Genomic DNA, 55775 nt, shown 5'->3' with positions numbered 1-55775 from the left:
GTTGCAATCCCTGGAGCCACGGCGGCGTCGATGACGTCCGTCCGCACCAACACTTCCGTTATGACCTGACCGCTCGCGGTTTCGTCGTCCCTGCCCGAAAGGATTGATCGGTGGGTCTTGACCTTCTGCTCGCCAGCGCAACACCTTCGCCGGAGCCTGCCTCCGGCGGCTTCGATCTGATCGGAACCATCCTCTGGCCCCTCAAGTGGGTCGTCGAGCTCGTTCTCGTCGCCTGGCATTGGCTGCTGACGGCCGTCGGCCTTCCGGCGGCATCCGGTCTGACCTGGGTGCTCTCGATCGTCGGACTCGTGATCGTGGTGCGCGCTGCCCTGATCCCGCTCTTCGTGAAGCAGATCAAGAGCCAGCGAAAGATGATGGAAATCGCTCCTGAACTGCGAAAAGTTCAGGAGAAGTACCGGGGTAAGAAGGATCAGCTGTCTCGTGAGGCGATGAGCCGCGAGACCATGGCGCTGTATAAGAAGCACGGCACGACGCCGATGTCGAGCTGTCTGCCGCTTCTCGTGCAGATGCCCATCTTCTTCTCGCTGTTCAGCGTGCTGAGCGATGTCTCCAAGCACCACAACCTGGGTGTCGGTGGTGTGGGCCTGCTGAACGCAGAGCTGACCGAGCAGTTCTACAACGCCGAGCTCTTCGGAGTCGCATCACTGCACGAGACTCTCGGCAACGCGGTGGATGCAGGCAACACGACGGCGATCGTCATCCTGGTCACGCTCGTCGTGCTCATGATCGCGTCGCAGTTCTTCACCCAGCTGCAGATCATCTCGAAGAACCTGTCGCCCGAGGCCAAGACCGGCCAGGCGTACCAGATGCAGAAGATCATGCTCTACGTGCTGCCGCTCGGCTTCATCTTCTCGGGCATCTTCTTCCCGCTCGGTGTGGTCGTGTACTGGTTCATCTCGAACCTCTGGACGATGGGGCAGCAGTTCCTCGTCATCCGCGAGATGCCTACTCCCGGGTCTGAAGCAGCCAAGGCGCGGGAAGAGCGACTGGCTCGCAAGGGCAAGGCGATCGACGGATCGGGCAAGGTCGTTCCCATGGCGGCTTACGAAGCAGAGCAGCAGCGTCTGCTCGAAGAGGCCGAGCGCGCGAAGGCACAGGCCCCCAAGCGTCAGCAGCCGGTGGGCAAGAAGCGTTCGAAGAAGAAGGGGAGCGGTTCGTGACCGACAACGTGACCGAGATCGTGGAGCCCACGGTCGCCGAGCTCGAGAACGAGGGAGACGTCGCAGCCGACTACCTCGAGGAGCTGCTCGACATCGCCGACATCGACGGCGATCTGAATCTCGATGTCCGCCAGGGCCGCGCATATGTGTCGGTCGAGGCTGAAGGCGATGGGCTTGCCCTGCTTTCTGCGCCCGACACGGTGCAGGCCCTGCAGGAGCTGACCCGTCTCGCGGTTCAGAACAAGACCGGTTCGTTCTCGCGGCTGATCCTCGACGTCGGTGGATCGCGCGACGCACGCCGCCGGCAGCTCGAGACGCTCGTGAACGCCGCGGCCGCGAAGCTCGACGATGGAGCGACCCAGGCATCGCTGCCCGCGATGTCGAGCTACGAGCGCAAGTTGGTTCACGATATTGCCGCTGATCAGGGGCTTGTCTCCGAGTCCTACGGCGAAGGCGCTGACCGCCACACCGTCTTGCGTCGTCGTTGACGTTTCACGTGAAACATCCAGGCGGGGTGCGGTCATGAATGTCGTCGAGGTCGAACCCTCCCTTGCTGTTGAGTTGTTCGAGGATCGGATCGAACTGGCGCGTCAGTTTGCAGCGGCTCTCACGGAGCATGGTGAGGAGAGAGGTCTGATCGGCCCTCTCGAACTGCCGCGTCTGTGGACCAGGCACATTCTGAACAGCGTCATCGCTGCCCCCCTGTTTCACGGATCTGTTGCAGACATCGGCTCCGGGGCTGGGTTGCCCGGAATCGTTCTCGCGATCGCCCGCCCCGACGTGCAGTGGACGCTCATCGAGCCGATGGAACGTCGTGTCACATGGCTGAACGAGCAGGTTGCGGAGTTGCGCCTGGACAACGTCGAGGTGCTCCGTGCTCGAGCTGAGGACGTGCGTCTCCCGGTGGGGTTCGATGTGGTCACCGCGCGGGCGGTGAGCGCGTTGAGAACACTGATCCCTCTCACCGCGCCCCTCGTGCGTGACGGCGGCGAACTGACGCTGCTCAAGGGAATGAATGCTGCGAATGAGATCGAAGCAGCTCAGAAGCAGATCAAGAAGTTCCGTCTCTCCGACGTGAGGGTGGAGACGCTCGGCGAGAGCGTGCTTCCTGAGACGACGAGAGTGGTCCGGGCCGTCGTTCGATAGTCGACGGTTGAGGCCAGACAGGTTCTCGTGCAGCTCGTTGCTGCGACTCATCGTGCGGAGAGGCCCTGTGGTGCTTACCCGGATACCGGCTGGCGCCGCCTTGGACAGCGTCGGACCCGTTGGCACAGGATGGCAGTTGTTGGAGTGACCCACGTACGGTGCGGGTCTCGGTTGCGCTGATCAGGTGGTTGTTTCGAGTCCGTGCGCCACTCATGCGTTTCACGTGAAACGTCCTCGAAGACAGCTCTGCCGACGAGTAGCGGCTACGACCCGGATGGCGAGAGGTCTACATTTGCAGCCGGCCTGCCCACGAGATGGATTCCGGGCACGATGAGGCCGCTGTACTCATTGGGACTTATGCAGCGCCCCCGCGGTTAACTCATACCGAGCGCGGACATTGCACACGGGCCCAGTAGGACCGAAGGTCCCACACTGGGGTACTACAGTGTTCGCGCGGTCTGCGCGATCGCATGCCTAGAGAGTGTCACGTGGCTCTGCATGTTTCACGTGAAACGTCATGGTTCACCAGAGTGGGTGCCGGTCGGATACCGATACCCCGGTTTCAGCAGCGGAGGCTTGCTCGTTAGATTCCGAACCAATTGCCGTGGCCGGTCGTCGTCGGGGAAAGCCACAGGAGAGCAGCGGCGGTCTCGTGTTTCACGTGAAACACGTCAGCACAGCGATCACGTACCGCAGCGCGCGTGGTGAGCCCGTGGTCTCTGCTGTGACGGCTCGACGTGCTTCCTCGGGCGTAAGGCGGGGGATAGCCGATGTGTCGTACGCGGACCTGTCGCGCTGCGCGTCCAACTCGCTTGCCCTGGACATCCACGGGCTCCTGCGATCGGACTGCGGTTCAGAGACAGAGTCGGTTGAGGTACAGGCGACGACTCTGTTCCTGCTCGTGTAAGGGGAGCACCAGGGAGTGAGTCCCGTCAGCATGCACCTTCTTGCCCATGTTCAGTACGGGGGAGTGGTCTCTTGTGCCGCTTTGTGCCATGCATCGCAGGCAGTGTCAGAGCCGTCGACGCGGACGAGACGACTTCAGACCGCCGCGCGGTGCAGTGCACCTGTGAACAACAGGATGTTTCGCGTGAAACCTCCGGTACGCCGGCTTGTGCGCAGCTCGCTGATTGACTGACGTCCCGGTGTTGCCGCCTCTCCTCGCCGACGAGAGGCGCATCGACGCTTGGTAAGTGGGCCTCTGCATCGTGCGTGAGAGTTCGAGTCCCTTTGGGGAGTCGATGCGAGATCCCGCTGACACTCAGCATTGGACAAGCTCCCACTATCGAAATGGGATGGGACTCGTTGTCGGCACTCAATCTCTCGTCCCATCGAGGTGTCGGGGTAAATGCGCGCGGTGGGACCAGCATGTTTCACGTGAAACGATCCGCCTGAGTCGTGCTTGCAGTGGCAGGTATGTCGTCATCCGGCGGACCCTGGAGTGTCCTCGACCCATGGGAAAGGGAGGTCGGCGACGGCGCGTAGCCGCCGGCCTACTTGTGTCCCGTACGTGAGGGTGGTGGCGAGTGACATCTGAGATGAGAGCCGCTCGTTGATGGTGCTTGGTCGACCACACGGCGCGTGGGGAGGGCATGAAAGGGGTTCGGAGCTCGCACAGCACCGACTCGTCCGCGGAGGGTTGCGGCGCCTCTCAGTCGGGCGGCTGTTCGGCAGCCACCTCAGTCCGTCTGGTCGCAGCCGTTGAATGGAAGCATGACTGTGGTGAGGACTAGTCGGCGTCGTGCACAACCAAGAGATGTTTCACGTGAAACGCCCGTGCTGATGGGTGGGTGGGCCGGACGCGCACAGCGATCGAGCTGCCCCTTGCAGTCTCACGATCAGCCGCGATAGGAGCGAGCATTCGACCTCGATGCCAGATCTGCGCCTTCTAGGCACTTTTTGGGGCGAGTTCAGGCTGACGATGGTTCCCGCACACCGGCTCCCAGGGCAAGAGACTGCGAGAACACCTGCTGCGGATCGACGTTGTTCAGCAGCGGGACTCCTCAGCGCCCGCACGCGAGTTTCGTCGCTTCTTCGGCAATCATGCGACCGGGAGAACCTCTGATCTCGCCTCAAATGAAGCGTGCCCCCACGCAACACGTGAGCTTGAGGCGGCGAGGACACTGACCGCGGAGAGGAGGGTCTTATGTATCCTCACGATCAGTGTGGTGTGTGGTGTGTGGTGTGTGGTGTGTGGTGTGTGGTGTGTGGTGTGTGGTGTGTGGTGTGTGGCGTACGGGGTGGGGCTGCGGGGCCGTGCGGAGAGGGAACGAGGAGCGGTGAGTGGGATTTCGGCTTTGGGGAATGGTGGAGCGTGGAGCGTGGAGCGTGGAGCGTGGAGCGTGGAGCGTGGAGCGTGGAGCGGGACTCCGGGACTCCGGGACTCCGGGACTCCGGGACTCCGGGATCGGGCGTCGCGGGGGAGCGGTGGAGTGGGGATGGATTGCGGGGAGTGAGAACTCGGGAGGGTGAGCGTGGCCCATGACTGCGGCACTGTCGGACTGCGGGATGCCGCGTTTGCGGCGGATGGGGCGTGGGAAGGGAGTGATTGCGGGAAGCGGGAAGCGGGAAGCGGGATGGCGGAGCTTGGGAGCGTGAGCGTGGCCACGACCGCGGGATTGAGGGGAGGATCGGGCATTTCGGGATCGGACGTGGGGCGGCGCCCGCACAGCGGAGTGTGAACTGCGGAGCGTAAGCGTGGATCGGGGCTGAGGGGCTGAGGGGCTGAGGGGCTGAGGGGCTGAGGGGCTGAGCGACTGAGGGGCTGCGGGGTTATGGGGTTATGGGGGAGCGGGGTTCCGGGGGAGTGGGGAGTGCGGGTGTCGGGCTTCGCGGCGGCGTAACGAGGGCTGCGGGTGCGGTGGTGGCCCAACGCGGCATGGAATGCACGCCGCCAGGCGCGCCAGATGAAGATCATTCCGCTCCGCGACCCGACAGGATCCGCCAGGCCATGCCGCAGTTCGGCCGCGGGCGCCAGGTCCACGGGTGTCACCACGTAACCGGTGACACCGGTCATCGAAGGCGGACAGTTGCACACGCGAAATCCACCAGTGTTCCACGTGAAACATCGATATTGTGTGAACATGGTTCGCTTGCTCATCACGGGGATGTCGGGGGTGGGCAAGTCGAGCGTTCTCCGGGAGCTGGGGGAGCGAGGCCACGAGGTTGTGGATACCGACTACGGGCCTTGGAAGACAGAATCAGGGCTGTGGGATGACGTCCTGATGGGTGCTCTGCTTGGCGAGAGCACTGAAGTGATCGTCTCCGGCACAGTACAGAACCAGGGTGACTTCTACGATCGCTTCGACCACGTGGTCCTCTTGTCGGCGCCTATCACCGTGCTGCTCGATCGAGTCCGGGGTCGGACGTCGAACCCCTATGGTTCGACCGCCGAGGAGCGGGAGGAGATCACGTCGAATCACGCACTGGTTGAGCCACTGCTCCGCGCGACAGCCACGACAGAGATCGACGCGACGCAGCCACTGTTGCACGTGGTCGATCAGGTGGAGGAGCTCCTCCGGGTACGTGCCTGACCGTTCCACGTGAAACACGTGAGGGCCCGAGATCCGGATCGACCGTTGAAGACCTCGGCGGACCCTACGGGCAGGTTCATGCCTGCCCGAGAGGGAGGCATGAACCAGTCGCTGTTCGTCGCAAACACCCCAATACCTGACCACGCGGGCCATCTCCGACGCGGCGAGGTCCGCCGCAGCGATTAGAGTGGAGGACGGCCCCGAAAGGAGTGGATGTTTCACGTGAAACAGCCCGAAAAGGCATCACCGAAGGATTCTTTCGGGATGGATACGCCGCTCGCGCGGGAACTCGCCGACCTCTCCGCCCGACGCAGAGTGCTCGAGACGGTGGATCTCGACTTCACCGGGGACACCCGCATCCTCACTGTCTCGAACCAGAAGGGCGGCGTGGGCAAGACCACGAGCGCCGTCAATATCGCCTCAGCCCTCGCCGGTCTGGGCGCGAAGGTTCTGGTGATCGATCTCGACCCGCAGGGCAATGCCTCGACCGCCCTGGGTGTGCCCCACAACGCAGACACTCCCAGCGTGTATGACGTGCTGATCGAAGAGGTCCCGCTCGCCGACATCGTGCAGCAGAGCCCGGAGGACGAGAACCTCTTCTGCGCCCCGAGCACGATCCACCTCGCCGGTGCCGAGATCGAACTGGTGGCTCAGGTTGCGCGCGAGCATCGCCTGAGACGAGCGCTCGACGACTATCTCGTCGACCACCCGATGGACTTCGTCATCATCGACTGCCCTCCATCGCTCGGCCTGCTCACGATCAACGCCTTCACTGCGGCGAGTGAGGTCTTCATCCCCATCCAGTGCGAGTACTACGCACTCGAGGGGTTGAGCCAGCTTCTCGGCAGCATCCAGATGATCCAGAAGCACCTGAATCCCGGACTTCACCTCTCCACGATCCTGCTGACCATGTTCGACGGTCGCACGCGACTGGCACAGCAGGTCGCCGACGAGGTCCGCACACACTTCCCCGATCAGGTGCTCGACACCGTCATCCCGCGCTCGGTGCGGGTGTCGGAGGCACCGAGTTTCGGTCAGACCGTGATCGCCTACGATGGGCAATCCGCCGGCGCTGTCGCGTATCGCGAGGCCGCTGTCGAGATCGCGTCGCGGACGGCGACGCAGAGCAAGGAGAAATGATGGCGAAGCGCACTGGACTGGGTCGGGGCATCGGCGCCCTCATTCCCACGGCTGATCAGTCCGAGCGTCCCGTGGATGTGTTCTTCCCCGGCGCGAATCTGCGTCCGGCGACGGACCAGACCAGCGACCAGCCCGCCGCGGAGGTCGACCTCGAAGTGGTGCCCGGCATCCACCTGATCCAGATCGACCCGCAGAAGATCGTGCCGAACCCGCGCCAGCCGCGTACGCACTTCAATGCGGAGGACCTCGCCGAACTCGTGCACAGCGTTCGCGAGTTCGGTGTGCTGCAGCCGGTCGTCGTACGCAAGAACACCGACGGCGAGTACGAGCTGATCATGGGGGAGCGGCGCACCCGTGCGGCGCGCGAGGCGGGTCTCGAGAAGATCCCCGCCATCGTCCGTGAGACCGCCGACGAAGACCTTCTGCGCGACGCACTGCTCGAGAACCTGCACCGTTCCGAGCTGAATCCTCTCGAGGAAGCATCGGCGTACCAGCAGCTGCTCGAAGACTTCGGAATCACTCAGGAGGAGCTGGCGACGCGGATCGGTCGTTCGCGCCCCCAGATCAGCAACACCATCCGCCTGCTGAAGCTGCCCGTGCCCGTGCAGCAGCGTGTGGCCGCCGGCGTGCTCACCGCTGGACACGCTCGTGCGATCCTGAGTCTGGAGACACCGGAGGCGATGCAGCGTCTCGCCGACAAGGTCGTGAATGAAGACCTGTCGGTGCGTGCGACCGAGGTCGCCGCCAAGACCGAGCCGGCAGGGCCCGGTCGCACGGCGAAGCCCACTCCCGGCGCCCGGCGGGCGTATCTCGATGAGGTCGCCGGCACACTCGGGGACCGCCTCAACACCAGGGTGAAGGTCTCCTTGGGTGCGCGCAAAGGCCAGGTCATCATCGATTTCGCTTCGATCCAGGACCTGAACCGGATTCTCAGCGAACTCGGCGAATCGGGGTATGGCCCGGCGTGATGCCGCGCCACAGCCCCTGAGCGGTCGTAGACTCTCGGCATCGCGATGACGAGAGGGATGCCATGTCCAAAGCGCTGAATCCAGAAGGCGTCAGGCGACGCGTCATCGCGGTGAGTGTCGCCGCAGCTCTCGGAGGGTTCCTCTTCGGTTTCGACACCGCAGTGATCAACGGGGCCGTCGACGCTCTGGCGGGTGACGTCTCGGGCTTCGACCTCGGAGTCGGACTCAAGGGCTTCGCCGTCTCGTCGGCGCTGATCGGCTGCGCGGTGGGCGCCTGGTTCGCAGGCCCGATCGCGAACAAACGTGGGCGCATCCCCGTGATGGTCGTCGCCGCAGCGATGTTCTTCATATCGGCCATCGGATCGGGACTCGCCTTCAGCGTGGTCGACCTAATCATCTGGCGGGTGATCGGCGGCCTCGGCGTCGGTGCAGCATCCGTCATCGCCCCCGCCTACATCGCAGAGGTCTCACCGGCGGCGATTCGAGGGCGACTGGGCTCGCTGCAACAGCTCGCCATCGTCACGGGTATCTTCGCGGCGCTGCTGTCTGATGCCCTGCTCGCGAATATCGCCGGGGCTGCGGACCAGCCGCTGTGGGGACTCACGGCATGGCGGTGGATGTTCATGGTCGCCGCGATCCCTGCGCTCGTCTACGGCGTGATGTCTCTGAGGCTTCCGGAGTCGCCGCGATATCTGGTGCGGAAGGGTGAACTGAAGCGCGCTGCCGAGGTCCTGGAGACCGTCACAGGCGCCGTCGACGTCGACGCGAAGATCAAGGAGATCACGAGCACGATCGATACGGAGCGGAAGGAGTCGCTGCGAGACCTCCGCGGCAGCCGCCTCGGGCTCAAGCCGATCGTCTGGGTCGGCATCCTGCTGTCGGTGTTCCAGCAGTTCGTCGGCATCAACGTCATCTTCTACTACTCGACCACGCTCTGGCAGTCGGTCGGATTCGATGAGTCCAGCGCCCTGCTGACGTCGGTCATCACGTCCGTGACGAATATCGTCGTGACGATCGTCGCGATCCTGCTCGTCGACAAGATCGGTCGACGCATCATGCTCCTGGTCGGTTCGGTCGGCATGACGGTGACTCTCGGACTAATGGCACTCGCCTTCTCGTTCGGCACCCTCGACGCCGAAGGTGCGGCGACGCTTCCCGATCCATGGGCGACGGTCGCGCTCATCTGCGCCAACGGCTTCGTGGTCTTCTTCGGCGCCACCTGGGGCCCGCTCGTGTGGGTCCTGCTGGGCGAGATCTTCCCGAACTCGATCCGTGCAGGTGCCCTCGCTGTCGCTGCGGCCGCGCAGTGGGCGGCCAACTTCTTCATCTCGACGACGTTCCCGATCTTCGCCGACATCGGCCTCACCTTCGCGTACGGCTTCTACGCGTTCTTCGCTCTGCTGTCGTTCTTCTTCGTGTACTTCAAGGTGCCGGAGACGAAGGGCAAAGAGTTGGAGGAGATGACCGACGAGCTGAAGGTGGAGCGCCGGGGCACCCGCAAGGCCACGTAGGCTGGAAGCATGACCGAGTCCGTTCCGCGCCGCGCCAGCCTCGAAGTGCTGAGAGCAGAAGCGTCGGACGAACTCGCCGTGCTGATCCAGGAGCGGCTCCTCAGCGGTGAAGACCCCTGGGAGTTCATGGAGGAGCTGCCGAGCGTCGATGAGCTCGTGGTGTACCTGCTGCGCGCCGACAACATCACCGCGAACGACGGCGTGCGCCCGAACGCCGCGCGTCACTATCGTGTGCTCCGCCAGATCGCGTTGGAGTACCCGGAGCTGACTCCGGCGGTCTGGGGCCTTCTCGACGAGAAGCAGCGCCACCGCCGCTGGGATCCCTCGGTCGCCGACGCCTCCTGAGGACCGCAGAACCGTGCCTCGAATGCTTGTCGGCTACGACCCCACCTGGCCGGAGCAGTTCGAAGCCATCGCGCGGGAGATCCGCACGCTGGGGGATGCCGACTGGCTGATCGAGCACATCGGATCGACGGCGATCCCGGGAATGCGTGCGAAGCCCATCATCGATCTGGCCGTCAGGATCCGAGACCTCGAGCACTTCGAGCATCACAGCCCGGCTCTGCAGGCCGCTGGCTGGCGGCGGGGCAGCTCCGTACGCACGCACCCGGTGATGATTCTCGAAGCCGACGGCATCCGCATCGCGATCGCGCACTTCTTCTTCGCGGGGGAGTGGGATGCCGTGCACCAGCGGCTGCTGAGGGACTGGCTGCGATCACATCCGGACGACGCCGATCGCTACGCCCATGCCAAATGCGACGCCGTGGCCGCCGCCGCGCGCGGAACGTCGACCTACAACGCCGCAAAGACGCCCGTGATCCAGGAGATCGTCGACCGAGCCCGCGCGGACCAGGGACTGCCCTCGGTGCCGGTCTACGACAAGTAGGGCCACACGCGCCCCGGACAGCGGACGCCGCCCCGATCTGCACATGCTCTGACAGGAATCGACCGCAGAACGGGGCAGGGTGTGCAGAATGGGCATCCAGGACCCGGACTTGAAGACACGATCGACACGGCGGGTACGAGAAAGGGCCGCCACTCCCGAAGGAGTGACGGCCCTTATCGACGCGTGATCAGCCGATGAACGCGGCGAGGTCCTGCTCGAGGGCGGGCTTCGGCTTGGCGCCGATGATGGTCGTCTTGACCTCACCGCCCTGGAACACCTTCATCGCGGGGATCGAGGTGATCTGGTACTTCATCGCCAGCTGCGGGTTCTCGTCCACGTTCAGCTTGAGGATGGTGATCTTGTCGGGATTGTCGGCCTGGATCTGGTCCAGAACCGGGGCGACCATGCGACACGGTCCGCACCACTCGGCCCAGAAGTCCACGAGGACGGGACCTTCGGCCTGCAGAACGTCCTGCTCCCAGGTCGCCTGGCTCGTAGCCTTTGCACTCATCAGAGTTCTCCTTGTTCGAGGTTCGCCTGCTACAACAGCAGACGAGGTGAAACTGTTCCCGACCGCTCAGGCGGTGATGATCTCGGCGGCTTCCGCAGCCGGGAACTCGACGGAAGCGTCCTCGAGATCCGCGAGGAAGTGCTCGGCGTCGAGGGCGGCGACCGTTCCCGAGCCGGCAGCCGTGATGGCCTGACGGTAGGTGGGGTCGATCACGTCGCCGGCGGCGAAGACACCGGGCACCGACGTGACCGACGAGCGGCCGTCGACCCAGATCGTGCCCTCTGCCGTCAGCTCGAGCTTGTCGTGCACGAGGTGGGTGCGCGGGTCGTTGCCGATCGCGATGAACAGGCCGTCGAGCGGAAGGTCGCTCAGCGCGCCGTCGACCGTGTTGCGCAGCTGGACGCCCGAGACGGAGTCGCCACCGAGGATCTCTGCGACCTCGCTGTTCCACACGAACTCGATCTTCTCGTTCGCGAAGGCGCGCTCCTGCATGATCTTCGAGGCGCGCAGGGAGTCCTTGCGGTGGATGACGTAGACCTTCTCGGCGAAGCGAGTGAGGAACGTGGCCTCTTCCATCGCCGAGTCGCCGCCGCCGACGACAGCGATCGTCTTCTCGCGGAAGAAGAAGCCATCGCACGTGGCGCACCAGGAGACGCCGTAGCCGGAGAGGCGCTCTTCGCCCTCGATGTCGAGCTTGCGGTAGGCCGAGCCCGTCGCGTAGATCAGCGACTGGGTCTCGTGCACGGTTCCGCTGCCGAGCGTGACCTTCTTGACAGGGCCGGCGAGGTCGAGCTCGGTGACGTCGTCGTAGACGACCTCGGTGCCGAACTTCTCAGCCTGCTCCTGGAACTTCGCCATGAGCTCGGGTCCCTGGATCCCCTCGGGGAAGCCCGGGTAGTTCTCGACTTCGGTGGTGTTCATCAGCTCTCCGCCGACCTCGACGGTGCTCGCGATGAGCAGCGGCTTGAGGTTCGCGCGCGCCGCGTAGATGGCGGCGGTGAATCCGGCGGGGCCGGAACCGATGATGATGACCTGACGCATGTGCTCTCCGTCGTAGATGCTGAGACGCCGAAAGACGTTCGACTGCTTCAACCAATGGTAACCGCGCGACATTCCCGCGCGCGGGGGCTCAGCGGCCCGGCAGGAAACGCCGCAGCATGGAGCCTGCGACCTTGAGCTCGGGCGCGCGCAGCAGGGCCAGGACGCCGACGTAGACGACGACGACCGCGAGGCCGATGATGCACGTGCCGAGGGCGCCCTGGATCTTGTCGGCGGTGGTCCAGCCGGTCGGGCCGCCGAGTAGGAGGAAGATGCCCCATCCCGCCACTCCAGCAGGAACGGCGGCGATCGCGAAGCGGAGGATGGCGCTCATCCAGGTGCGGATCTCGAGTCCGCCGATCTTGCGATGCAGAAGCCAGACCGCGACCACTGTCTGGATCGTGCTGGCGATCGACTGCCCCAGTGCGATCGCGGCGGCGAGCGACGTGACCTCGAAGGCACCGGCGGCGAGCAGCGACTGTGCGACGAGCGCGCTGACGACGACGAGCGCGCACTGGAAGAGCGTGAACCAGAAGGGCGTGCGCGTGTCGCCGTAGGCGTAGAAGGTGCGCTGGACGATGAACAGGATCGTCAACGGCACCAGACACACCAGGAAGCAGACCAGCACGAGAGCTGCCGCTTCGGCATCCGACGCCTCGTTCGTGAACACGCGCGACGCAGGCACAGCAGCGGCGGCGACGGCGGCGACCGCGACCGCAATGAAGAAGAGCAGCGTGCGGATGCTCTGAGCGATGTCCTTGCGGACCTCAGCGTGTCTGCCGGCGGCAGCATGCTCGCTGATCTGCGTGAAGTAGGGCGTTCCGATGGACAGCACGATGATCGAGTACGGCAGCATGAAGATGAGCCAGGCGTACTGGAACGTGGCGACCGATGCGCCCTTGCCGGCCGCCTCGGTGAGGATCTGGGTCTGAACGAGACCCGCGATCAGGCTGGCCAGCGCCATCAGGAATGTCCACCCGGCGAGCTTGCCGACTGTGCCCAGCCCGACACCGCGCCAGCGGAAGTCGGGTCGCAGCGCGAGACCTGTGCGACGCCAGAAGATCAGCAGGATCGCGGCCTGGATCACGATGCCGAGTGTCGCCGTTCCGCCGAGCGCGGCGATCATCTCGGGCGTCCACTCGGAGACACGGGTGAGCGGACCGCCGAACAGCGCGCCGACGATCAGGAAGCCGATGATCGACACGATGTTGTTGACGACCGGCGCCCAGGTGAAAGGACCGAAGATGCGCCGGGCGTTCAACGCTTCACCGAGAAGCGCGTAGAGGCCGTAGAACAGGATCTGCGGCATGCACCAATAGGCGAACGCGGTCGCGAGCGCGAGGAACTCGGAGGATGCGTCCTTGCCGGCGTAGAGACCCACCAGCCACGGGGACGCGACCGTGGCGAGCCCTGTGATCACGACCAGCACAACTGTGCCGAGCGTGAACAGCTTGGAGATGAAGGCGTTGCCGCCGTCGGCATCCGCTGCCGCCTTGACGATCTGGGGGATGATCACGGCGGTCAGCACTCCCACCGAGATCAACGAGAAGACGTTGTTGGGCAGCTGATTCGCGATGGCGAACGCGTCTGCCGCTCCCGCGCTCACGGAGCCGATCACGCCCACGAGGACGATCGTGCGCAGGAGACCGGTGACGCGCGAGATGAGCGTGCCCGCCCCGATCAGTGCGCTGGCGCGCCCGAGACTACTCATTCATCTCCTCGACGGCATCCGATTCGGACGCCGTCTCCTGGTCGTTCTCAGCAAGGGCCTCACGCCGCCGCCGTCGGATGGTGCGGATGATGCCGAGACCGAGGAGCACCACGATGAGGGCGCCCAAGACCCCGAGACCGATGGCCTCCCATTCGGCCCGCACCGAGACGCGGACGCTCTCGGGCTGGCTGATGGGCACGCCCGTGGGGCTCGAGAGCGACAGTGTCAGGGTGACCTCGCCGCTGCCCACTCGGGCGGACACGGGCACCTTGACCCTCGTCGTGGTGCCGGGCTGGATGGTCCACGGCGTCACCGACTGGACGTCGAGGCGAGGGTCGCTCGGTTTGACACTGAGCTGGATGTTCACCGGCCACGGCAGGTCGTTGCGCACCGAGAAGGGCAGATCGGCGTTGGCGGAGAGCAGCTGGATCGTGCTCGCCGGCGGGATGTCGACGGCGTTCAGCGTCTCTGTCGTCGCGACATTCACGTCCGAGACCGCCTCGTCGAACCCCTTGTCGCTCAGGCCGACCGCGGTCGCCCGCATGATCTGGATGCGCTTGGGGCTCAGCAGCACCTGCGCGTCGTCGAGGATCGAGGAGAACTGGCCGAGCACGACCTCGCTGTCGAGCATGCGCTGCAGTGCGGTCGCGCGCGTCTGGTCCGGATCGGTCGAGAGCGTCGCCGGGGCCGCCGGTACTGCGAGGACCTCGGAGAGTCCGAAGCCGAGAGAGTCGACCGATGCGACGGCTTCTCTGAGCGCCTCGGCCGTGCGAGTCTCGTCGCGATCGAGCCCGATCAGGAGCGGCGTCGTCGGACTCGCCTGACCCGCCAGGGACAGATGTGCGCTCGCCTCGGCCAGCGCCTGCTGACGCGTGGCGGTGTCGTCTTCACCGGCGGCCTGAGACAGGGCATCGGATGCGGCGTCCGCGGTGACCAGCACGCTGCGCCCGTCCACGCCGGCGTGAGCACCGACGGCGGCTCCCACCGATGAGGACGACAGGACCGTGACGGCGCCGTCGCCGACATAGGTGGAGAACACGTCGAGGTCGGCGGCGGTCACATCGCTGCGCGGCCACAGGATGCCGGGTGTCGCGCCCTCGATCGCGGTGAGTTCGGCATCATCGGGAAGCACGGGTCCATCAGACGGCTGAGGCGTCGGTTCCTCACTCGGCATCGGCTCCTGCGTCGGAGCAGGCGTCGGTGACGTGCCGTCCGTCGGCACCGAGGCGGGTGTCGGCGCAGGGGTGGCGGTGGGCGTGGGGGTCTCGTCTGCGGGCTCGGTGAAGCTGCCCGGGTCGAGGAACGGCGCGAGCGTCGTGGGCTGCAGCAGCCCGACGAGCCCCGCCTGCGCCTGGGTGGTGGCGTCGGCATCGCCGAACTGCAGGGCGAAGCGCTCGTTGGGCAGCGCTTCGAGAAGGCGCAGCCATTCGCGGGCGCTCTGCGGCGCCGAAGACCCGAGCACCCTGATGGCCGCCGGAATGGCCGGGTCGATCGCGAGGATCGCCGAGGTCCCGCGCACTCCCTCGACCACCGCGGTGAGCGCGCCGTCGGGGGCGGTGAGCGCAGTGAGCTCGTCTGCGGTCAGGATGGCACCGTCGTCCGGGGTCGCCGTGATCGGTACCATCACGGCGATGGGCGGGCTCGCGGCAGCAGTCACGACGAGCACCGAGGTCGACGTGACCGACCGCGCCACGTCCTGGCCGTCGGTCTCCGCCCCGCTGAGAGTCGCGCGCAACGGGTAGACGCCGGGAGCGAGGTCGCCCAGCACCTCGGGGGGAAGGAAGAGGCTCGTGGTCGCAGACGCCTCGGCGTCGACCGGCGAAGTCGTGTCTGAGCCCAGCTGTTCGAAGCCGCCCGCCGTATCGGCGTCGTCGAGCCAGTTCGTGACCGCGGTCTCGTCGGCGAGCGGAGTGCGGTTGATCTCCACTGTCACGCGACCGGACGAGAGCTCCGACCTGGAGTCGTTCTGCACCGTGATCGAGGCCGTCGTCGCTGTCCCGGGAGCGACCGTCCCTCGGACTCCCGCCGAGAGCACCAGCTCGATCGGAGTGCCCTCCGACTCGGCATCGGTCGCCGCGAACGCGCTGCCGACTCCCGCGCCGGCGAGGCCGAGAACGATCGCCGAGATGACGGATCCGCGTGCCAGGCGCTGCAGGCGCGTGCGGAGGCCGTTCTCGAAGATGGTCGCGGTCATGAAGGTCTTCCTCGAACGCCGGGATCCCAGGCTGCTCGTGAGTGGTGACCTTGTGATTCTAGGCCGCTGGCTGAATGAGAACCCTGAAGACGCGTAGAGTGACGGCCGTGTCCGACACCCTCGCCCCCACGCCCGATCCGCTCCGCAGCACTGCGCTCGCCGCAGATCTCGACGCCGCGGATCTCCGCTCGGAGCCGCTCCGTCGCCTGTGGGGCGAGGAAGAGGACGACGCGCTGGCCAGAGGCATGCGCGAGCCGATCCTGCGCGCGATCGCCGGTGACGACGGTGTGCTCGCGACTCTCGGCAGGCTCCTCGTTCTCGGAATGCCGCAGCCGCTCACCGCTGTGAAGGACGCCCTCCCGAGACTCGGCGCCGACGGTCTCGCCGCTCTCGGCCTCGCGAGGATCGAGGGGGCCGAGGTGGTTCCCACTGCTCTTCTGCGGCCGCAGTCGTTCGTCGACTCCGACGGGATCGGCGAATGGTGGATCGCCAGCGACCTCGATGAGGTGGCGCTCGACGGCGCTCTTCCGGCGGATCACGTGCTCGGTGTCGGCGGAGCATCGCGCACCCTCGCCGAGATCATCATGCCGATCGAGGTCGACCGCGCTCTCGACCTGGGCACGGGATGCGGCATCCAGGCGCTTCTGGTCGCACGCCATGCAGGGTCGGTCGTGGCCACCGACATCTCGGCGCGCGCACTCGCCTATGCCGAGCTGAACGCCCAGCTGAACGGCGTCTCGAACATCGAGTTCCGCCTGGGGAGCATGTTCGAGCCCGTGGCGGGAGAAGCCTTCGACCTGATCGTCTCGAACCCGCCTTTCGTGATCACCCCGCGCACAGAAGGGGTGCCCGAATACGAGTACCGCGACGGAGGCCTCGTCGGTGACGCCCTCGTCGAGCAGTTCCTGCGCGCGGTGCCGTCGTTCCTCACCCCGGGAGGCGTGGCGCAGCTGCTCGGAAACTGGGAGTCACGCGGGGGTCAGGCATCATTGAGCGGCCGGGCCGGCCTCGACCGCGTCTCGTCCTGGGTTCCCGGCGACCTCGATCTGTGGGTGATCCAGCGGGAGGAGCTCTCGCCGCTCGGCTACGCAGAACTGTGGATCCGGGACGGGGGCACGACACCGCGAGACGCCGCGTTCACCCCCCTGCTCACGGCATGGCTCGACGACTTCACCGCTCGAGGTGTCACGGCGGTCGGATTCGGCTACATCCTGGTGCGCCGGCCCGCCGCCGACGGCATCCCGCTGCGCCGTCTCGAGCGGGTGACGCAACCCGTCTCGAATGTCGCCGGCGCGCTGCGTTCGGGTCTCGCCGCCCACGACGTGCTCGCAGGGGGACTGCCCGCCACTCTGCTCGTCGCGCCCGATGTCACCGAGGCGCGGCACCTGCTCCCCGGCAACGACGACCCGAGCATCATCGAACTCCGACAGGGCGGTGGATTCGCGCGCACGATCGCCGTCGACCCCGCGCTCGCCGGATTCGTGGGAGCGTGCGACGGCGATCTCACCGTCATGCAGATCGTCGGCGCTCTTGCAGACCTGTTCGAGGTGCCGCTCGTCGAGCTGTGGGCCGACCTCGAACCTCGCATCCGACAGCTCGTGCTCGACGGACTGCTGGTTCCGGGGGAGTGATGCAGGAATACCGCACCGCATCTATGCGTTCGAATACACCATGAAGGCTTTCGGATTCCTCTCCTTCGGGCACTATGCAGACGTGCCCGGTTCGGCGACCCGCACCGCGGGGGACATGCTGAAGCAGACCATCGAGATCGCGGAGGGTGCAGACGAGATCGGCGTTAACGGCGCCTCCGTTCGTGTTCACCACTGGGCTCGCCAGGCCGCATCTCCGATGCCGCTCCTGTCGGCCATGGCGGCGCGCACTCAGCGCATCGAGGTCGGCACTGGCGTGATCGACATGAGGTACGAGAACCCGTTCCAGTTCGCCGAGGAGGCGGCCGCCCTCGACCTGATCGCCGACGGGCGCATCGCTCTCGGTGTGAGCCGTGGGTCACCCGAGACGGCTCTGCGCGGATACGAGACGTTCGGCTTCCACGACGAGGAGGACCCCGAGCGGGGCAGCGTGATCGCACGCGAGAAGTTCGATCTCTTCCTCCGCGCGATCGATGGCGAGGGTCTCGCCCCCGGCGACCCGCGCATGGTCGGCGCGGGCCGCTATCTCGCGATCGAACCCCAATCGCCGACTCTGCGCGACCACATCTGGTGGGGTTCGGGTTCACGGGCCACGGCTGAGGAGACCGGTCGCAAGGGCCTGAACATGATGAGCTCCACGCTCCTCACCGAGGCGACCGGCGTGCCGTTCCACCAGCTGCAGCGCGAGCAGATCGACCTCTTCCGCGCCGCCTACAAAGAGGCAGGACACACAGGCACGCCGCGCGTCTCGGTGAGCCGCAGCGTGTTCCCGCTGGTCTCCGACATGGACAGGGCGTACTTCGGCCTGCGCAGCGAGGAGAACGCCGATCAGATCGGCATCATCGACGGCTTCCGCTCGACGTTCGGCAAGACGTATGCGGCCGAGCCCGATGTGCTGATCCAGCAGCTGCTGGCTGACGAGGCGGTCATGTCGGCGGACACTCTGCTGCTGACGATCCCGAACCAGCTGGGGCCCGCATACAACCTCCACGTGCTCGAGTCGTTCGCGACGCATGTCGCTCCGGCGCTCGGCTGGAAGCCGAACACCGAGGGACCCGTGCAGGGCGATCCGGTCTGACGACAGACCGGCACTGCGGATGAGAGGGGCGGATGCGAGTTGCATCCGCCCCTCTTTTTCTCTCGACTCCCTGAGCGATATATCGATACGCTGGCCGCATGCGCGCGCCGAAGAGCGGAATCCTGGCCGGAGTCATCATCCTCGTAGCAGTGCTGGTCGGTGCGCCGCCGGCCGCCGCAGCCACGACGACCGCCTGGGCGACCTGGCAGCCGCTCACCGGAACGGGAGGCGCCTACTCGACCACCGTGCAGGTGGCCGCGCAGCCCGCCCTGACCGCCACGATGACCACCGATTCCCGCGCCGGACAGGTCGGTGTCATCTCGGGCGCCTCGACCTGGCTGTCGCAGGGCACCCCCGTCGGTGAGAAGTACGGCAGCAGCGTCAACCAGCAGTATCTGAACCTGCGACCGAAGGCCGACAGCCCCACGAGCCCGTCGACCACCACCTACACGTTCGCGACGCCGACGCCGGCATCCGGTTGGACCTTCGTGCTGGGCGACATCGACGCCGATGCCGTGCGCATCGAGGCGATCGGCGTCGACGGTCAGACCCTCACCGCTGACGAGATCGGATTCAACGGCGGCTTCAACTACTGCGCGCCGGGCATCGCGGGCAAGCCCTCATGCTCGGGTGTCGCCACAGACGTCCCGGCATGGGATCCCGCCACCCAGACCCTGACCGGCAACGCGGCAGCGTCCGACACCAGTGGCTCGGCGGCCTGGTTCGAGCCGTCGGCGCCGATCACCTCGCTGACGTTCTTCTTCACCCAGCGCTCGGGATTCCCGATCTACCAGACCTGGTTCGCCTCGATCGCGCGTGACATCACGGGAACGGTCACCGACCAGGCCGAGGGCGCGCTGCCTGGAGCCACGCTCACCCTCACTGATGCGAACGGGACGGTGGTCGGCACCACCACGACGGATGCCGACGGCGCATACTCCTTCCCCGGGTTCATCGCGACCGACGGGTACACGGTGACGGTCACGGTTCCCGACGGCAAGACCGCCGTCGGGCCGACCGCGCAGGCCGTCGACCTCACGCTCCAAGACGGCAGCGCTTCCTTCGAGGTGCGTGACGACGAGCAGGTCGGGGTGGACGTCTCGGGCCGGGTCGTCGACGAGGAGGAGCAGGCAGTCCCCGGTGCGATCGTCACGATCGACGGTGCTGATCCCGCGACGACCGACGCTGCGGGTGAGTTCCTGATCGAGGGGGTGCCGGCCGGCCCGCACACCGTCGAGATCACCCCGCCTCCTGGATTCAGCACGACCGAGCCCATCGAGATCGTGGTGCCGGAGAACAGCGAGGAGCCGATCGTCCTCGAAGACCTCGTCGTTCTCGAGAACCCCGATCTCAGCGGCACGGTGCGCGTAGACGGAGCGGGCGTGGCCGGCGTCACGATCACCGCCTCTGACGGCACGGACACCGTCACTGCGGTCACCGACGAGAACGGCGCCTACATATTCCCGCGCCTGCCGGCGGGGGAGTACGAGATCACGATGACGATCCCCGACGGCTATGTGGCATCCGGCCCGGCGACTCGCACCGAGAACCTCACCACGGTCGACCTCGCGAACCTCGACTTCGAACTGGCCGGCCTGGGCTCGATCTCGGGGGCGGTGCGCACGGACGACGGCACACCCGTGGCGGGAGTGATCATCACGGTGGAGTCGGATGACATCTCCCAGGAGGTGACCACCGACGCCGAGGGCACCTACGCGATCACCGACCTGCCGCCGGATTCGTATGACCTGACGATCACCGCGCCGGAAGGACGCACGATCATCGGCCCGGCGACGGCCACCTTCGTCATCACGTCTGCCGGAGAGTCGCTCGTGGGCCCGAGCTTCACGGTCTCGGCCGCCGTCGTCACGCCGACGGACCCGCCCACACCGACCCCGGCAGAACCGGTGTCACCTCCGGACACGGGGGCGGGTCAGCTGCCGGGCACAGGCCTCGGCTCCGAGACGTTCATCTGGGCCGCAGCAGGCGGTGCGGTGCTCGTGATCGGCGCCGTGCTCTTCCTGATCTCGCGTCGTCGCTCGAACCGCGACTGAGGTCCGTTGCGTGCGCGGCGGTGGCCGGGCAGTCAGTGGGCGTGGACGACCCGGAACCGCTCGCAGATGATCGGCATGTCCGCCTCGAAGCCCCGAGGGTTCTCGGAGTGGGCGCGCCAATACCGTTCGTGTGATTCACGCCAATAGGTGAGCGTGAGGTCGCCCTCTCCTTCCGAGTGAGCGTGCTCCTCGGTGACTTCATCGAAAGGCACGGTGTGGACGGCGGTCGTCTCGATCACCGCCCGCGGCGCACCGGATCCGTCGAGGATGATGCTCAGCTCGCCGACGTACGGCTCGGGATCGCCGGTCGCGTCGTAGTCCCACTGCGCGGAGGCCGTGCCGGTCTTCACCCCGGCGAGGACGAGAGCGAGCAGAGAGTCGGCATGGTCAGGCGTCGCACCGAAGGCCCAGGCGCCGGGCGTCGGCACCGGAAGCGCAGGATCCTCCGCGCGGACATGATTCCAGAAGGCGGTGAGCACGGCGCTGTCGGTCATGCGGCAAGCCTATTGGCGCTGCTACTTCGAGCCCTTTGCGGGGCCGAACAGCTCCTCGCCATGCTCGTGCAGCAGGCGGTAGGCGTCGGCGAATGTCTCGGGTTCGGCTTCGCCGGGCTTGCCGTACTTGGCGATGAGCAGGCCCAGCAGACCGCGGGCAGGCGGGGTGAGCGGCTTGAGCTGATCGGCCGCGCCCGGCTTCGGCGTGCGCTCCTCGGGGTTCGGGGGTGTGTAGGCGGGCGTCGTGACGGGCCAGTCGGCCGGGTGGCGCGGCCTGTCGAGGTTCACGACGTTGAAGAGTGTGTTCGCCGACTGGTCTCGGTCGTTGAGCGGCTTCAGCCCGTGCAGCCGGGAGAGCGTCGCGGTGACGGACCCGTGGTGCATCTCGTCGTGCACGATCGTGCCGCGCTTCGTGTAGGCCGAGATCGCGATCGCCGGCACACGGCATCCCAGACGGTCGAAGGTGAACCCCATCTCGCCGGCTTTCGTGTCCTTCGTCGGCTTGGTGGCGGCGGGCGGCGGCACGTGGTCGTAGCATCCGCCGTGCTCGTCGAAGGTGATGAGCAGCAGGGTGTTGACGGCGTTGGAGCCCTTCGGCGACGCGCTGGTGCGCACCGCCTCATAGATGTCGTGGATGAGACGGTCTCCGGCCCTGACGTCGGAGATCGCGCTGTCGTAGACGGGCTCGCCATCGACCTCGCTCTCGCGAGGTGATCCGAACGGCGGGTGGAAGTCGTTGTGGTCGTAGACCATGCGCGGCTCGATGAACGCGTATGCCGGCAGGGTGCCGTTCTTCGCGTCGGCGTAGAAGTCCTCCATCGTGCCGAAGTGCTCGGTGCGCCAGTACTTCTCGAGCACTGCGGCGTGCAGCATCCCGGTGAACGACACGAGCTGCAGCTTGTCGATGTAGACCTTCCAACTGACCTTCTCGTCTTCGAGGCGGTTGAACACGGTGGGAGCTGCGGGGGCGTCGAGCCACTTGCGGTATCCGCCGCCCGCCTGATTGGTGACGAAGCCGTGCGAGGTCGAGGCGTGGAAGAACGACCGGTTGCAGAAGGTCTGCGACGGCACTCCCGCGTACCAGTGGTCGAAGACCGCGAACTCGGAGGCGAGCGTCGACAGCACGGGCAGCATCTCAGGAGAGAAGGAGCCCATGATGTGCGCGGCTTCTTCGGGCTTCGGCTCGACGCCCTTGCGCAGACGCCCGAAGTTGATGATGTAATCCTCGAGGAACCCCGACATCGTCGCCTTCTCGCCGTGCGTCGGCGCGTTGAAGGGAGCCGTCATCTGGTCGACGAACAGGTCGGCGTTGTCCTTCGGGTCGACCGTGCCGAAGATCTGCGTGTTGACGTGCGGATACTCCTCGCCGGGGTCGGGGTCGGGAAGGCTCATGATGCGGTCGGTGTCGCCGGTGTAGACGTGCGCGTCGACGACCGTGCCGTCGGACGCGGTGTTGGTGTGCGTCCCGAACGCGAGCCCTTCGAACTTCTCGCCTTTCGGAAGCGTGTCCTTCGAGTACAGATACCCGAGCAGATTGTCGAAGGAGCGGTTCTCGCCCATCACGACGACGAGGTGGTCGAACCCGGGTTCGCTGCGCGGCGTGAGCGCGGCGAACGGGTCGGGTTCGGAGGCGAAGCCGCTGCGCTGATTCGCGAGGTTCGCACCGATCGCCGCACCGCCCGCGCCGCCGATCACGGCGCCGGCCAGCGCGGCGCCGCCCATCCTGAGGAATCCGCGCCGGGAGGGCTCGGGCGCTGCGGGGGACTCGTTCGCATCTGCGGCCACGTGCCCGATCCTAGGATGCGGACGCTGCGAGCACGAGAGCAGACGCCGTCACGGAAGGCAGGCGCGCCGGTAGCGTGGGGGCATGAGCTATGCGGGAGAGTCTTCGATCGAGGCGCGTGTCCGGGCGGTCAACTCCGATTTCGGTCGACGCCAGACGCGACTGTTCGTCACGTTCGCGCTGATCGAGGGACCGGTGCTTCTTCTCCTCGCCGTCGCGATCTACGGGTTCGAGGTCATCGACCCCGAGATCGGCATCTGGTTCATCGTCGCTGTCGCACTCGTCGGTGGCTTCCTGCTCAGCATGTTCCTCGTGCGGCTCATGCAGGCGCGGGTTCGCGCCGTGGCGCAGGCCAAGGGCGAGAACCCCCTGTTCTGACGGCCTGCCCCGACTCATCGCCGCCGACGGATGACACCCGTGCCCCGGTACGCTGGAACCCATGCTCAACATGGCTGACGGCCTCGCCCGTCTCGGCGCGCTCGCCGAGAATCCGGTCGTCCGCACCCTCGCGGAGGCGTTCGAGAAGGCGGGCTTCGATCTCGCTGTCGTCGGCGGGCCGGTGCGTGACGCGCTGATCGGCAGGCCGACCCACGACCTCGACTTCACGACGAACGCGATGCCCGACGACATCCTGCGCATCGTCAAGCCGATCTCGACTGCCCAGTGGGACATCGGGCGCGCGTTCGGCACCATCGGCGCGCGGGTGCAGGGCGAGCAGGTCGAGGTCACGACATATCGAGCCGACAGCTACGACGGCGTGACGCGCAAGCCGACCGTCGAGTTCGGCGACACGATCGACGCCGACCTCCACAGACGGGACTTCACCGTCAACGCGATGGCGCTGCTGGTTCCGGCCGTGAAGCTCGTGGATCCGACCGGGGGAGTCGAAGACCTCATCGCCGGTGTCCTGCGCACTCCTGCCGACCCGCAGGTGTCGTTCGGCGACGACCCGCTGCGCATGCTCCGGGCGGCGCGCTTCAGCGCACAGCTGGGCTTCCGCATCGACGACGACACCTTCGACGCGATCACTCAGCTGCGAGCGACCCTCGAGATCGTGAGCCCTGAGCGCATCCAGTCCGAGCTCGTGCGACTCATGCAGACGGACGACCCGGTGCGCGGCATCCGCGTGCTGGTCGACACGGGACTGATCGAGGAGTTCCTGCCCGAGGTGAGTGCTCTGCGCCTCGAGGTCGACGAGCATCACCACCACAAGGACGTCTACGAGCACTCGCTCACGGTGCTCGCCCAGGCGATCTCGCTCGAGCATTCGCGGCACCCCGGTGCCGAGCCCGATGTCGCCCTGCGCATCGCCGCGTTGCTGCACGACATCGGCAAGCCCCGCACCCGCAAGCTCGAAGACGGCGGAGTGGTGACGTTCCACCACCACGACGTGGTCGGCGCGCGCATGGCCCGCAAGCGCCTGCAGTCCTTGCGCTTCGACTCGGACACGACGGAGTCGGTCTCGAAGCTGATCGAGCTGCACCTGCGATTCTTCGGGTACGCAGAGGGTGCGTGGACGGATGCCGCGGTGCGCCGCTACGTGCGCGATGCCGGTGACCTGCTGGAGCGCCTGCACATCCTCACCCGCGCCGATGTCACCACGCGCAACAAGCGCAAGGCCGGCCGCCTCGCCGGAGCCTACGACGACATCGAGTCGCGCATCGCCGCGCTGCGCGAGCAGGAGGAGCTCGATTCCATCCGTCCGGAGCTCGACGGCAATCAGATCCAGCAGATCCTCGGCATCGCGCCCGGTCGCGAGGTCGGCGAGGCCTACCGATTCCTGCTCGAGCTGCGTCTCGACGAAGGTGTCATCGGCACGGACGCCGCCGAGCAGCGCCTCCGCGAATGGTGGGCCGCCCGGGTCTGATCTCGTCGAGCCGCATCGACCGCGACGCGGCGGCGCGCGCGGGCGTCCCCATGAGGGGGGTCCCCCCAGATGACGCCCCCTCACGGCGAGGAGACCTCATCGGTTCCTCTGACGCAGACGTCCGAAGACGTATGCCTTCGTCGCGCCCCACGCGCGACCGAGGATCCAGCGTTCGAGCGGCAACTCCGCTGCCTTCGAACCGCAGCAACCTCCCGAGTATCCTCGCTGTTCGCGACGCAGCACCCGCAGCCGACGAGGCTTTCGCCGTCAGCCCGACGCGTTCTGTCCCTTTCCCGTCGCTATCGCGACTCGTCGACCTCGAAGGTCGCGTGTGCGGCTCTCCATCTCGCCGGTGCCACCCCGTGCACGTCCTGGAATGCGCGTCGCATGCTGCGTGGGCTGCTGAATCCGCTGCGACGTGCGATCTCGCCCGCTGTCAGACGCTCGACTCCGAGCATCAGCATCGCGGACACCCCGACGCGGTGGTCGCGGATCGCATCCTGGACTGAGCGTTCATCACGCGCATACGCCCTCTGCAGCTGACGTGCCGATACGTGCAGCGCGTCGGCGAGGGTGTGGAGACCGAAATCGATCGAATGGCCTCGATCCGAGATCACGAGGTCGCCGCGTTCGCGCAGCGCATCGAGGGGGTGCCCGGCGCGGATCTCCTGATCGGCGGCGTCCCCCGCTCGGCTCGGCGAGAGATCGGCACCGACGAACTCACTGTGCATCACCTCGTCGATCTGCGATTGACCCTCGAAGCTCTGCCGCGACGCCAGGGCGCTGCGCACTCTCGCCACGGAGCGGAGCCTGAAGCGCAGCTCTCGCACCGAGAACGGTTTGGCGAGGTAGTGGGCGACGCCCAGCATCCGCATCTGCGCCACACTGGTCGCTCGGCGATCCGCGGTGACGGCGATGACATCGACGTCATCGCCGAGATGCGTCCGCAGATACCTCAGGACGTCGACTCCCGAGATGCCCGGGAGCTGAAGGTCGAGCAGGACGACATCAGGGGGGTCGCTCTGCATCAGTTCCACCGCGGCCTCGCCGGAGGAGGCGACTCCGCTCACGAGGAAACCGGGAGTCCTCTCGACGAACATCCGATGCAGCTGTGCCGCCATCGGCTCGTCGTCGACGATCAGCACGCGGAGCTCAGCCATCCGTGAACCTCGAGCACTCCGAATCCGGAACCGGGATGCTCGCCTCGAACCTCATGCCGCCGAGCTGCGATGTCCGGCACGCGCAGCTTCCACCGAGTCGGGTGACGGCTCCGCGCACGATCGCGAGACCGTAGCCGCGGGCGTCCCGACCTGTCTTCGTGCTCATTCCCAGCGAGAACACGCGATCGCGCAGGTGTTCCGGTACGCCTGGACCGCTGTCATCCACCGCGATGTCGAGTACGAGGCCGGATCCGTCGGCAGCCGCGCCGACGCGCATCGTCAGCTCCACGTCATCACCCGACGAGCAGATCTCGACCGCGTTCGAGAGGAAGTTGCCGACGATCAGCAGGATCGCCTGCGCGAAACCGTGCTCAGCGTCGGCGAGATCCGGCAGCGCGGCCGACGGAGAGACGACCAGACTGATGCCGCGCTCTCTGGCGCGGGCGCGGTGCGCGTAGACGAGTGCGCGAACACTCGGGTCCTCGACTCCGTGGTCCGGCATGCCGAACTCTTCCGACACGCCTCCGGCGCGTACGAAGTCGAGAGCGCGATCCGGTTCGTCCATGTCGAGCAGCCCCTCGATGATGTGAAGAGTGTTGGCGAACTCGTGGCCGCGCGAGCGCAGCGCGTCAATGAGGTTCTGCGCCCCATCCAGTTCACGCAGCAGGGCGGCGTCGCGCGAGTAGTCCCGGAGCATCACGAGCCGACTCTCTCCGGCGACGGGGGAGACGTCCCTGTCGGCGGAGAGCATGAGCACGCGATCGCCGATCTGGATCAGCTGCGCATCGAGTGCACGCCCACCGTGGCCTCCGCACGCCGTGGACAGAAGCTGCTCGGCGTCCTCGCCGATGTCGTCGTCCGCCAGCGCGAGGAGCTCGCCGGCGGTGGAGTTGAACCACAGCAGCCTGCCGTCGCGATCGATGCCGATCGCCGCGTCCTGGATGCTCTCGAGCAGCGCCGCGCGTTCACGGACTATCTGGTCGACCTGCTCCGGTTCCATCCGATAGGCGGCCCGCGTGAAGCGCACTGAGAGCACCCTGAGCACGTAGAACGACGGCACGCCGGCGCCGATGATGAGCAGGGCGATCGGCAGCGCGATCCCGAGGACGCGCCCGTCCCTCCAACGGGAGTCGACCTCGACGTACAACCACCCACCCCCCTCGAGCGGAAGTGAGTAGCCGCCCGCCACGGGGGCTCCCGGCTCGTCGACGAGGCCGGTGAGGTGCAGGCCGTTCGCCCGCTCTCTTTCGGCTCCGGCGGTCGCGATGACCTCTTCGTCGGAGTCGATGACCGCATACAGCGAGAACGGCCGTCCGATCGGTCGAGGGTCGCCGCTCAGAATCCGGTCGGCCAACTCATCGGCCACGCCACCCGTGAGCATTCCGACGGCGCCGCGGGCGTTCTCCGCTCCCGTGAAGAGCAGCGCGCCGACCAGCGCAGCCGCGAGCAGTGTGGCGAATGCGAGTGTCTGCGCCACGAGAATGGCGCTCCGCGAGGCTCTTCGGGGTGGCGTCTCTTCGATGGATGCCGCGACCGGGCCTGTGCGCATGACCCCTCCGCTCGCGACGACTCACCTGGTCGGGAGGCAGCGGACGGAGGGGAGGAGGTGTGCGCCGCGAGAGGTCGTCCCGGGGTGTCACCGCGCCCAGGGCGTCGCGCCGTTCGCGAGAGGCCACCACGGTCGTACCAGCAGGTGTCTTCGTGCATGATACGGACTTCGTTGCGGAGTACCGGTACACCGGTTCAGGTGGCCCCGCTGAAAGTGATCCCCGGGGTCGTGCGCCGACCGAGCCGGCCCGTCATTCCTCCGGCTCGTCGACCTCGACGGCCTGCGCGAGCGCCTCCCGGACGAGGTGCGAGATGTCGATGGAGATGATTCGCTCGGCCATGTCGTCTCCTAGGGAGCAGGGGTCTCGGTGGGCTGAGGGGTCGTCTGAGGATCAGGGATGGGCGCGGGCGTCCCATCCGCTGCCTCGATGCTCGGAGCCTTCTGGAACGGCGGCTCCGGCTGCTTCTTCGTCGAGACGTCGGGCTGACCGGTCATCGGATCCCACTCCGCCTCGTCCAGCGGGTAGATGTTCCAGACCGACTTTCCTCGGTAGTCCTCGGAGGGAATCGTCGCCAGCAGCCCGTCGTCGTGCATTCCGAACTCGGTCATGCCGTTCTCGTCCGAGAAGGCCTCCTGACCGCCCGCCGAGCCGTAGAGGTCGAGGGGAGTGCCCTTGCCGGTGAACAGCTGGACGTGGTCGATCGGATTGCCCTGCGCGTCGTAGGCGAAGATGTTGTTGATCTGCACGCCGTCGAGAGCGAGGCCCATCATGCCGACGGGTTCGGTCGCGTAGACGTGCTCGACGCGAGGCGACAGCACCGAGGCGACGAGACCCGGCAGCACGATCACCGCCAGGATGCCCGCGAGCGTTCGGACGTGGCGAAGGGGGTTCCTCGGCAACCACCGATCGCGACCCCACTGCACGCTGACGAGCACGAACACGAACAGCGCGATCCACTGCAGCGGCGAGGTGGGGATGGCCCACGCGGTGTACGACTCGATCGGCAGGTAGGAGAAGGGCGGGATGACGGCGACGACGACCGAGACCACCGCATACAGTCCGATGCCGCGCAGCACCCACCACACCGGCCGCAGGGCGAGCAGCAGATCGAGGATCCACGCGCCGGCGGCGCTGCGACGGATGCCGTCCACCGCGCCGTGGCGCCAGGTGCGTAGGCGTGCCCTCATCCGCACCCGCCGCCGCGCTTCGGCTCGCGGGGGCAGGCCGGCGGCCGACCGCAGCTCCGCGGCATACGCAGCCGGGTCGCCGAGGTCGAGCTCGCCGTCGTTGTCGGCGGCCTGGTCGGCGAGGTCAGCGGTGAGCCCGCCTACGATCTCGTCGAGCTCGTCTGCGGGAAGGTCATCGAGGTTCTCTCGAACGGCGAGCGCGAAGGAGCGGATGTGCTCATCGATCGAGACGGCGGTGTCGTTCATCGGTTCTCTCCGATCGTGGGTGTGTCTGTGCTGTCGGCGGTGAGCAGCGTCGACATCGCTCCCGCGAAGTCGAGCCACGTGACCGTCTGTGTCTCCAGGGCTGTGCGGCCCTGGGGGTTGATCGCGTAGTACTTTCGGTGCGGTCCGCCGTCTGAGGGGACCACATAGCTCGAGAGGCTGCCCGCGGCGTAGAGGCGCCGCAGGGTGCCGTAGACCGAGGCATCTCCGACGTCGCCGAGGCCTGCATCGCGCAGCCTTCGCACGATGTCGTAGCCGTAGCCGTCTTCGGTGCGCAGCACGGCGAGCACCGCGACGTCGAGCACGCCTTTCAACAATTGGGTGGTGTCCATCCGATCTCCTTCGATGCAGTGCACGCTACCACGCAGTGCACAGTAGTGTGCGAGGTGCGCAACTGCGTGTCTCGCTCCGCTCGGCCATCGACCGCGCATGTGCGTGGTCGGATGACACTCGTATGCTCGGATCGTCGGTCTCGGCATGCGTCTGTGATCTGAGCATGCATTCAAGACGAGCGCACCGGAATATCGCACCTTCCGCCCACGGCATCCGGCTCTTACACTGAGGTAACGCTCCACCGACGACGAACGGAGACGCTGTGGTTGCGTCGTGGCAGGTGTCACGCGATGGCCCTCCTGAGGCCTCTCGTCTGCTGATCGAGCGTGCGCATGAAGAGCTCATCGCCGGCAACCTCGACGATCAACGGCTGCAGCAGGTGCGTCCCCTCGTGCGCGAGTCGTGGGTGCGCTCGTGGCGAGGACGGGTCGGGCCCGAAGAGGCGCCGCGGATCGAGCTCGTGACCGAGGAGCTCGAGGCGTATCGACTCGCGCATCCGCTCGCATCCGCGATGGACATGATCCGCGCGCTTCTGCTCCCCGGCACCCCTGACGAGTCGGGTGTCGTCGTCGCCGTCGGCGATCAGGCAGGTCGACTGCTGTGGATCGAAGGCGACCGCCAGCTGCAATCGCTCACCGAGGGGATGGGATTCGTCGCGGGCGCGAACTGGGCGGAGGATGCGGTGGGCACGACGGCTCCCGGCACCGCCCTCGAGCTCGGTCACTCGGTGCAGATCCGGGGGGCGGAGCACTACAACCGACTGGTGCATCCGTGGTCGTGCACCGCGGCGCCCGTGCGCGACCCCGAGACGAAGCGGGTGCTCGGAGTGATCGACGTGACGGGCGGAGACGAGGTCGTCTCGACACAGGCGCGGCTTCTGGTCGATGCGACCGCTCGCGCCGTCGAATCCGAGCTGTTGGTGGCGCGGCTCCGGGCGCGCAGCGAATCGCCCCGTCCCACGACGTTCTCTTCTCGCGCCAAGCCCACGACCCGTGCGACCCTGCACGTGCTGGGGCGGGACAGGGCGCGCCTCGAGTCCGAGAGCGAGCTCGAGGAGTCGATGATCGAGCTCAGTGCGCGCCATGCCGCCATCCTGCTGATGCTCGCGGTGAACCGTCAGGGCCTGTCCGCCGAGAGACTGAGCGAACTCGTCTACGGACCCGAAGCGTCTGCCGACACCCTGCGTCCGGAGATGGTGCGCCTGCGCAAGGTCCTCGAGAAGCATGCGCCCAGCCTCGTCCCCGAGTCCCGACCCTACCGACTGACTGTGCCGCTCGAGACCGACGCGCACGACGTGCTCTCGCTGCTCGACCGAGGCGCGCACCGCGTCGCGCTCACCGCCTATCGCGGCCCCGTGCTTCCCGAGTCGACCTCGCCCGGCGTGGAGGAGTTCCGGGAATCGGTGAGAGCGGCGCTGCGCGAGACGATGCTCTCGGAGGCGAGCCTCGACGTCCTGTTGGAATACGCCGAGATCCCCGAAGGACAGGGGGATGCGGCGGCGCTCCGTCTCGCTCTCGAGATGCTGCCCGCTCGGTCTCCCAAGCGCGCGGGACTCGTCGCGCGCATCGAACGCATCGAAGATCGCTGACCCGGGTTCATCCGGCTGACGGATTCCCGCCCGGACGTGCACACGCCGACGGTATGCCCGCCATCCGGGGAATCATCAGCCGTTCGAGCGGATCCAGCCTGTGACCGCCTGCAACCCTTCGCAACGTTGCGCATCGGGGCGCAACCCCCGCCGACCTACCGTCGGAGGACAGCCGCAGCACCGACGCCGTGGCCCGTCGAAGGAGTTCCGATGACGATCGTCGAAGAAGACGTGTCCACCGCCCCCGCATCCTCCGCGTACGCCGCCCCCGGCCAGCCGGGAGCCGTCGCCACCTACCGCCCGCGGTACGGGCACTACATCGGAGGCGAGTTCGTGGATCCGGTCAAGGGCCAGTTCTTCGAGAACGTCAGTCCCGTCAACGGCAAGCCTTTCACCGAGGTGGGCCGCGGAACCGTCGAAGACATCGACCGCGCCGTCGACGTCGCCTGGAAGGCGTTCGCCACCTGGGGCAAGACCAGCTCCGCAGAGCGCTCCGTCATCCTCACCAGGATCGCCGACCGCATCGAGCAGCACCTCGAGGAGATCGCCGTCGCCGAGACGTGGGAGAACGGCAAGCCGGTGCGCGAGACGCTCGCCGCCGACATCCCCCTCGCGGTCGACCACTTCCGCTACTTCGCAGGTGTTCTCCGTGCGCAGGAGGGCGGTATCAGCCAGCTCGACGAGAACACCGTCGCGTACCATTTCCACGAGCCACTCGGTGTGGTGGGGCAGATCATCCCCTGGAACTTCCCGATCCTGATGGCCGTATGGAAGCTGGCGCCGGCGCTCGCCGCAGGCAACTGCGTGGTCATCAAGCCCGCGGAGCAGACGCCGGCATCCCTGCTCTTCCTCTTCGACATCATCGGCGACCTGCTGCCCGCCGGCGTCGTGAACATCGTCAACGGCTTCGGCATCGAGGCGGGTGCCCCGCTCGCGCAGCACAAGCGCATCCGCAAGGTCGCCTTCACGGGTGAGACCACGACCGGTCGCCTGATCATGCAGTACGCCTCGCAGAACCTGATCCCGGTGACGCTCGAACTCGGGGGCAAGAGCCCGAACGTCTTCTTCGAGGATGTCGCCCGTGACACCGCCGATCCGTTCTACGACAAGGCACTCGAAGGTTTCACGATGTTCGCCCTGAACCAGGGCGAGGTCTGCACGTGCCCGTCGCGCGCGCTGATCCAGCGGTCGATCTACGACGGCTTCCTCGCCGATGGACTCGAGCGCGTCGGCAAGGTGATCCAGGGCAACCCGCTCGACCCGGCCACGATGATCGGCGCCCAGGCGTCGAACGATCAGCTGGAGAAGATCCTCAGCTACATCGACATCGGAAAGCAGGGTGGAGCGCGGCTGCTCACGGGAGGCGACCGCGTCGACCTCGGCGGCGATCTGAGCGAGGGATACTACGTGGCACCGACCGTCTTCGAGGGCACGAACGACATGCGCATCTTCCAGGAGGAGATCTTCGGCCCGGTGCTGTCGGTCACCTCGTTCGACGGCTTCGACGACGCGATCTCGATCGCGAACGACACGCTCTACGGACTCGGCGCCGGAGTGTGGAGCCGCAGTGGCGACACCGCCTACCGCGCGGGCCGTGCGATCGAGGCGGGTCGCGTCTGGACCAACACGTATCACCAGTACCCGGCGCACGCCGCGTTCGGCGGGTACAAGCAGTCGGGAGTCGGGCGCGAGAACCACAAGATGATGCTCGATCACTACCAGCAGACCAAGAACCTCCTGGTCTCGTATGCAGAAGGCCCGATGGGGTTCTTCTGAGTTCGACCCCGGGCGGGCACTGCACCCTCAGTGTCCGCCCGGAACCATCCGCACCCGGACCATCTGCAGAAAGGCACGGACCATGGTGAGCATCGGCACCTACCAGCGGGTCGACGTGACGGATGCCGCGGCATCCCTCGTGCGCGATCTCACCGTGCAGCACGGTCCCCTGATGTTCCATCAGTCGGGCGGATGCTGCGACGGCTCGTCGCCCATGTGCTATCCAGTCGGGATGTTCATCACGGGGCCCGGAGATGTGCTGCTGGGCGCGCTCGACGTGGGCCTCGACGCTCCGGTCGAGGTCTTCATGTCGGAGTCGCAGTTCGAGTACTGGAAGTACACCCACCTCACGATCGACGTCGTGCCGGGGCGCGGTGCCGGCTTCTCGGTCGAGGGGCCGACAGGCATGCGGTTCCTGATCCGCTCGCGGATGCTGAACGACGCGGAGCTGGAGTACTTCGGGCTGGCGGGTTCGGCGGGCTGAGCGGACATATGGCCTGGAGTCAGGCTAGATATAGGCCAGACTTCAGGCTAATGTTTCTCCATGCAGACCATACCGCTCAGTGAGGCGAAGGATCACCTGTCACGTCTCGTCGACCAAGTGGAACGTGAGCACGAGACGATCGAGATTACTCGCCACGGACGCAGCGCAGCGGTGCTGGTGAACAAGGATGCTCTGGACTCGCTGTATGAGACCCTGTTCTGGTTCTCCCAGGGGGGGACTCGTGAAGACGTGGATGACGCTCGCCGGCAGTCCGGGGCCGGCGAGCTCCGCAGCGCCGAAGACACGATGAAGCGATACGGCGTTCGACCCCGGTGAACTGGGTCACGTCATTCGCCGATTCCGCCTGGCGGGACTTCGATGGACTACCGCCGAAGATCGCGCAGGCGATTGTGGAGTTCGCCGTTCATACCTTGCCCGAGAACCCGCTCCGGATGAGTAAGCCGCTACTGGAGGACTTCGAAGGACTGCAATCGGCGCGCCGAGGCGACTATCGGGTGCTGTTCTATCTCGAGGAGCCGAACCAACTCATCGTGGTGCGTGCGAGGCACCGACGCGACGCGTATCGACCGCCGGCTCCCGGCATGAACTGACCTTTTGTTGGGCCGCGCCTTCCGTCAATACGTCATCCCCATCGCCGCCCTCACCTCATCGAGCGTGTCGTTCGCGATGGACTCCGCGCGCTCGTTGCCCTCTCGGAGCACGGCGGCGGCATCGGCGATGGTGAGCGCCGCACGACGGGCACGATGGTCGGCGAGGAACTCGTTGACCGCTTCGGTGGTGAGGCGCTTGAGCGCACCGGCTCCTGCACCACCGATCTCCTCCGCGATCACCTCCGGAGTGCGGTCCAGAACGACCGCGGCCGTCGCGAGCAACCCCGAGACTCCTGGCCGGTTGGTGGGGTCGTACGTGATCACGCGTTCCGAATCTGTGGGAGCGCGCCTGATGGCGTCGGCGGTCTCGTCAGCCGTCATCCCGAGTGCGATCGCATTTCCATAGCTCTTCGACATCTTGCGGCCGTCGAGGCCTGGAAGCTCAGGGGTCTCGGTGACGAGTGCGGCAGGCTCGGGGAACACGTTGCCGTATCGGTCGTTGAAGCGACGTGAGATCGTCCGTGTCATCTCGACGTGCGGGAGGTTGTCCTTGCCCACCGGAACGAGGTTGCCCTTGCAGAAGAGGATGTCGGCCGCTTGGTGGACGGGATAGGTGAGCAGTAGTCCGCTGAGGGTGCGTCCGGATGCCGCGAGTTCGGCCTTGACCGTCGGGTTGCGGTGCAGCTCTGCCTCGGTGACCAGGCTGAGAAAAGGGAGCAGGAGCTGGTTGAGGGCCGGCACCGAGGAGTGGGTGAAGATCGTGGTCGAGGCCGGATCCAGGCCGGCAGCGAGGTAGTCGAGCACCGCGCCGTACACGTTGCCGCGCACGTCGCCGGCCGAGTCGCGGTCGGTGATCACCTGGTAGTCGGCCAAGATGACGAACGTCTCGACACCGGCATCCTGCAGACGGACCCGTTCGCGGATGGTGCCGAAGTAGTGGCCGAGATGCAGCCTGCCGGTCGGGCGTTCCCCGGTGAGCACGCGGTATCTCTCGGGATGCTGCTCGATCGCCTCTCGAAGGTCGGGCATGCGGGCGAGGGTTGCGGCGTATGAGTCCATGATCTGCTCCTGATTCGAAAGGAGCTGCACGGAACATGGGTCCGCGTAGGGGTCGCGGGCTGCCGTGCAGCCCGCGCGTCAATGCGTTACGGCTGCTCGTGCAGCCACCACGACGAAACGGTGAAACGCATAGGTCGAGGATAGTGACGTTGGACGCTCGAGGCGACCGGCGGCGGGGTTCTCGCGGCTACCATGGGCCGATGTGGTGGTCGGATCAGGAGTGGGCAGAACTCGCGGACCCTGAGCTGTGTGGGATGTGCGCCGACGCTCATCTGCCGGAGAACGAGCACAGCATCCTCGTCGCTTCCACAGAGGCGACTCACATCCGACTGGTGCGCAACCAGGCGCATCCCGGCTACACCGTGGTCATCCTCCGCGAGCATGTCACTGACCTCGGTCTGCTGGACGCCGGTCAGCTCAGTGCGTTCTGGCGCGACGTCCAGCGCGCAGGCCGGGCCGTCGGCAAAGCATTCGACCCGCGGAAGATCAACTACCTGGTGATGGGTCATCGGGCCCCGCATCTTCACTGCCATGTGTTCCCGCAGCATCTCGAGGATGACCCGCTGCGGAACGTGGACATCTCCGACGGCCCTGCGTATCTCCCTGACGCGGAGATCGATGCGTCGGCGTCTGCGCTACGGAAAGCGTGGCAGGCGAGCGCCTGAGATGCGGCTGGCGCTGGCGCCGGGAGCCACAGGGAAGCCAGCTACATCTCCGAGACCCAGCGGCGGTCATCTATGCCAACGGCATCGAGTCGGAGCCTGTCACCACCGCATTGCCGATGGCTTGCCTGCGAAGGATGATCCAGACGCGAACCCGATGCAGGAGGGGCATGAGACCGTAGACAACGATGGGAACGGCTACGGAGACGAGAACAAGAGTACGAATCACAACGTTCAGAGTGGCGAGCCACTCGCCGAACACAAGATTGATGAATGTGAGCGTGGGGAACACAGCCAGCCAAATCATTAGGGCCAGCTGATGATTGTTCGGCGGCGGAACCCGCGGAGTGGTGGGCGTAGGTTTGTGGGGCATGATGTCGTCTCAGCTGTTCGCCAACTGGAGATTCCCAGTTGCGTCGAGCTTGCTGGCGAACGCGGTCGCTGCCGCGGATAGCTCTGATTCAGCAGCCTTGCGTGTGCCGTCAACATCTCCGTTCACGACGGTGGGAGCGAAACGAACATGAGTGGCATCATGGATGCCCACAAAGTTCAGCCAGTCCGCGAAGAACGTGCTGCTGAAATCGGAGCCGAATGCAGCTGGCACGCCCGGCGCATAAACACCGCTGGTGTGAATGGCGAGCGCATGCTTGCCTTCCAGCAAGCCTCGATAGCCCTTCTCCGGGTCGAAGCCAAAACTCCAACCGGGCTGAGTGATGATATCAATCCACTGCTTCAGCGCATACGGCACACCCGAGTTCCACATCGGAATGTTGAAGACGTACGCGTCTGCGGCCGCGAACTGGTCAAACACCGCGCGCGCAGACTGCCACACAACGATCTGTTCCGTCGTCTGCTCCTGGCCAGAGAACACTGCCATCTTGGCGGCTGCCGCCGTCCGACCGAAAACAGGTAGCACTCCATCGTCGAAGAGATTCAGGGTGTCCACCTCGAAGCTGTCCCGCGTGGAATCCTGAACAGAATCTATGAAGTATCGGGCCAGAGCAAGTGATTCACTGTGGACGTAGCTAGGAGAAGCGTTGATGTGGAGGAGGGTAGTCATTGGGCTTCCTTCCGAAGCTCTAGGAAGAGGGCATGTTGTGCCTCGTAGCCGATCCTGACTGATCTCCCCAAATCGCATAAGGGTGCACTCTTCCGTGCCTAAGGAACTTCAACGTGCCTCCAGAAACTGGTTTCCAGCTAGCGTGACACCGCATATGATCTCCCGTGTGCAAGATCAAGGCTCCCCCGAAGAGGCTAGCAGATGACCTACACCGCCGAACAAAAGCGCAACGAAGCACAGAAGAACTACAACGCCTCCTTAGCGCTGTGCCCAGCGCGTCAACTTCTTGAAGCGATCAGTAGTAAATGGGTCACGTTGGTCATGTTGGCTTTGGTAGAAGGCCCGCAGCGCCACAGCAACCTCAGGAAGACCATCCCGGGCGCTAGCCAGAAGATGCTCACTTCGACACTGCGCTCGCTAGAACGCGACGGCCTGATCTCGCGGCGCATCACGGTAACAACCCCCATACGAACCGACTACGAACTGACATCGCGAGGACGCTCGCTGCTCCCCATCGTCTTCGAGATGAAGAAGTGGGCCGAAGAAAACATGCACGACATCGGTGCTTCACGTATGGCTCATGACAGGCACCAACTCGATTTTGGCTAGCCGAGTCAGGGCAGAACAGAATTCTTTCGAGCCTCGCCTGAACGGAACTCAGCGGGGGAGGCGCGGAACGGCGTCGACCAGAGCGCGGGTGTAGGGGTCCTGGGGGGCGTGCAGCACGGATGCGGTGGCGCCCTGCTCGACGACGCGACCGTTCTGCAGCACCACGGTCCGGTCGCACGCCGAGGCGATGGCGGTCAGGTCGTGCGACACCATCACGAGTGACAGGCCGTTCTCGCGACGCAGTCGGTCGAGCAGCTCGAGCACCTGCACCCGCGTGGTGACGTCGAGCGCGCTGACCGGCTCATCGGCGAGCAGCACCCGCGGGCGCGAGACCACGGCCCGCGCGATGGCGATGCGCTGACGCTGCCCACCCGAGAACTCGTGAGGGTAGCGGCGGGCGGTGTCGGCGGGAAGCCCGACGGATTCGAGGGCCTCGGCGATGCGACGCTGGGCGTCGGCACCGGATGCCAGGCGCAGTGACCGGAGCGGCTCGCCGATGATGCGGTCGATCCGCTGGCGGGGGTCGAGCGACGAGTAGGGATCTTGGAACACCGGCTGCACGCTCGCGCGGAAGCGGCGCATCTGCGAGCGGTCCCGTAGCGACAGGGGCTCGCCGTCGAACAGCACCTCACCGTCGCGCGGCCCTGCGAGACCGAGCAGCAGCCGGAGGATCGTCGACTTGCCAGCGCCGGATTCGCCGACGAGGCCGAGTGAGTCACCCTCGTCGAGGCTCAGCGAGACGTCGTCGAGCACCCGCTGGGATCCGTAGGCGAAGCCGGCGCCTCGCAGCTCGAGAAGGCTCATCGCTCACCCTCCGCGGTGTCGAGGAACGCGTCGAGTGCCCGAGCGCTGTCGACCAGCATCCGCGTGTACGGCTCCGTCGGATGCCGCAGCACCTCTGCCACGGCACCCTCCTCGACGACCAGACCATCGCGCAGGACGACGATGCGATCGACCATGCGCGACACGACGGCGAGGTCGTGACTGATGAACAGCAGCGCCATGCCGCGCTCGGCGACGAGGCGCTCGAGCAGGGCGAGCACAGCATCCTGCACCGTCACATCGAGCGCGGTCGTCGGCTCATCGGCGATGAGCAGCTGAGGACGCGCGGCGAGGGCGATCGCGATCGCCACCCGCTGGCGCTGGCCACCCGACAGCTCGTGCGGGTAGGCGCGGGCGAACCGCGGCTCCGACAGCGCCACCTCGTCGAGCGCGGCCGCCACCGCGGAGCGCAGCTCGGCTCCGCGCAGGCCGAGATGACGACGCAGCGGCTCGGCGATCTGCCTGCCGACCCGCATCAGAGGGTCGAGCGCGGTGAGCGGCTCCTGGAACACGATCTGCGCGACGGGTCCACGGAGCGGGCGGAGGTCGGCATCGCGAGCACCGACGACCTGGTGGCCGTCGAGCAGCACCGAACCGGATGCGTGCAGAGCGTCGGGCAGCAGCCCGGTCACCGCGAGCGAGGTGAGCGACTTGCCCGATCCGGATTCGCCGATCAGGCCCAGGCGCTCACCCGGTGCGAGCGAGAACGAGACATCGCGCACGAGTGCGTCGGATGCTGAACGCACGGTGAGGCCGGCGACGTCGAGGATGCTCATCGGCTCCTCCTGCGGGTCGGGTCGGCGAGGTCGCGCAGGCCGTCGGCGAGGAAGTTGACTCCCAGCACGAGAGCGATGATCGCGATGCCAGGCGCGATCGCTCCGACGGGGGCGGTGAGCACGGTGCCCTGGGCTTCCTGCAGCATCCGACCCCACGAGGCGTTGGGCGGCGGCGCGCCGAGCCCGAGGTACGACAGGCTCGCCTCGGCGAGCACAGCTGCCCCGAACTGCAGCGCGAGGCTGACGGCGAGGGTCGGGGCGATGTTGGGCAGCACATGCTGGAACACGATGCCGAGCACGCCCGTGCCGCTGGTGCGAGCGGCGGTGACGAACTGCTCCTGCAGCACGCGCCGCGACAGGATGCGGGTGAGCCGCGCGACGACAGCCGACATCGCGAGGCCGATAGCGAGCACCGCCGACCAGAGCGAGGCTCCCTGCACGGCGACGACGAGCATCGCGAGCAGCAGCACCGGGAACGCGATGACGACGTCGAGGCCCGCGGAGAGCGTGTCGTCGACCCAGGGGCGGGAGAACGCGGCGAGGAGGCCGACGATCGTGCCGAGCACGGCGGCGATCGCGACCGAGCAGGTGCCGACGATGAGCGCGATCCGCGCGCCCCACATCAGCTGCGAGAGCAGGTCGCGGCCGAGGCGGTCGGTGCCGAGCAGATGCAGGGCGCTCGGGCCCTCGAGTCGGCTGCCGCTGGTGTCGGCGAGCGGATAGGGCAGCCAGAACAGCGAGATCAGGGCGATCAGCACGATGGCGCCGGTGAGCACGAGTCCGATGAGCAGGGTCGCCTTCGGACGCTTCCGCACGGGGACGGAGCCGGTGACCAGCTGCTCGGCGACGCGGCTCATCGGTTGCCCGAGACGCTCGTGCGCAGGCGCGGATCGATCAGTCGCTGCACGATGTCGGCGGCGAATCCGACGAGCAGCACGAAGAGCGTGCTGACGACGAGGACGCCCTGGATCACCTGGAAGTCGTGCTGTTCGATGGCCGACAGCAGCAGGCTGCCGAGTCCGGGAAGAGTGAAGACGCTCTCGACGACGACCGCGCCGAGCAGCGTCGTCGACAGCTCGATGCCGAGGATCGCGACGACGGGCACTGCGCCGTTGCGCACTCCGTGCCGCAGCAGGGCCTCGCCCATCCCCGAACCGCCGGCGCGGGCGGTGCGGAGGTAATCGCTGCCGATCACGTCGAGGGTGGCGGAGCGCACGTAGCGGCTGAGGGAGGCGCTCATCACGATCACGATCGTGATCACCGGGAGCGTGAGCGAGCGCAGCGCGTCGGCCGGATCCTCCCAGTCGTCCCGGGGGAAGCCTCCGGACGGCAGCAATCCGAGTCCGAGCGCGAAGATCCAGACGAGCACGACGCCGACCCAGAAGACGGGCACGGCCACGCCCAGCTGCGCGAAGCCCGAGAGCGCGATGCCGTACCAGCGGTCGGACTTCACGGCGGCGGTGATGCCGATCGCGAGCGAGACGAGCAGGGCGACGGCGAAGGAGATGAGCGTGAGGGGGAGAGTGACGGCGAGGCGATCGGCGATATCGGGGCCGACCGGACGCGAGCTCAGGAAGGACTCGCCGAGATCGAAGCGCAGCAGCTGCCCTGCCCAGGTCGTGAACTGCTGCAGCAGGGGCTGGTCGGAGCCGACCTGCGCGCGGGCCGCGGCGATCTGCTCGGGGGTCGCGTTCACCGAGAGCAGTGCGTTCGCCGGGTCGCCCGGAAGCAGACGGAGCAGCACGAAGATCGCGATCATCGCGACGACGAGCGACACCACGAGGAAGGCGAGACGGCGGATCAGATAAGCGAGCATGACTGTTCAGGATGAGGAGGGGGATGCCGACGCGCGGCATCCCCCTCGCGCGTCAGGACTTGACGATGTCGTAGGCGAAGAACTGCGAGTTCAGGCCGTTGACCGGGTACCCGCTGAGGTCACTCGAGGCGACCACGATCTGCGGGTAGAGGTACAACCATACGCTCGCTGCATCCTCGGCGATCTTCTCGTTGACCTGCTTCAGCAGAGCGGTCTGCTCGTCGGTCGTGGCGGCCTGCTCGGCCTCGGCGACCCACTGCTGCACGTCGGCGTCGTTGTAGCCCCAGTAGAAGTCGGGGTTTCCGTACCAGACCACGTCGCGGTCGTTCACGTGCTCCTGCAGGGTGGCCTCGAAGTCCTGCTCCTTGAACACCTTCGTGTACCACTCGTCGGCGCTGATCGTGTTGATCTCGACGGTGATGCCGACCTCGGCGAGCTGCGACTGCAGGAACTCCGCCACAGCGGGGTGCGGGTCGTAGCTCGGGGTGTCGAGCGTGAACGTGAAGCCGTCGGCGTAGCCGGCCTGCGTGAGCAGATCCTTCGAGAGCTCGACGTCGTACGGGTTCACCTTCGTGAGGTCCTCGTACCAGGGGTCGGTCGGCGGCACCATCGAGCCGATGAGCGTGCCGTAGTCGCCCCAGATGGACTCCAGGAGCTTCTCGGTGTCGATCGCCGAGTAGATCGCCTTGCGCACGAGAGCGTTGTCGAACGGGGCGACGCGGTCGTTGAACGCGAGCAGCTCCTTCGTGGTCGAGGTGCCCTCGCTGACGACGTAGTCGTCGGAGTCGAACTGCGTGAGCGAGTCGGGGCTCTGCACGCTGGTGATCACGTCGATCTCGCCCGTGACCAGAGCGTTGTTCTCGGCCGTGGCGTCGGTGAAGTAGGTGTAGACGACCTCGGCGTTCTTGGCGGGCTCGCCCCAGTAGTCGTCCCAGCGCTCGAGCGTCAGGGTCGACCCCTTCTTCCACTCGTCGAGCGTGTAGGGTCCGGTGCCGTCCTCCGTGCCGGTGATGTCACCGGCCTCGTCGTTCACGACCCAGACGTAGCTGAGGTTGTAGAGGAACGAGATCGACCGCTGCGACAGCGTGAAGACGACCGTCTGGTCGTCGGGCGTCGCGATGTCGGCGATGGTCTTGAAGCTCGACTTGCGGGCCGAGACCGAGTCCTCGGCGGTGACGGCCTCGATGCTCGACTTCACGTCGGCGGAGGTCAGCGGGTCGCCCGAGTGGAACGTCACGTCGTCGCGCAGCGTGATCGTGTAGGTGAGGCCGTCGTCGGACACCTGGGCGTCTTCGGCGAGAAGAGGCTCGACCTCGCCGTCGTCGGTCAGGCGGTAGAGGCCTTCATAGACGTTGCCGGTCAGGGCCTCGGTCACGCCCTGGCCGCCGCCCTGGGTGTTGCTCAGGTTGGTCGGCTCGTACAGCGACCCGATGAAGATCGTGGCGTCTTCGCTCGAGGTGTCGTCGGTGGCTCCCGAGGCGCAGCCGGCCACGAGGGCGAGCGTCGCGACGGCGCCGAGCGCGCCGAGGATTCGGGTTCTTCTCATGAGTGCTCCCAGGGTGAGGGTGTGCGGCGTCACGCCGCGTAGATGTCGAAGCCGTCGCGGAAGACGACGTTCTTCTCGCCTGCTCGGATAGGCAGGGGGAAGCGGTTGGATGCCGGCGGCAGCGGGCAGTTGTACTGGGCGCTGAATCCGCAGGGCGGCACGAAGGCGCGGTTGAAGTCGAGCACCACGGTTCCCTCGTCGTCGCGCAGCTCGACGAACAGGAAGCGACCCGACCCGTAGGTCTCGGAGCCGTTGGTCTGGTCGCCGAACACGAGCAGCAGCGTGCCGCCGTCGTCGAAGGCGGCCAGGTCGTACTCGCGGCCGTCGAGCTCGAAGTGGATGTCGCCGGGGACGACGAGTTCGCGCGTGCCGCCGTTGTCGCGGATGTGCTCGAACGAGACGCGGCGATCGCCGGACACCGGGGTGAAGTGTCCTTCGAGCACCCACGCGGGGTCGTAGTCGTAGGTGTCGATGCGATCGAAGGCGCGGATCGCGGGTGCATCGGCATCCCAGACGCGCAGCCCGTGCTCGGCCGCGCCGGTGTCGATGTTCGTGCGCTGGATCGGCGTCACGGTCACCGTGTCGGATGCCGCCTGCTGCTCGGCGTCCAGATCGGGGGCCTCGCCCGTCCAGCGGGTTTCGATCAGGGCGAGGTTTCCGGTCGCCGAGGTGACGGAGGCGCGGCGCTCGGCCTGCCAGTGGGTGTGCTCTTCGCGTTCAGACATCACCTTCCATTCTCTTGCATGCAGGTGGGGGTGGGGCCGACTCCGTCACCCGAGGTAATGCGCGACCTCACCCCGGAGGGGCCTTCTCGAGCATGCACGAATGCAGCAGAGGAATGAGGCTGCAGGCCCTCATTCCGCACGTTTTTAGACGCGATGCAACGTGTTCGGTCGAGTCTCTTCCACGCAACGGAATGCAACGTATGCCGGTATACCATTACTCATATACGCGCAGAGTCGTCAGTCCCCAGCTGACCCGCGCGTACGGACGGTTCGACCGTCCTGCGGAGGGAGTGTCAGATCTCCTTCTGATCCCGAGGGGGGATGGGGTGGGAACGCTGATCCCCAGTCAGCACCCACCCCCACAACCCGCCCTCGGGGGTCGCGCTCAGAACGATCTGGACCAGAACCAGAACAGCGCGAATCCGATCACGAAGACGATCGGCACCCACTGGAAGCTGCGCTTCAGCCTGCGCCCTTCGTGCGCGACGCCCGGCGGTGGCGAGAGCAGACCGGCCGGCGGAGCGAACGGAAGCCGCTCGCTCGCCGACTGCGGTGCGACTCTCGACGAAGCTGCCGCGGCCGCCGTCGGGTTCTCGAGCACCAGCCGCTCGTCTCGCCAGCGCTCCCACTGGTCGAGCTTGGTGATCACGGCTCCCACTGCGCCGAACAGCCACGCCCAGGTCGCCGGGTCGAGCGTCGAGGCCCTGCGTTGCGTGTAGAGGAAGAGCCAGTCGTCGACGATCTCGACGTCGAGCTCGGCGGCGTTGTCGATGAACCGCGCCATGATGTCGGGCGTGAACAGATAGAGGGCGTCGCGTTCGTAGCCCTCGGGGCAGTACAGCGTGAAGTACTGGTCGAAGTCGCCCTCCAGTGAAAGGCGCTGCTCCTTCTGGAACGACGCGGGCAGGTTCGACCCGAATCCGTTGTTGCCCTTGGCGTCGAGCACGATGTTGGGCAGCGGAACGTCGAGCTTGACGGCGACATAGCCCCAGCGGTGGGTGGTGGAGTTCTTACCCGATCCGGTCGTGTACTGGTAGTTGCCGAACTCGACGAAGCGGGGCTGCGTGCCGCGCACGAGATCGGTGGCCTCGCGCGAGCGACCGAGGCCGAACAGCATGCCCGGCAGGGCAGGGTTCGCGACCTTGGCCTCATACGCCATGCCGTTCGCCCTGGCGAAGGCGTCGAGCCGGTACCGCGCGACGCGGGAGCGCCGCAAGCCCAGGACGGCGATCGTGATCCCGACACCCACAGCCGCGAGGATGCCGAGGCCGACGAACGAGGATGATCCCCGATCGGTGAACAGCGAGGCCATGGTCGCGCCGACGAACGTCAAGGCGACGACGAACACGAGGCCGAAGACCACGACCGCAATGATCGTCGTGGCCGAGAGGCCCGTCGCGCCCCGCGAGCGGAGCTCGGTGTTGAAGGCGCTGACGGCCCGTGGATCGACGGGATCGGTGAGCGGGCGGGCGTCGAACGATGGGGCCGGCTGCGGTGCGGTCATCGGTTCACCTCGTCGGAATCCCAGGTCAGTTCGGCATTCTCGGGGATCGGGAATGCCTCGAGCCGCTGATCGGCGCAGATCGCGGCGACCAGCTCGGCAGACCCTGCGACGATCGTCGAGTCGTAGTCGATCTCGCTCACCATCACCCAGGCGTGGTCGTCGGGCCACAGGATCGCGGGGCTCTGCGCTGACGGAGCGAACCCGTGCTCCTCGCCCGGTCGGTCGCGCCACGGCACGTCGAGAATCCAGTCCGCGCGGGCGAAGTCGCTCACCGCGCCTCGGAACAGCACGTGATCGCGGTTCAGCAGCTGCAACCGCGGCCCCTCCGAGACCTCACGCGACAGGATGCCCTCCTGCCAGGTCTGCTTGCGGAACGCGTTGTTGAGAGGATCGCGGATGCTGCGGTCGAGCATCGCCTGGTGATTCGGGTCGTCACTGAAGGTGAGGAAGGCGCGGGAAGGGCCGTGCCCCATGTGGCCGACCAGACCGCCTCGACCTTCCCAGAGCGCCGCGAAGCCGGCATCCGGAGTCGTCGTGTGGTCGACCAGAAGCGACGAGATGGATGAGAGCATCTCGGGCGTCAGATCGCCCTCGATCGGGGCCGTGAACTCTCGACCGTCGGGGGAGAGCCGGAGATTCCAGTCACCGTCCATCGGAGTGCGCACTATGCGCTGCCACTGCGCCAGGGGATGCAGAGTCGTGCCGAAGGCGGATGCCGTCTCGGCCCAGGTCGCAGGCTCATCGATGAACTGATCGAGGACAGCCTGCCGCTCCGCTTCGGCCATGGCGTCGTACTCGTCGTAGGTCGGCACCGGCCGGTCGGGGAGAGAGCGCACGATGCCGGGATGCAGGATGCGGGCGTAGGCCGGGAAGCCATGGGGCACGACGGAGTGCATCGTCGCGTTCCATGGGTCGTCGAGTCGCTCGCGCAGCCAGTCGCCGGCCGAGGTGTCAGACATCCAGTGCATGCGACCCACGGTACCTGCGAGATATCGGTTCACCTGCTCGCGCGGCGGAGGGGCCAGAATATGCGGAGGGGTGCGCGGATCGCCGAAGTCGGCCGTCGCGCTGAACGATGTTCGGGAGGGCGTCTGATGGTCGGTGGGGTCTCTGTGGTGCCGGACGAGCGGGTCTTCCGCCGTCACCCGGCGCGCGCGGTGGTGAGCGCAGTGGTGGTGTCGGCCGCGCTGTCGGCCGCGGCGCTGTTCATCCTGCCCCAGTTCCTTCCGCGCCGGATGGACATCTCGACACGCGGAACGATCGTGCTGGTGGTGGCGATCGCGTTGACCCTCGTCGTGTTCGCGTCGATCTTCTGGCTGCGGAACACGCGAGTCGTCGTGCGATCTGACAGCGTCGAAGTGGGTCGTGCCGGCAACCGTGAGGTGTACGACCGGGCCACCACCGGCTTCCGATCGAAGATCACCGAGCACCGCACGAACGGACTCCGCAGCGGCATCACCCGCGCGCTGATCATCTACACGAGCGGTCGCGAGATCACAGTCGAGCTGGCCGGTTTCACACGCTCGACCTTCAACGACCTGATGGCGATGCTCAACCCGATCGCGCACCCACCCGTGGCGGATCCCGTCGAGGCGGCGCGCGCCAGGGCACAGCTTCCGTCATCCTTCACGGTCGATTCCTCTGGCGAGCGGCGCCTCGCTTCAGGGCTCGCGATCGGAGCAGCGGTCTCGCTCGTGGCCGCAGTGGCGGTCGCCATCGTCGCCGCATCGCCCGGTTTTCTCGACAGCGAGCTCTCGGCACTCGTGCTGATGGTTCCGTTCGCGGGCCTCGCCGGCATCGGCCTCGCGATCGGGGCCGTTCTGCGCCGGCGCGTGCTGAAGGCGATCCCCGCCCGCATCGAGGTCAGCCACCACGGCATCCGGCTCGATGATGTCGATCTGCCGTTCGCCCAGCTGACCCGCATCTGGCTGACCCCCACCGGCTATCCCGTCAGGCGCGTCAAGTTCGAGCGAGCGGCAGGCAGACCCTCGACGCACATGCTCGGATCCTCGCGGGTGCAGATGACGCCTGACTACTCCGACTTCCTGCTCGCGGTGCGCGCCGAGACCGCGCACCTGCCCGAACTCCTTCGACTCGACCTCGAATAGCGTCAGACGAAACGCCGCGGGCGTCGGGGCCTGCGGCTGTTTCGTCTCGCCCGGTCTGCTCCGCGAGTGGGCCGGGAAGACGCTTGCCGGGGCGGCTTCAGCGCACCCCGAAGTGCCCTCCATAATCGGAGGGTGAGCACGACTGCAACCATTCCCTCGCTCGACGGCCGCCGGTTCCGGATGGTCTCCTCGACCACCTCGGCTGTCGACCCCGAGTCGCCCAGCGAGTTCGTCTACTGGGAGAAGGACGGGGCGATCTGGGGGGACTACTCCGGTGACACCGTGACCTTCGGACGCTTCGTCGGCACCCGCACCGGCGACACCATCTGGGTGTCGTTCGTGCACGTGCTCGTCTCAGACGGCGCCGTGGTGACCGGAGACGGCGAGAGCCGGCTCGAGCTCACCGATGACGGTCGCATCCGACTCGTCGAGCACTACGAGATGCACGGCCTGCCGCAGCTGAGCGTCTGCGAAGAGGCCGCAGCCGCCTGATCAGCGCGGCGGAAGCATGTCGCGACCCGGCGTCGCGGGCGTCCATCGAGTCATTCCCAGCGGTGTCGCCAGGTCGCGCTCGGGCAGGTCGCTCGGCAGCAGGAACGACCGGCGGATCACCTCGTCGAGCACGACCACGCTGACGACGGTGCGCACCTCCGGAAGCTGGGCGATGACGCCGGTCGTGAACTCGTGCACACCGCTCACGTCGACGGCGCGGATCAGCAGCATGGCGTCGTGCTCGCCCGTGGTGATGGCGCACCACTCGACATCGGGCATCTCGAGCACGCTCTCTCGGAACGACGCCCAGGCCTGCGGGTGCACCGTGACGAAGACGAGCGCCCCGATCGACAGCCCTGCCTTGGACTGGTCGACCCGCGCGCTGAACCCGGTGATGACGCCGTCCTGCATCAGCGTCTCGACGCGCGTGTACGCGTTCGCGCGGGAGATCCCCACGGTCTCGGCCAGTGCGGCGATCGAGATGCGACCGTTATCACGCAGTGTCTCGAGGATTCTGTATCCGATGTCGTCCAATGGGGCGGCACTTCGTCCAGATTGCCTCGTGGCTTCGTCGCTCTTGGTGGACACAATGCTCCTCACGGGCGGGGTCTTGGACAGACTGTGATGGCGTCTGCATTCTTGCTGGACACATAGTCCCATACAATGCGAATCTGATCACCGGTCGTCCACCCGGCGTCGACCGAACCCGATGAAACTCCTCGCCCCTGGAGGCCCATATGTCGTCACGTCGCAGCACGTCCGTCATCGCGATCGGAGCCGTCGCGCTCTTCGCTCTCGCCGGTTGCTCCGGTGGCAACTCGGCGAACAACGGGGGAGAATCCTCCGGTTCCGACTCGCTGGTCATCGACACCGCGTTCTCGATCGAGACAGCTGACCCGGGTCACACCTACGACCCGACCGGCAACATGATCGCCAAGGCGCTCTACGAGACCCTCGTCGACTTCGAGGGCTCGGACGTCTCGACCCCCGTCCCCGGCCTCGCGTCGTGGGAGCAGAACGACGAGGCGACCGAGTTCACCTTCACTCTCGAGGGCGACCGCGTCTTCTCCGACGGCTCGCCGATCGAGGCGAAGGACGTCGTCTTCACCCTGCAGCGCATCCAGGGCATGACCGACGCCAAGCCGAACTTCCTCCTGGGCGGCCTGACCATCACCGAGGTCGACGAGAAGACGATCTCGATCACCTCTGAGACGCCGCTCCTGCAGCTCCCCGCGATCCTCGCCAACCCGGCACTCGGCATCGTCAACTCCGACGTCGTGATCGAGAACGGCGGAACGATCGACGGCACCGACAGCGCGCAGGAGTTCCTCGACGGCACCTCCGCCGGTTCCGGCCCGTTCGTGCTCGACACGCTCGACCTCTCCTCGCAGGTCGTGCTCACCAAGAGCGACGAGTACAACGGCGACGAGGAGGCCGCCTACGGTCGCGTCGTCGTGCGCAACGTCTCGGAGAGCGCCACCCAGCTCGCGAACCTCAAGGGCGGCGACTCGATGGTCGCCATGGACCTCAACGGCGACCAGGTCTCGGGCCTCGGCGACGGACTGAACGTCGAGTCCGTGCCGTCGGGTCAGACCATCTTCCTGCTGCTCAACCAGTCCGAGGCTGTCGCGGGTGATCTCGCGAACGTCAAGATCGCCGAGGCGATCCGCTACGCCCTCGACTACGACGCGCTGCTCGAGCTCGCGGGTGCCGGCGCCGTTCAGGCGACCGGCGTCATCCCGCCCGGATTCGAGGGTGCCCTCGACAGCGGCGTGGAGCAGGACCTCGAGAAGTCGAAGGCCGCCCTGGCGGAGGCCGGCTACACGGGTCAGACCCTGAAGCTGCAGTTCCCGAACGACTACCCGGTCGGCGGCGTGGAGTTCACCCCGCTCGCCGAGCGCGTGCAGGCCCAGCTCGAGGATGCCGGCATCGCCGTCGAACTCGCGCCTGCCCCGTTCGCCACCGAGCTCGACGCGTACGTCAACGGCACCGAGGGCTTCGGCCTGTGGTTCTGGGGACCGGACTACGCCGACTCCGCGAACTTCCTTCCGTTCGCTCCCGGACTGAAGGTCGGTCTGCGCGCCGGATGGGCGGCTGAGGCCAACCCCGAGATCGCGGGCATCGCAGCAGGCGCCGCGGCCGCGACCGATGAGGCCCAGCGCAGCGAGGCCTTCACCTCGTTCGCCGAGGCGATGCAGACCGAGGGTCCCTTCGTTCCGCTGATCGTCCCCGGTCGCAACATCGCCACGGCGGATGCCGTCACCGGCGCCGTGTACAACTCGGTGTGGGAGATGGACATCGCCGAGATCACGCCCGCCGGCTGATTCGGGGCTGACTCATGACGACGGTGGCCGTGCGGCGGCAAGCACAGCGTCGCAGGTCGCCGCTCGTCGGATACCTGCTGCGCCGGATCGGCACTTCGCTGCTCCTGCTCGTGGGGGTCACGATCGTGACCTTCGCGCTGACGAACCTCGTGCCCGGCGACCCCGTGTCGGCGGCACTGGGCGAGGGAGCATCGCAGAATCCCGAGACGCGCGAGGCGTTCATCAAGGCCCAGGGCCTCGATCAGCCGCTGTTCGTGCAGTACTTCATCTACATGGGGAACCTCCTCCGCGGAGACCTCGGCACGTCGCTGGTGACCGGTCGCCCGGTCACCAGCGACCTGGCCACCGCGGTGCCGGCGACGATCGAGATCGCGATCGGCGCCATCATCCTCAGCCTCGCGGTGAGCGTCGTGCTCGGCACGCTCGCGGCCTACCGCCGGGGACTCGTCACCGACCAGGTCATCCGCATCGTGACGCTGATCGGCCTCAGCGTGCCGACCTTCTGGCTCGCCCTCGTCAGCTTCTACGTGTTCTTCCTCGAGCTGCGGATCGCGCCCGGATCCGGTCGCATCTCCCCGTCGATCACCCCGCCACCGCGCATCACCGGGCTCTACACGGTCGACTACCTCCTCAACGGAGACGGCGTCGGGTTCGCCGACGCGCTCGCGCACCTCGCTCTGCCGGTGATGGTGCTGTCGCTCGTGACGATCGGACTGCTCACCCGCTTCATCCGCACCTCGGTGCTCGAGGTGCTCGGCAGCGACTACGTGCGGGCGGCCCGTGCCAAGGGTCTTCCTGCGATGCGCGTGATCCTCGACTACGTGCTCCGCGGAGCCTCCCTGCCGATCCTCACCGTCGTCGGCGTCGCCTTCGGATCCCTGCTGTCGGGCACCGTGCTCGTCGAGTCGGTGTTCGCGTGGCCGGGTCTGGGTACCTACGCCTACAACTCGGCGGCGAACCTCGACCTCCCCGGCATCATGGGCGTCGGCCTCGTCGTCGGATTCATCTACCTCCTGATCAACTTCGTCGTCGATCTGCTCTACGGCGTCCTCGACCCGAGAGTGAGGATCGCATGAGCCGCATCGACTCGGCATCCGGCCCCTGGCGGTTCCGGTTCCGCTGGCCGCGCGCGTGGCGCACACCTCTCGGCGTGATCGGCACCGTGATCGCGGGCGCGTGGATCATCGTCGCGTTCACCGCGCAGTGGTGGGTGCCCTACGGCCCCAACGCCCAGGTGCTCCCGCGACTGCAGGCGCCGGGCATCGACACGCTGCTCGGCACCGACGGCAACGGGCGCGACATCTTCTCGCGCCTGATGACGGGTGCGACGGTGAGCCTTCCGCTCGCCCTCATGCTCGTGATCGCCGCGATGATCATCGGCACCGTGATCGGTGCCGTCGCCGGGTACTTCGGCGGCTGGGTCGATGAGACGCTGATGCGCATCACCGACCTGTTCATGGCGTTCCCGACCGTCATCCTCGCGATGGTGGTGGCGGCATCCCTCGGACCGTCGCTGTTCAACGCGGTGATCGCGGCGATCGTCGTCTCGTGGCCGCAGTACTCACGCGTCACTCGCAGCATCGTGCTCGGACTCCGCGGCCAGAACTACGTGATCGCCGGTCGTCTGCTCGGCCATTCGCCGCTGCGGACCCTGTTCGTCGACATCCTGCCGAACATCGCCGGCCCCGTGCTGGTGCTCGCGACGCTCGACATCGGAGCCGCGATCCTGCTGCTCTCGGGCCTCTCGTTCCTCGGCCTCGGCGCGCAGCCGCCGACCGCGGAGTGGGGATCCATGATCTCCGCGGCGATGCAGAACTTCGACGCGTGGTGGCTCGGGGTCTTCCCGGGACTGGCGATCCTGACCGTGGTGCTCGCCTTCAACTTCCTGGGTGACGCGATGCGCGACATCCTCGACCCGACGGCCGAGGTCACGCACGAGAAGCAGGCCGAGCACGTGGCCTCCGCGAAGGGAGCGGCAGCATGAGTGCTCTGAGCATCCGCGACCTGACGATCTACATCGGTCGTCCGCTCGTGCACGGCATCTCTCTCGATCTCGAGGCCGGTCGCATCCACGGTCTCGCCGGAGAATCGGGATCGGGCAAGACTCTCACGTCGCTCGCCGTGCTCGGGCTCCTGCCCCGGCAGGCGCGCACCGGCGGATCCATCACGCTCGCGGGGGAGGAGCTGGTCGGCATGCGCCGTCGCGCCCTCAACCGCATCCGGGGCAAGCGCATCGCCATGATCTTCCAGGACCCGTCGGCGTCGCTGCACCCGCAGCTGCCGATCGGTCGGCAGCTCACCGACCACATGCGCGTGCACCTCGGCCTTCGGGGCGCCGCGGCCACGGCGAGGGCCGTCGAGCTGCTCGAGACCGTGCAGGTGCCCAACCCGGATGCCGCGCTCAAGCGCTACCCGCACCAGTTCTCGGGCGGTCAGCGCCAGCGCATCGCGATCGCCTGCGCTCTCGCGTGCGACCCCGAGGTGCTGCTGGCCGATGAGCCGACCACTGCACTCGACGTCACGGTGCAGGCCGGCATCCTCCGGCTGCTGCGCGACCTCGCGACCGAACGAAACCTCGCGGTGCTGCTCGTCACGCACGACCTGGGTGTCATGAGTGCGATCGCCGACGAGGTCGCCGTGATGAAGAACGGGCAGATCGTCGAGCGAGCCGACCGCGAGACGCTGTTCCGCGACCCTCAGCACGAATACACTCGCACGCTGCTCGCGGCGCTGCCCGGGTCGAAGCTCGCGATCGCGGATGCGGATCCCGCTCTGCTCGATCCGGTGCTGTCAGATGCTGAGCAGTCGGATGCTGAAGAGGAGGCCAGAGATGAGTGAGATCGCCGTCCTCGACGCGCAGGGCGTGGTCGTGCGCTACCCCGGAAGCCCGCCGGTGGTCGCCGTCGACGGAGTCTCGCTGACCGTCGCCCCCGGAGAGACCGTCGCGCTCGTGGGCGAGTCGGGCAGCGGCAAGTCGAGCCTGGCCCGCGCGGTCGTCGGCATCGAGAAGCTCGCCGGGGGAGAGGTGCGCTTCCGGGGCGAGCCCGTGAAGCCGCTCGGCATCCGTCGACGCGACCTCGCTCTCACCGGCATCCAGATGGTGTTCCAGGATCCGTCGACGTCGCTCAACCCGCGGCGCCGCGTGGGCGACCAGATCGCTGACGGCATCGCCACCGCGCGCGCTCGCGGCGCCGAAGGATCGACCGTCGCCGAGTGGCTCGAACGGGTCGGGCTTCCGACCGAGGTCGCCACGCGCTTCCCCCACCAGTTCTCGGGTGGACAGAAGCAGCGGCTCGCGATCGCCCGTGCGCTCGCGGCTCGACCGTCGCTGCTCGTCGCCGACGAGCCGATCTCGGCTCTGGACGCATCGACCCAGACGAGCGTCGCCGGTCTCATGCGAGACCTGGTCGCCGAGTCCGGCGCGGGGATGCTGTTCATCTCGCACGACCTCGCCGTCGTCCGGCGCATCGCCGACCGCACCTTCGTGATGTTCGCCGGTCGGGTGCTCGAAGCGGGCGCCACCGATCGCGTGTGGTCTGCGCCGCAGCATCCGTACACTCAGGCGCTGCTCGCGGCGATCCCGGAGCCCGACGGAGCCGGCCGCATCCCGGTCGCACCGTCGACGAACGAGCGCATCATCTGGTCTGAGGTCGCACCCGTCATCGACTGACGCGCGCCTCGGGCGCCTGCGTCCGCGGTCTGCAGCCACTCGGCTGGTCGGGCTGACTTCGCCGTGTTGGGCTGACTTCACCGTGTTGGGCTGACTTCACCGTGTTGGGCTGACTTCACCGTGTTGGGCGGATCCTGCGGTGTCTAGCCTCCGCCCATCGGGGAGTTCTCCGCCCAGCAGGGTGGGGCCGCACAACGCTGCGAATGAGATATCGGTGCAGCCCCACGTCGTAGGGTGGCCCCATGGCTGAGGATCGTGGCAATCTGCGAAAGCGTCGGGAGATCATCGCGGCGTACGTCGTCGCTCTCGAACGGCCCGAGGAACTGCTGCGGATCTGCGCAGATACCCCCGGGGACATCGCATCGGCGGTGGTGGCCGTGGCCGAGGCTTTCGATGTGAGCGACGACGCGGCCCAGGCGATCCTCGACATGCAGGTGCGGCGATTCACCCCGCGATCGTTGGCCCAGATCCGAGCCGAGCTCGCTGAGGTCGACCGGCGTATCGCCGACGCCTCAGCATGACGGGCGCCTCCCGCGGTACCGGGTGAATCGGGCTGAGGCCGTCGCGCCCGCACCTGGGGAGGAGATCTCCCTCTGGGGAGGACATACCGAGCCTGAGACTCCTCCCGACGGGGAGTTCTCCTCCCAACGGGGAGTTCTCCTCCCGAGCGGGCAGCCGAGAGGGCGGCCCGAGCAGGCCCCGAGAGGGCACCCGAGCGGATGCTGCGCCAGGAGCCTAGAAACGCACTGCGGGCCGAGGCGATCGCCCCGGCCCGCAGCATCCGCTCGTGGATCAGAGAGGTGCGACGATGTCCTGCTCGACGTCCCACTCGGTGATCTCGAGCGAGGTCTCGATCATCTGGCCCGCGGCCTCGGTGCTGCCGGTCGTCGCCAGCACCACGTAGTCGTCGGTGACCTCGAACACCACGTCGACCGGGACGCCCTGTGCCTCGGACGTGCCGCTCACCAGGTACACGTCCTGGCCCAGGCGGCTGCCGGTGCCGGTGACGGTGAACTCGCCGGTGAGGGCGCCCGCGGCCGTGGCCGGGTCGGTGCCGGCGGCCGTCGCCGCACCGCTGCTGAGCGCGGCGATCATCGGGTCGCTCGAGTTGGGGTCGGCGACCTGCCACTCGCTCGTGGGCGTCTTGACCCATGCGTCGTCGCCGATCAGGATCAGCGACCCCATGGGCGTGATCGTCTCGACGGCATCCGTCTTGGGGTTGTAGCGGGCGGTGGTGTCCATGCCCAGGATCGACGTCTTGGCCTGGTATCCGGCCGTGTCGGTCATCGCCTCGGTGATGCAGGCGCCGAGCGCGGTGCCGTCCACGGTCGCGCCTTCGGCCAGCTCAGGGCAGTCGGACTCGGGCGCGGTGGTCTCCTCCGCCGCCGCGGTGGGCTCTTCTTCGGCGGGCTCCTCGGCACCCGCGGTGCACCCGGTGAGCAGTACGGTGGCGGTCAGGACGATGCCAACCCCCCACTTGTTGACGCGCATGGCGTTCCCCCTTCGGTCGCGTGAGCACTGAGTGTCAGCGCACACGCATTCCAGCATGCCAAGTCGCACTGCCAGTCCGTGGAGGCATACCGAAGGTTTCTCCGCTAGACTGTCAAGGTTGTCTGCCATCAGGCGCCCACTCGGGCGGCTCGGCGGATGACGTTCACACACCCTCCTGCTTCCGGGAACGTCCCGGAAGCCGTTCTAGTCCGAAGGAGGTGGGTAAGTGACGCACCAGTACGAACTCATGGTCATTCTGACCCCCGAGATCGACGAGCGCACGGTCGCCCCGACGCTCGACAAGTTCCTGAAGGTCATCACCAACGATGGTGGCTCGATTGACAAGGTCGACATCTGGGGTAAGCGCCGTCTGGCTTACGAGATCCAGAAGAAGAACGAGGGCATCTACGCCGTCGTCAACTTCACCGCTACCAGCGAGGCCACGCAGGAGCTCGACCGTCAGCTGAAGCTGAACGAGCAGATCATGCGCACCAAGGTCCTCCGTTCTGAGGAAGCTCAGGCGATGGTCGCGTTCGAAGCGAAGCGCTCCGAAGAGAAGGCTGCTCGCAAGGCCGCCAAGGCTGCGAAGGCCTGAGTCCGATGGCCGGCGAAACAGTCATCACCGTGGTGGGCAACCTCACGGCCGACCCCGAGCTGCGCTACACGCAGAACGGACTGCCGGTGGCGAACTTCACCATCGCTTCGACGCCTCGGAACTTCGACCGCGCCGCCAACGAGTGGAAGGACGGCGAAGCGCTGTTCCTCCGTGCGTCGGTCTGGCGCGAGTTCGCCGAGCACGTGGCGGGTTCGCTGACCAAGGGCATGCGCGTCATGGCGCAGGGCCGTCTGCGTCAGCGTTCCTACCAGGACCGCGAGGGCAACCAGCGCACCGCTATCGAGCTGGAGGTCGACGAGATCGGCCCCTCGCTTCGGTACGCGACCGCGCAGGTCACCCGTGCGGCGTCGACCGGTGGCGGCGGCGGTGGCGGCGGACAGTCGCGCCCCGCACAGCAGCAGCAGGTGTCGGAGGAGCCGTGGTCAACGCCCGGCTCGTCGACCAGCGCAGATGCCTGGAGCACTCCGGGCAGCTTCGGTGACGACACCCCCTTCTGAAACAGGATCTCCGGATGCTTCGGCATCCGTCTCATCATTAAGGAAAAACAATGGCTGGAAAGTCTAGCGGCGACCGCCGCAAGCCGCGGAAGGGTGGCAAGCCCACCGCTCCCGCGAAGTCGATCCGGGTCGGAGTCATCGATTACAAGGATGTCTCCACCCTCCGCAAGTTCGTCTCGGAGCGTGGCAAGATCCGCGCCCGTCGTATCACCGGTGTTTCGGTGCAGGAGCAGCGTCTGATCGCCACCGCGATCAAGAACGCACGCGAAATGGCACTCCTGCCCTACGCTGGCGCCGGCCG

The 55775-nt window shown here is 66.8% G+C and carries 55 protein-coding genes (2 of these 55 only partly in view); 33 read left to right on the top strand and 22 right to left on the bottom strand.

The features are described 5' to 3' along the window. The 10 genes from yidD to ACZ0AA_RS13570 form a co-directional block, all read left to right on the top strand. Positions 1–107, top strand: the final stretch of a protein-coding gene (gene yidD / locus ACZ0AA_RS13615; RefSeq protein ID WP_463513237.1) for a membrane protein insertion efficiency factor YidD. 244 nt of this gene lie to the left of the window's left edge; only the last 107 of its 351 coding nucleotides appear in the window; the start codon falls outside the window, past its left edge; its stop codon occupies positions 105–107. Positions 108–110: 3 nt separating this feature from the next. Beyond that, on the top strand, positions 111–1181 hold the full coding sequence (gene yidC / locus ACZ0AA_RS13610) for a membrane protein insertase YidC (RefSeq protein WP_400863381.1): 1071 nt from the start codon (positions 111–113) through the stop codon (positions 1179–1181). Next, positions 1178–1669: a Jag family protein gene (locus ACZ0AA_RS13605; protein WP_463513236.1), complete on the top strand. Its 492-nt coding sequence runs from the start codon at positions 1178–1180 to the stop codon at positions 1667–1669. Before yidC ends, ACZ0AA_RS13605 begins: the two co-directional genes overlap by 4 nt. A gap of 34 nt (positions 1670–1703) precedes the next feature. After that, on the top strand, positions 1704–2327 hold the full coding sequence (gene rsmG, locus ACZ0AA_RS13600) for a 16S rRNA (guanine(527)-N(7))-methyltransferase RsmG (protein ID WP_463513235.1): 624 nt from the start codon (positions 1704–1706) through the stop codon (positions 2325–2327). 3083 nt (positions 2328–5410) lie between these two features. Beyond that, on the top strand, positions 5411–5860 hold the full coding sequence (locus tag ACZ0AA_RS13595) for an AAA family ATPase (RefSeq protein WP_463513234.1): 450 nt from the start codon (positions 5411–5413) through the stop codon (positions 5858–5860). A 264-nt stretch (positions 5861–6124) separates the two neighbouring features. After that, on the top strand, positions 6125–7000 hold the full coding sequence (locus tag ACZ0AA_RS13590) for a ParA family protein (RefSeq protein ID WP_463513233.1): 876 nt from the start codon (positions 6125–6127) through the stop codon (positions 6998–7000). Next, complete coding sequence (locus ACZ0AA_RS13585; protein WP_463513232.1) at positions 7000–7968, top strand: ParB/RepB/Spo0J family partition protein; 969 nt, start codon at positions 7000–7002, stop codon at positions 7966–7968. Before ACZ0AA_RS13590 ends, ACZ0AA_RS13585 begins: the two co-directional genes overlap by 1 nt. 62 nt (positions 7969–8030) lie before the next feature. Further along, positions 8031–9479 (top strand): sugar porter family MFS transporter, encoded by a 1449-nt coding sequence (locus tag ACZ0AA_RS13580; RefSeq protein WP_463513231.1) that lies wholly within the window; start codon positions 8031–8033, stop codon positions 9477–9479. A 9-nt stretch (positions 9480–9488) separates the two neighbouring features. Continuing rightward, on the top strand, positions 9489–9824 hold the full coding sequence (locus tag ACZ0AA_RS13575) for a hypothetical protein (RefSeq protein WP_042541545.1): 336 nt from the start codon (positions 9489–9491) through the stop codon (positions 9822–9824). Between the two features lie 22 nt (positions 9825–9846). Then, positions 9847–10365 (top strand): GrpB family protein, encoded by a 519-nt coding sequence (locus ACZ0AA_RS13570; RefSeq protein WP_463513230.1) that lies wholly within the window; start codon positions 9847–9849, stop codon positions 10363–10365. Positions 10366–10552: 187 nt separating this feature from the next. Here ACZ0AA_RS13570 and trxA read toward each other — a convergent pair whose 3' ends face one another. The 4 genes from trxA to ACZ0AA_RS13550 form a co-directional block, all read right to left on the bottom strand. After that, on the bottom strand, positions 10553–10876 hold the full coding sequence (gene trxA, locus ACZ0AA_RS13565) for a thioredoxin (protein WP_042541543.1): 324 nt from the start codon (positions 10874–10876) through the stop codon (positions 10553–10555). Positions 10877–10942: 66 nt separating this feature from the next. Further along, the gene (trxB, locus tag ACZ0AA_RS13560) at positions 10943–11917 is read right to left on the bottom strand and encodes a thioredoxin-disulfide reductase (protein ID WP_463513229.1); all 975 of its coding nucleotides are present in this window, start codon (positions 11915–11917) and stop codon (positions 10943–10945) included. Positions 11918–12005: 88 nt separating this feature from the next. Continuing rightward, on the bottom strand, positions 12006–13625 hold the full coding sequence (murJ, locus tag ACZ0AA_RS13555; RefSeq protein ID WP_463513228.1) for a murein biosynthesis integral membrane protein MurJ: 1620 nt from the start codon (positions 13623–13625) through the stop codon (positions 12006–12008). Beyond that, on the bottom strand, positions 13618–15819 hold the full coding sequence (locus ACZ0AA_RS13550) for a DUF6049 family protein (RefSeq protein ID WP_463513227.1): 2202 nt from the start codon (positions 15817–15819) through the stop codon (positions 13618–13620). Before ACZ0AA_RS13550 ends, murJ begins: the two co-directional genes overlap by 8 nt. A 98-nt stretch (positions 15820–15917) precedes the next feature. Here ACZ0AA_RS13550 and ACZ0AA_RS13545 point away from each other — a divergent pair, with 98 nt between their 5' ends. The 3 genes from ACZ0AA_RS13545 to ACZ0AA_RS13535 all read left to right on the top strand — a co-directional run bounded on the left by ACZ0AA_RS13545 (position 15918) and on the right by ACZ0AA_RS13535 (position 20600). Further along, the gene (locus ACZ0AA_RS13545; RefSeq protein ID WP_463513226.1) at positions 15918–17450 is read left to right on the top strand and encodes a class I SAM-dependent methyltransferase; all 1533 of its coding nucleotides are present in this window, start codon (positions 15918–15920) and stop codon (positions 17448–17450) included. Between the two features lie 40 nt (positions 17451–17490). Continuing rightward, complete coding sequence (locus ACZ0AA_RS13540; RefSeq protein ID WP_311258224.1) at positions 17491–18546, top strand: LLM class flavin-dependent oxidoreductase; 1056 nt, start codon at positions 17491–17493, stop codon at positions 18544–18546. Positions 18547–18644: 98 nt separating this feature from the next. After that, a complete protein-coding gene (locus ACZ0AA_RS13535) occupies positions 18645–20600 on the top strand; it encodes a carboxypeptidase regulatory-like domain-containing protein (protein ID WP_463513225.1) in 1956 nt (651 codons plus the stop codon). Between the two features lie 32 nt (positions 20601–20632). On the opposite strand, the gene ACZ0AA_RS13530 is transcribed toward ACZ0AA_RS13535, so the two are convergent. Both ACZ0AA_RS13530 and ACZ0AA_RS13525 read right to left on the bottom strand, forming a co-directional pair. Continuing rightward, positions 20633–21094 carry an ASCH domain-containing protein gene (locus tag ACZ0AA_RS13530; protein ID WP_463513224.1) on the bottom strand — a complete coding sequence of 154 codons (462 nt, stop codon included), beginning with the start codon at positions 21092–21094 and terminating at the stop codon, positions 20633–20635. Between the two features lie 21 nt (positions 21095–21115). After that, entirely contained in the window at positions 21116–22879 is a 1764-nt protein-coding gene (locus ACZ0AA_RS13525; protein ID WP_463513223.1) for an alkaline phosphatase family protein, read from the bottom strand. A gap of 82 nt (positions 22880–22961) precedes the next feature. Here ACZ0AA_RS13525 and ACZ0AA_RS13520 point away from each other — a divergent pair, with 82 nt between their 5' ends. Then, the gene (locus ACZ0AA_RS13520) at positions 22962–23255 is read left to right on the top strand and encodes a hypothetical protein (protein WP_463513222.1); all 294 of its coding nucleotides are present in this window, start codon (positions 22962–22964) and stop codon (positions 23253–23255) included. 61 nt (positions 23256–23316) lie between these two features. Then, positions 23317–24744, top strand: a complete 1428-nt coding sequence (locus ACZ0AA_RS13515; protein WP_400863412.1) for a CCA tRNA nucleotidyltransferase — start codon at positions 23317–23319, stop codon at positions 24742–24744. Between the two features lie 299 nt (positions 24745–25043). On the opposite strand, the gene ACZ0AA_RS13510 is transcribed toward ACZ0AA_RS13515, so the two are convergent. From ACZ0AA_RS13510 to ACZ0AA_RS13495, 4 genes are all read right to left on the bottom strand, one after another. Then, on the bottom strand, positions 25044–25904 hold the full coding sequence (locus ACZ0AA_RS13510) for a response regulator (RefSeq protein ID WP_463513221.1): 861 nt from the start codon (positions 25902–25904) through the stop codon (positions 25044–25046). Then, positions 25897–27453 (bottom strand): sensor histidine kinase, encoded by a 1557-nt coding sequence (locus ACZ0AA_RS13505; protein WP_463513220.1) that lies wholly within the window; start codon positions 27451–27453, stop codon positions 25897–25899. The genes ACZ0AA_RS13510 and ACZ0AA_RS13505 overlap by 8 nt, the downstream gene beginning before the upstream one ends. 348 nt (positions 27454–27801) lie before the next feature. Then, entirely contained in the window at positions 27802–28887 is a 1086-nt protein-coding gene (locus ACZ0AA_RS13500; protein ID WP_400863421.1) for a DUF1700 domain-containing protein, read from the bottom strand. Further along, on the bottom strand, positions 28884–29237 hold the full coding sequence (locus ACZ0AA_RS13495; protein WP_400863423.1) for a PadR family transcriptional regulator: 354 nt from the start codon (positions 29235–29237) through the stop codon (positions 28884–28886). The genes ACZ0AA_RS13500 and ACZ0AA_RS13495 overlap by 4 nt, the downstream gene beginning before the upstream one ends. 263 nt (positions 29238–29500) lie before the next feature. On the opposite strand from ACZ0AA_RS13495, the gene ACZ0AA_RS13490 reads away from it, so the two are divergent. The 5 genes from ACZ0AA_RS13490 to ACZ0AA_RS13470 all read left to right on the top strand — a co-directional run bounded on the left by ACZ0AA_RS13490 (position 29501) and on the right by ACZ0AA_RS13470 (position 33697). Then, complete coding sequence (locus tag ACZ0AA_RS13490) at positions 29501–30826, top strand: GAF domain-containing protein (protein ID WP_400863426.1); 1326 nt, start codon at positions 29501–29503, stop codon at positions 30824–30826. A 210-nt stretch (positions 30827–31036) separates the two neighbouring features. Continuing rightward, positions 31037–32602: an acetaldehyde dehydrogenase ExaC gene (gene exaC, locus ACZ0AA_RS13485; RefSeq protein ID WP_463513219.1), complete on the top strand. Its 1566-nt coding sequence runs from the start codon at positions 31037–31039 to the stop codon at positions 32600–32602. A gap of 82 nt (positions 32603–32684) precedes the next feature. Beyond that, positions 32685–33086 (top strand): DUF779 domain-containing protein, encoded by a 402-nt coding sequence (locus tag ACZ0AA_RS13480; RefSeq protein ID WP_241795569.1) that lies wholly within the window; start codon positions 32685–32687, stop codon positions 33084–33086. Between the two features lie 60 nt (positions 33087–33146). Next, positions 33147–33422, top strand: a complete 276-nt coding sequence (locus ACZ0AA_RS13475) for a type II toxin-antitoxin system Phd/YefM family antitoxin (protein ID WP_463513218.1) — start codon at positions 33147–33149, stop codon at positions 33420–33422. Continuing rightward, a complete protein-coding gene (locus tag ACZ0AA_RS13470; protein ID WP_463513217.1) occupies positions 33419–33697 on the top strand; it encodes a type II toxin-antitoxin system RelE family toxin in 279 nt (92 codons plus the stop codon). The genes ACZ0AA_RS13475 and ACZ0AA_RS13470 overlap by 4 nt, the downstream gene beginning before the upstream one ends. Before the next feature lie 24 nt (positions 33698–33721). Here ACZ0AA_RS13470 and trpS read toward each other — a convergent pair whose 3' ends face one another. Then, the gene (gene trpS, locus ACZ0AA_RS13465) at positions 33722–34756 is read right to left on the bottom strand and encodes a tryptophan--tRNA ligase (protein WP_463513216.1); all 1035 of its coding nucleotides are present in this window, start codon (positions 34754–34756) and stop codon (positions 33722–33724) included. Positions 34757–34956: 200 nt separating this feature from the next. Between trpS and ACZ0AA_RS13460 the strand changes: the two genes are divergently transcribed. Further along, positions 34957–35421: an HIT family protein gene (locus ACZ0AA_RS13460; protein WP_463513215.1), complete on the top strand. Its 465-nt coding sequence runs from the start codon at positions 34957–34959 to the stop codon at positions 35419–35421. Positions 35422–35800: 379 nt separating this feature from the next. On the opposite strand, the gene ACZ0AA_RS13455 is transcribed toward ACZ0AA_RS13460, so the two are convergent. Next, positions 35801–36478, bottom strand: coding sequence for an FMN-dependent NADH-azoreductase (locus ACZ0AA_RS13455; RefSeq protein WP_463513214.1), 678 nt, complete (start codon positions 36476–36478; stop codon positions 35801–35803). A 201-nt stretch (positions 36479–36679) separates the two neighbouring features. Between ACZ0AA_RS13455 and ACZ0AA_RS13450 the strand changes: the two genes are divergently transcribed. Beyond that, positions 36680–37087: a winged helix-turn-helix transcriptional regulator gene (locus ACZ0AA_RS13450; RefSeq protein WP_463513213.1), complete on the top strand. Its 408-nt coding sequence runs from the start codon at positions 36680–36682 to the stop codon at positions 37085–37087. A gap of 48 nt (positions 37088–37135) precedes the next feature. Here ACZ0AA_RS13450 and ACZ0AA_RS13445 read toward each other — a convergent pair whose 3' ends face one another. The 8 genes from ACZ0AA_RS13445 to ACZ0AA_RS13410 form a co-directional block, all read right to left on the bottom strand. Next, a complete protein-coding gene (locus ACZ0AA_RS13445; RefSeq protein WP_463513212.1) occupies positions 37136–37891 on the bottom strand; it encodes an ABC transporter ATP-binding protein in 756 nt (251 codons plus the stop codon). After that, positions 37888–38685, bottom strand: a complete 798-nt coding sequence (locus ACZ0AA_RS13440) for an ATP-binding cassette domain-containing protein (RefSeq protein ID WP_463513211.1) — start codon at positions 38683–38685, stop codon at positions 37888–37890. Before ACZ0AA_RS13440 ends, ACZ0AA_RS13445 begins: the two co-directional genes overlap by 4 nt. Further along, a complete protein-coding gene (locus ACZ0AA_RS13435) occupies positions 38682–39542 on the bottom strand; it encodes an ABC transporter permease (protein ID WP_463513210.1) in 861 nt (286 codons plus the stop codon). Before ACZ0AA_RS13435 ends, ACZ0AA_RS13440 begins: the two co-directional genes overlap by 4 nt. Then, positions 39539–40501, bottom strand: a complete 963-nt coding sequence (locus tag ACZ0AA_RS13430; RefSeq protein WP_463513209.1) for an ABC transporter permease — start codon at positions 40499–40501, stop codon at positions 39539–39541. Before ACZ0AA_RS13430 ends, ACZ0AA_RS13435 begins: the two co-directional genes overlap by 4 nt. A 52-nt stretch (positions 40502–40553) precedes the next feature. Beyond that, positions 40554–42047 (bottom strand): ABC transporter substrate-binding protein, encoded by a 1494-nt coding sequence (locus tag ACZ0AA_RS13425; protein ID WP_463513208.1) that lies wholly within the window; start codon positions 42045–42047, stop codon positions 40554–40556. A gap of 29 nt (positions 42048–42076) precedes the next feature. Continuing rightward, positions 42077–42772: a DUF1684 domain-containing protein gene (locus ACZ0AA_RS13420; RefSeq protein ID WP_463513207.1), complete on the bottom strand. Its 696-nt coding sequence runs from the start codon at positions 42770–42772 to the stop codon at positions 42077–42079. A 385-nt stretch (positions 42773–43157) separates the two neighbouring features. Then, positions 43158–44276 (bottom strand): hypothetical protein, encoded by a 1119-nt coding sequence (locus ACZ0AA_RS13415; RefSeq protein WP_463513206.1) that lies wholly within the window; start codon positions 44274–44276, stop codon positions 43158–43160. Beyond that, on the bottom strand, positions 44273–45235 hold the full coding sequence (locus tag ACZ0AA_RS13410) for a hypothetical protein (protein ID WP_463513205.1): 963 nt from the start codon (positions 45233–45235) through the stop codon (positions 44273–44275). Before ACZ0AA_RS13410 ends, ACZ0AA_RS13415 begins: the two co-directional genes overlap by 4 nt. A 135-nt stretch (positions 45236–45370) precedes the next feature. On the opposite strand from ACZ0AA_RS13410, the gene ACZ0AA_RS13405 reads away from it, so the two are divergent. Both ACZ0AA_RS13405 and ACZ0AA_RS13400 read left to right on the top strand, forming a co-directional pair. Further along, a complete protein-coding gene (locus ACZ0AA_RS13405; protein ID WP_463513204.1) occupies positions 45371–46384 on the top strand; it encodes a hypothetical protein in 1014 nt (337 codons plus the stop codon). Positions 46385–46516: 132 nt separating this feature from the next. Then, positions 46517–46876, top strand: coding sequence for a hypothetical protein (locus ACZ0AA_RS13400; protein ID WP_400863475.1), 360 nt, complete (start codon positions 46517–46519; stop codon positions 46874–46876). Here the strand turns inward: ACZ0AA_RS13400 and ACZ0AA_RS13395 are convergent, their stop codons facing one another. After that, the gene (locus tag ACZ0AA_RS13395; protein ID WP_053099313.1) at positions 46877–47410 is read right to left on the bottom strand and encodes an Lrp/AsnC family transcriptional regulator; all 534 of its coding nucleotides are present in this window, start codon (positions 47408–47410) and stop codon (positions 46877–46879) included. A 203-nt stretch (positions 47411–47613) separates the two neighbouring features. Here ACZ0AA_RS13395 and ACZ0AA_RS13390 point away from each other — a divergent pair, with 203 nt between their 5' ends. The 6 genes from ACZ0AA_RS13390 (at position 47614) to ACZ0AA_RS13365 (ending at position 53391) form a co-directional block, all read left to right on the top strand. Next, entirely contained in the window at positions 47614–49200 is a 1587-nt protein-coding gene (locus ACZ0AA_RS13390) for an ABC transporter substrate-binding protein (protein ID WP_463513203.1), read from the top strand. A 14-nt stretch (positions 49201–49214) separates the two neighbouring features. Next, positions 49215–50276, top strand: a complete 1062-nt coding sequence (locus ACZ0AA_RS13385) for an ABC transporter permease (RefSeq protein WP_053098208.1) — start codon at positions 49215–49217, stop codon at positions 50274–50276. After that, the gene (locus tag ACZ0AA_RS13380; RefSeq protein WP_463513202.1) at positions 50273–51184 is read left to right on the top strand and encodes an ABC transporter permease; all 912 of its coding nucleotides are present in this window, start codon (positions 50273–50275) and stop codon (positions 51182–51184) included. Before ACZ0AA_RS13385 ends, ACZ0AA_RS13380 begins: the two co-directional genes overlap by 4 nt. Next, positions 51181–52038, top strand: a complete 858-nt coding sequence (locus ACZ0AA_RS13375) for an ABC transporter ATP-binding protein (RefSeq protein WP_463513201.1) — start codon at positions 51181–51183, stop codon at positions 52036–52038. The genes ACZ0AA_RS13380 and ACZ0AA_RS13375 overlap by 4 nt, the downstream gene beginning before the upstream one ends. Next, entirely contained in the window at positions 52031–52870 is an 840-nt protein-coding gene (locus ACZ0AA_RS13370; RefSeq protein ID WP_463513200.1) for an ABC transporter ATP-binding protein, read from the top strand. The genes ACZ0AA_RS13375 and ACZ0AA_RS13370 overlap by 8 nt, the downstream gene beginning before the upstream one ends. A gap of 242 nt (positions 52871–53112) precedes the next feature. After that, entirely contained in the window at positions 53113–53391 is a 279-nt protein-coding gene (locus tag ACZ0AA_RS13365) for a hypothetical protein (RefSeq protein WP_400863489.1), read from the top strand. A gap of 271 nt (positions 53392–53662) precedes the next feature. On the opposite strand, the gene ACZ0AA_RS13360 is transcribed toward ACZ0AA_RS13365, so the two are convergent. Continuing rightward, the gene (locus ACZ0AA_RS13360) at positions 53663–54361 is read right to left on the bottom strand and encodes a hypothetical protein (protein WP_400863492.1); all 699 of its coding nucleotides are present in this window, start codon (positions 54359–54361) and stop codon (positions 53663–53665) included. Positions 54362–54587: 226 nt separating this feature from the next. Here ACZ0AA_RS13360 and rpsF point away from each other — a divergent pair, with 226 nt between their 5' ends. The 3 genes in view from rpsF to rpsR are tightly spaced (at most 50 nt apart) and all read left to right on the top strand, a layout consistent with a single transcriptional unit that may run on beyond the window. After that, positions 54588–54956: a 30S ribosomal protein S6 gene (gene rpsF / locus ACZ0AA_RS13355; protein WP_400863494.1), complete on the top strand. Its 369-nt coding sequence runs from the start codon at positions 54588–54590 to the stop codon at positions 54954–54956. Between the two features lie 5 nt (positions 54957–54961). Then, positions 54962–55474, top strand: coding sequence for a single-stranded DNA-binding protein (locus ACZ0AA_RS13350; RefSeq protein WP_056311050.1), 513 nt, complete (start codon positions 54962–54964; stop codon positions 55472–55474). Positions 55475–55524: 50 nt separating this feature from the next. Next, a protein-coding gene (gene rpsR / locus ACZ0AA_RS13345; protein WP_042541518.1) for a 30S ribosomal protein S18 crosses the window boundary here: on the top strand, positions 55525–55775 show its 5' portion. Its footprint extends 4 nt past the window's final position; 251 of the gene's 255 nt are visible here — the first part of the coding sequence; the start codon lies at positions 55525–55527; its stop codon lies off the right edge, out of view.

It is taken from the genome of Microbacterium sp. AC035 (genome assembly GCF_979258485.1).
This window is presented reverse-complemented; position numbering and strand designations above follow the sequence as displayed.

Coding starts and splice junctions, on each gene's coding strand:
- rsmG (WP_463513235.1), top strand. CDS start 1,704: ATGAATGTCGTCGAGGTCGAACCCTCCCTTGCTGTTGAGTTGTTCGAG.
- ACZ0AA_RS13595 (WP_463513234.1), top strand. CDS start 5,411: ATGGTTCGCTTGCTCATCACGGGGATGTCGGGGGTGGGCAAGTCGAGC.
- ACZ0AA_RS13590 (WP_463513233.1), top strand. CDS start 6,125: ATGGATACGCCGCTCGCGCGGGAACTCGCCGACCTCTCCGCCCGACGC.
- ACZ0AA_RS13585 (WP_463513232.1), top strand. CDS start 7,000: ATGGCGAAGCGCACTGGACTGGGTCGGGGCATCGGCGCCCTCATTCCC.
- ACZ0AA_RS13580 (WP_463513231.1), top strand. CDS start 8,031: ATGTCCAAAGCGCTGAATCCAGAAGGCGTCAGGCGACGCGTCATCGCG.
- ACZ0AA_RS13575 (WP_042541545.1), top strand. CDS start 9,489: ATGACCGAGTCCGTTCCGCGCCGCGCCAGCCTCGAAGTGCTGAGAGCA.
- ACZ0AA_RS13570 (WP_463513230.1), top strand. CDS start 9,847: ATGCTTGTCGGCTACGACCCCACCTGGCCGGAGCAGTTCGAAGCCATC.
- trxA (WP_042541543.1), bottom strand. CDS start 10,876: ATGAGTGCAAAGGCTACGAGCCAGGCGACCTGGGAGCAGGACGTTCTG.
- trxB (WP_463513229.1), bottom strand. CDS start 11,917: ATGCGTCAGGTCATCATCATCGGTTCCGGCCCCGCCGGATTCACCGCC.
- murJ (WP_463513228.1), bottom strand. CDS start 13,625: ATGAGTAGTCTCGGGCGCGCCAGCGCACTGATCGGGGCGGGCACGCTC.
- ACZ0AA_RS13550 (WP_463513227.1), bottom strand. CDS start 15,819: ATGACCGCGACCATCTTCGAGAACGGCCTCCGCACGCGCCTGCAGCGC.
- ACZ0AA_RS13540 (WP_311258224.1), top strand. CDS start 17,491: ATGAAGGCTTTCGGATTCCTCTCCTTCGGGCACTATGCAGACGTGCCC.
- ACZ0AA_RS13535 (WP_463513225.1), top strand. CDS start 18,645: ATGCGCGCGCCGAAGAGCGGAATCCTGGCCGGAGTCATCATCCTCGTA.
- ACZ0AA_RS13530 (WP_463513224.1), bottom strand. CDS start 21,094: ATGACCGACAGCGCCGTGCTCACCGCCTTCTGGAATCATGTCCGCGCG.
- ACZ0AA_RS13520 (WP_463513222.1), top strand. CDS start 22,962: ATGAGCTATGCGGGAGAGTCTTCGATCGAGGCGCGTGTCCGGGCGGTC.
- ACZ0AA_RS13515 (WP_400863412.1), top strand. CDS start 23,317: ATGCTCAACATGGCTGACGGCCTCGCCCGTCTCGGCGCGCTCGCCGAG.
- ACZ0AA_RS13510 (WP_463513221.1), bottom strand. CDS start 25,904: ATGGCTGAGCTCCGCGTGCTGATCGTCGACGACGAGCCGATGGCGGCA.
- ACZ0AA_RS13505 (WP_463513220.1), bottom strand. CDS start 27,453: ATGCGCACAGGCCCGGTCGCGGCATCCATCGAAGAGACGCCACCCCGA.
- ACZ0AA_RS13500 (WP_400863421.1), bottom strand. CDS start 28,887: ATGAACGACACCGCCGTCTCGATCGATGAGCACATCCGCTCCTTCGCG.
- ACZ0AA_RS13495 (WP_400863423.1), bottom strand. CDS start 29,237: ATGGACACCACCCAATTGTTGAAAGGCGTGCTCGACGTCGCGGTGCTC.
- exaC (WP_463513219.1), top strand. CDS start 31,037: ATGACGATCGTCGAAGAAGACGTGTCCACCGCCCCCGCATCCTCCGCG.
- ACZ0AA_RS13480 (WP_241795569.1), top strand. CDS start 32,685: ATGGTGAGCATCGGCACCTACCAGCGGGTCGACGTGACGGATGCCGCG.
- ACZ0AA_RS13475 (WP_463513218.1), top strand. CDS start 33,147: ATGCAGACCATACCGCTCAGTGAGGCGAAGGATCACCTGTCACGTCTC.
- trpS (WP_463513216.1), bottom strand. CDS start 34,756: ATGGACTCATACGCCGCAACCCTCGCCCGCATGCCCGACCTTCGAGAG.
- ACZ0AA_RS13460 (WP_463513215.1), top strand. CDS start 34,957: ATGTGGTGGTCGGATCAGGAGTGGGCAGAACTCGCGGACCCTGAGCTG.
- ACZ0AA_RS13455 (WP_463513214.1), bottom strand. CDS start 36,478: ATGACTACCCTCCTCCACATCAACGCTTCTCCTAGCTACGTCCACAGT.
- ACZ0AA_RS13450 (WP_463513213.1), top strand. CDS start 36,680: ATGACCTACACCGCCGAACAAAAGCGCAACGAAGCACAGAAGAACTAC.
- ACZ0AA_RS13445 (WP_463513212.1), bottom strand. CDS start 37,891: ATGAGCCTTCTCGAGCTGCGAGGCGCCGGCTTCGCCTACGGATCCCAG.
- ACZ0AA_RS13440 (WP_463513211.1), bottom strand. CDS start 38,685: ATGAGCATCCTCGACGTCGCCGGCCTCACCGTGCGTTCAGCATCCGAC.
- ACZ0AA_RS13435 (WP_463513210.1), bottom strand. CDS start 39,542: ATGAGCCGCGTCGCCGAGCAGCTGGTCACCGGCTCCGTCCCCGTGCGG.
- ACZ0AA_RS13430 (WP_463513209.1), bottom strand. CDS start 40,501: ATGCTCGCTTATCTGATCCGCCGTCTCGCCTTCCTCGTGGTGTCGCTC.
- ACZ0AA_RS13425 (WP_463513208.1), bottom strand. CDS start 42,047: ATGAGAAGAACCCGAATCCTCGGCGCGCTCGGCGCCGTCGCGACGCTC.
- ACZ0AA_RS13420 (WP_463513207.1), bottom strand. CDS start 42,772: ATGTCTGAACGCGAAGAGCACACCCACTGGCAGGCCGAGCGCCGCGCC.
- ACZ0AA_RS13415 (WP_463513206.1), bottom strand. CDS start 44,276: ATGACCGCACCGCAGCCGGCCCCATCGTTCGACGCCCGCCCGCTCACC.
- ACZ0AA_RS13410 (WP_463513205.1), bottom strand. CDS start 45,235: ATGTCTGACACCTCGGCCGGCGACTGGCTGCGCGAGCGACTCGACGAC.
- ACZ0AA_RS13405 (WP_463513204.1), top strand. CDS start 45,371: ATGGTCGGTGGGGTCTCTGTGGTGCCGGACGAGCGGGTCTTCCGCCGT.
- ACZ0AA_RS13390 (WP_463513203.1), top strand. CDS start 47,614: ATGTCGTCACGTCGCAGCACGTCCGTCATCGCGATCGGAGCCGTCGCG.
- ACZ0AA_RS13385 (WP_053098208.1), top strand. CDS start 49,215: ATGACGACGGTGGCCGTGCGGCGGCAAGCACAGCGTCGCAGGTCGCCG.
- ACZ0AA_RS13380 (WP_463513202.1), top strand. CDS start 50,273: ATGAGCCGCATCGACTCGGCATCCGGCCCCTGGCGGTTCCGGTTCCGC.
- ACZ0AA_RS13375 (WP_463513201.1), top strand. CDS start 51,181: ATGAGTGCTCTGAGCATCCGCGACCTGACGATCTACATCGGTCGTCCG.
- ACZ0AA_RS13370 (WP_463513200.1), top strand. CDS start 52,031: ATGAGTGAGATCGCCGTCCTCGACGCGCAGGGCGTGGTCGTGCGCTAC.
- ACZ0AA_RS13365 (WP_400863489.1), top strand. CDS start 53,113: ATGGCTGAGGATCGTGGCAATCTGCGAAAGCGTCGGGAGATCATCGCG.
- ACZ0AA_RS13360 (WP_400863492.1), bottom strand. CDS start 54,361: ATGCGCGTCAACAAGTGGGGGGTTGGCATCGTCCTGACCGCCACCGTA.
- ACZ0AA_RS13350 (WP_056311050.1), top strand. CDS start 54,962: ATGGCCGGCGAAACAGTCATCACCGTGGTGGGCAACCTCACGGCCGAC.